Origin of the sequence: Paenibacillus piscarius (genome assembly GCF_022234545.1) — a bacterium.
GTDB classification, from domain to species: Bacteria; Bacillota; Bacilli; order Paenibacillales; family Paenibacillaceae; genus Paenibacillus_AQ; species Paenibacillus_AQ piscarius.
This window is the reverse complement of record NZ_JAIEUI010000033.1, coordinates 1-56,505: the sequence shown is the minus strand read 5'-3', so window position 1 is coordinate 56,505 and position 56,505 is coordinate 1. Positions and strand designations below refer to the sequence as shown.

At 54.0% G+C, this 56,505-nt stretch carries 47 protein-coding genes; 7 read left to right on the top strand and 40 right to left on the bottom strand.

Features of this window, described 5'->3' with window-relative positions:
- Positions 1-124: 124 nt before the first annotated feature.
- The 15 genes from K1558_RS31055 to K1558_RS30985 all read right to left on the bottom strand — a co-directional run bounded on the left by K1558_RS31055 (position 125) and on the right by K1558_RS30985 (position 16,568).
- Positions 125-679: an ATP-binding protein gene (locus K1558_RS31055; RefSeq protein WP_238655833.1), complete on the bottom strand. Its 555-nt coding sequence runs from the start codon at positions 677-679 to the stop codon at positions 125-127.
- Positions 680-697: 18 nt separating this feature from the next.
- On the bottom strand, positions 698-1,534 hold the full coding sequence (locus K1558_RS31050; protein WP_238655832.1) for a GNAT family N-acetyltransferase: 837 nt from the start codon (positions 1,532-1,534) through the stop codon (positions 698-700).
- Between the two features lie 38 nt (positions 1,535-1,572).
- The gene (locus K1558_RS31045; protein WP_238655831.1) at positions 1,573-2,859 is read right to left on the bottom strand and encodes a sensor histidine kinase; all 1,287 of its coding nucleotides are present in this window, start codon (positions 2,857-2,859) and stop codon (positions 1,573-1,575) included.
- Positions 2,846-3,526: a response regulator transcription factor gene (locus tag K1558_RS31040; RefSeq protein WP_238655830.1), complete on the bottom strand. Its 681-nt coding sequence runs from the start codon at positions 3,524-3,526 to the stop codon at positions 2,846-2,848. Before K1558_RS31040 ends, K1558_RS31045 begins: the two co-directional genes overlap by 14 nt.
- A 26-nt stretch (positions 3,527-3,552) precedes the next feature.
- A complete protein-coding gene (locus K1558_RS31035; RefSeq protein WP_238655829.1) occupies positions 3,553-4,329 on the bottom strand; it encodes an ABC transporter ATP-binding protein in 777 nt (258 codons plus the stop codon).
- Between the two features lie 13 nt (positions 4,330-4,342).
- Positions 4,343-6,694 carry an ABC transporter permease gene (locus tag K1558_RS31030; protein ID WP_238655828.1) on the bottom strand — a complete coding sequence of 784 codons (2,352 nt, stop codon included), beginning with the start codon at positions 6,692-6,694 and terminating at the stop codon, positions 4,343-4,345.
- 410 nt (positions 6,695-7,104) lie between these two features.
- Entirely contained in the window at positions 7,105-8,277 is a 1,173-nt protein-coding gene (locus K1558_RS31025; protein WP_238655837.1) for an alanyl-tRNA editing protein, read from the bottom strand.
- Positions 8,278-8,279: 2 nt separating this feature from the next.
- Positions 8,280-8,714: a GNAT family N-acetyltransferase gene (locus tag K1558_RS31020; protein ID WP_238655827.1), complete on the bottom strand. Its 435-nt coding sequence runs from the start codon at positions 8,712-8,714 to the stop codon at positions 8,280-8,282.
- 23 nt (positions 8,715-8,737) lie between these two features.
- The gene (locus K1558_RS31015; RefSeq protein WP_238655826.1) at positions 8,738-9,502 is read right to left on the bottom strand and encodes a TSUP family transporter; all 765 of its coding nucleotides are present in this window, start codon (positions 9,500-9,502) and stop codon (positions 8,738-8,740) included.
- A gap of 126 nt (positions 9,503-9,628) precedes the next feature.
- The gene (locus tag K1558_RS31010; protein WP_238655825.1) at positions 9,629-10,348 is read right to left on the bottom strand and encodes a YebC/PmpR family DNA-binding transcriptional regulator; all 720 of its coding nucleotides are present in this window, start codon (positions 10,346-10,348) and stop codon (positions 9,629-9,631) included.
- 95 nt (positions 10,349-10,443) lie between these two features.
- Entirely contained in the window at positions 10,444-11,997 is a 1,554-nt protein-coding gene (gene lysS, locus K1558_RS31005; RefSeq protein WP_238655824.1) for a lysine--tRNA ligase, read from the bottom strand.
- 566 nt (positions 11,998-12,563) lie between these two features.
- The gene (locus K1558_RS31000; RefSeq protein WP_238655823.1) at positions 12,564-13,034 is read right to left on the bottom strand and encodes a GNAT family N-acetyltransferase; all 471 of its coding nucleotides are present in this window, start codon (positions 13,032-13,034) and stop codon (positions 12,564-12,566) included.
- A gap of 320 nt (positions 13,035-13,354) precedes the next feature.
- The gene (locus K1558_RS30995) at positions 13,355-14,470 is read right to left on the bottom strand and encodes a 5-methyltetrahydropteroyltriglutamate--homocysteine S-methyltransferase (RefSeq protein ID WP_238655822.1); all 1,116 of its coding nucleotides are present in this window, start codon (positions 14,468-14,470) and stop codon (positions 13,355-13,357) included.
- A gap of 16 nt (positions 14,471-14,486) precedes the next feature.
- Entirely contained in the window at positions 14,487-15,419 is a 933-nt protein-coding gene (locus K1558_RS30990; RefSeq protein ID WP_238655821.1) for a LysR family transcriptional regulator, read from the bottom strand.
- 129 nt (positions 15,420-15,548) lie between these two features.
- Positions 15,549-16,568, bottom strand: a complete 1,020-nt coding sequence (locus K1558_RS30985; protein WP_274529196.1) for a phosphodiester glycosidase family protein — start codon at positions 16,566-16,568, stop codon at positions 15,549-15,551.
- Positions 16,569-16,846: 278 nt separating this feature from the next.
- Between K1558_RS30985 and K1558_RS30980 the strand changes: the two genes are divergently transcribed.
- A complete protein-coding gene (locus tag K1558_RS30980; protein ID WP_238655820.1) occupies positions 16,847-17,788 on the top strand; it encodes an amidohydrolase family protein in 942 nt (313 codons plus the stop codon).
- Between the two features lie 47 nt (positions 17,789-17,835).
- Positions 17,836-18,240: a hypothetical protein gene (locus K1558_RS30975; protein ID WP_238655819.1), complete on the top strand. Its 405-nt coding sequence runs from the start codon at positions 17,836-17,838 to the stop codon at positions 18,238-18,240.
- 75 nt (positions 18,241-18,315) lie between these two features.
- Here the strand turns inward: K1558_RS30975 and K1558_RS30970 are convergent, their stop codons facing one another.
- The 10 genes from K1558_RS30970 to K1558_RS30925 all read right to left on the bottom strand — a co-directional run bounded on the left by K1558_RS30970 (position 18,316) and on the right by K1558_RS30925 (position 35,292).
- A complete protein-coding gene (locus tag K1558_RS30970) occupies positions 18,316-18,828 on the bottom strand; it encodes a GNAT family N-acetyltransferase (protein ID WP_238655818.1) in 513 nt (170 codons plus the stop codon).
- Entirely contained in the window at positions 18,825-21,902 is a 3,078-nt protein-coding gene (locus K1558_RS30965; protein WP_238655835.1) for an ATP-binding response regulator, read from the bottom strand. The genes K1558_RS30970 and K1558_RS30965 overlap by 4 nt, the downstream gene beginning before the upstream one ends.
- Positions 21,903-22,173: 271 nt before the next feature.
- On the bottom strand, positions 22,174-23,664 hold the full coding sequence (locus tag K1558_RS30960) for a TPM domain-containing protein (RefSeq protein WP_238655817.1): 1,491 nt from the start codon (positions 23,662-23,664) through the stop codon (positions 22,174-22,176).
- 125 nt (positions 23,665-23,789) lie between these two features.
- Positions 23,790-24,620: an aldo/keto reductase gene (locus K1558_RS30955; RefSeq protein WP_238655816.1), complete on the bottom strand. Its 831-nt coding sequence runs from the start codon at positions 24,618-24,620 to the stop codon at positions 23,790-23,792.
- 40 nt (positions 24,621-24,660) lie between these two features.
- Positions 24,661-29,148: a hypothetical protein gene (locus K1558_RS30950; RefSeq protein WP_238655815.1), complete on the bottom strand. Its 4,488-nt coding sequence runs from the start codon at positions 29,146-29,148 to the stop codon at positions 24,661-24,663.
- Positions 29,135-29,893 carry a DUF6063 family protein gene (locus K1558_RS30945; RefSeq protein ID WP_238655814.1) on the bottom strand — a complete coding sequence of 253 codons (759 nt, stop codon included), beginning with the start codon at positions 29,891-29,893 and terminating at the stop codon, positions 29,135-29,137. The genes K1558_RS30950 and K1558_RS30945 overlap by 14 nt, the downstream gene beginning before the upstream one ends.
- Positions 29,894-29,906: 13 nt before the next feature.
- Positions 29,907-31,451: a hypothetical protein gene (locus K1558_RS30940; RefSeq protein ID WP_238655813.1), complete on the bottom strand. Its 1,545-nt coding sequence runs from the start codon at positions 31,449-31,451 to the stop codon at positions 29,907-29,909.
- Between the two features lie 121 nt (positions 31,452-31,572).
- Entirely contained in the window at positions 31,573-32,169 is a 597-nt protein-coding gene (locus tag K1558_RS30935) for a GNAT family N-acetyltransferase (protein WP_238655812.1), read from the bottom strand.
- Between the two features lie 67 nt (positions 32,170-32,236).
- Entirely contained in the window at positions 32,237-34,150 is a 1,914-nt protein-coding gene (thrS, locus tag K1558_RS30930; RefSeq protein ID WP_238655811.1) for a threonine--tRNA ligase, read from the bottom strand.
- 467 nt (positions 34,151-34,617) lie between these two features.
- The gene (locus tag K1558_RS30925; protein ID WP_238655810.1) at positions 34,618-35,292 is read right to left on the bottom strand and encodes an HAD family hydrolase; all 675 of its coding nucleotides are present in this window, start codon (positions 35,290-35,292) and stop codon (positions 34,618-34,620) included.
- 122 nt (positions 35,293-35,414) lie between these two features.
- On the opposite strand from K1558_RS30925, the gene K1558_RS30920 reads away from it, so the two are divergent.
- A complete protein-coding gene (locus K1558_RS30920; RefSeq protein WP_238655809.1) occupies positions 35,415-35,837 on the top strand; it encodes an NUDIX hydrolase in 423 nt (140 codons plus the stop codon).
- A 393-nt stretch (positions 35,838-36,230) separates the two neighbouring features.
- Positions 36,231-37,286, top strand: coding sequence for a hypothetical protein (locus K1558_RS30915; RefSeq protein ID WP_238655808.1), 1,056 nt, complete (start codon positions 36,231-36,233; stop codon positions 37,284-37,286).
- Here K1558_RS30915 and K1558_RS30910 read toward each other — a convergent pair.
- From K1558_RS30910 to K1558_RS30885, 6 genes are all read right to left on the bottom strand, one after another.
- Complete coding sequence (locus K1558_RS30910; RefSeq protein WP_238655807.1) at positions 37,267-38,637, bottom strand: glycoside hydrolase family 64 protein; 1,371 nt, start codon at positions 38,635-38,637, stop codon at positions 37,267-37,269. The genes K1558_RS30915 and K1558_RS30910 overlap by 20 nt on opposite strands.
- A 357-nt stretch (positions 38,638-38,994) precedes the next feature.
- Positions 38,995-39,513 carry a peptide-methionine (S)-S-oxide reductase MsrA gene (msrA, locus tag K1558_RS30905; RefSeq protein ID WP_238655806.1) on the bottom strand — a complete coding sequence of 173 codons (519 nt, stop codon included), beginning with the start codon at positions 39,511-39,513 and terminating at the stop codon, positions 38,995-38,997.
- An 82-nt stretch (positions 39,514-39,595) separates the two neighbouring features.
- Positions 39,596-40,654, bottom strand: coding sequence for a Gfo/Idh/MocA family protein (locus K1558_RS30900; protein ID WP_338019748.1), 1,059 nt, complete (start codon positions 40,652-40,654; stop codon positions 39,596-39,598).
- A gap of 22 nt (positions 40,655-40,676) precedes the next feature.
- A complete protein-coding gene (locus K1558_RS30895; RefSeq protein ID WP_238655805.1) occupies positions 40,677-41,765 on the bottom strand; it encodes a Gfo/Idh/MocA family protein in 1,089 nt (362 codons plus the stop codon).
- Positions 41,762-42,535, bottom strand: a complete 774-nt coding sequence (locus tag K1558_RS30890) for a sugar phosphate isomerase/epimerase family protein (RefSeq protein WP_238655804.1) — start codon at positions 42,533-42,535, stop codon at positions 41,762-41,764. Before K1558_RS30890 ends, K1558_RS30895 begins: the two co-directional genes overlap by 4 nt.
- 38 nt (positions 42,536-42,573) lie before the next feature.
- The gene (locus K1558_RS30885; protein WP_238655803.1) at positions 42,574-43,737 is read right to left on the bottom strand and encodes a Gfo/Idh/MocA family protein; all 1,164 of its coding nucleotides are present in this window, start codon (positions 43,735-43,737) and stop codon (positions 42,574-42,576) included.
- Positions 43,738-43,896: 159 nt separating this feature from the next.
- Here K1558_RS30885 and K1558_RS30880 point away from each other — a divergent pair, with 159 nt between their 5' ends.
- Complete coding sequence (locus tag K1558_RS30880) at positions 43,897-44,730, top strand: helix-turn-helix domain-containing protein (RefSeq protein ID WP_238655802.1); 834 nt, start codon at positions 43,897-43,899, stop codon at positions 44,728-44,730.
- A gap of 516 nt (positions 44,731-45,246) precedes the next feature.
- On the opposite strand, the gene uxaC is transcribed toward K1558_RS30880, so the two are convergent.
- The gene (uxaC, locus tag K1558_RS30875; protein WP_238655801.1) at positions 45,247-46,656 is read right to left on the bottom strand and encodes a glucuronate isomerase; all 1,410 of its coding nucleotides are present in this window, start codon (positions 46,654-46,656) and stop codon (positions 45,247-45,249) included.
- Positions 46,657-46,808: 152 nt separating this feature from the next.
- On the opposite strand from uxaC, the gene K1558_RS30870 reads away from it, so the two are divergent.
- The gene (locus K1558_RS30870; RefSeq protein WP_238655800.1) at positions 46,809-47,507 is read left to right on the top strand and encodes a GntR family transcriptional regulator; all 699 of its coding nucleotides are present in this window, start codon (positions 46,809-46,811) and stop codon (positions 47,505-47,507) included.
- A gap of 16 nt (positions 47,508-47,523) precedes the next feature.
- On the top strand, positions 47,524-48,378 hold the full coding sequence (locus K1558_RS30865; protein ID WP_238655799.1) for an SDR family oxidoreductase: 855 nt from the start codon (positions 47,524-47,526) through the stop codon (positions 48,376-48,378).
- Positions 48,379-48,452: 74 nt separating this feature from the next.
- Here the strand turns inward: K1558_RS30865 and K1558_RS30860 are convergent, their stop codons facing one another.
- From K1558_RS30860 to K1558_RS33125, 8 genes are all read right to left on the bottom strand, one after another.
- Positions 48,453-49,130 carry an ABC transporter ATP-binding protein gene (locus tag K1558_RS30860; protein WP_238655798.1) on the bottom strand — a complete coding sequence of 226 codons (678 nt, stop codon included), beginning with the start codon at positions 49,128-49,130 and terminating at the stop codon, positions 48,453-48,455.
- Positions 49,127-50,245: an ABC transporter permease gene (locus K1558_RS30855; RefSeq protein ID WP_238655797.1), complete on the bottom strand. Its 1,119-nt coding sequence runs from the start codon at positions 50,243-50,245 to the stop codon at positions 49,127-49,129. Before K1558_RS30855 ends, K1558_RS30860 begins: the two co-directional genes overlap by 4 nt.
- Before the next feature lie 279 nt (positions 50,246-50,524).
- Complete coding sequence (locus tag K1558_RS30850) at positions 50,525-51,469, bottom strand: sensor histidine kinase (protein WP_420800486.1); 945 nt, start codon at positions 51,467-51,469, stop codon at positions 50,525-50,527.
- Positions 51,470-51,909: 440 nt separating this feature from the next.
- Positions 51,910-52,587, bottom strand: coding sequence for a response regulator transcription factor (locus K1558_RS30845; protein WP_238655795.1), 678 nt, complete (start codon positions 52,585-52,587; stop codon positions 51,910-51,912).
- 74 nt (positions 52,588-52,661) lie between these two features.
- Positions 52,662-53,477, bottom strand: coding sequence for an NAD(P)H-binding protein (locus K1558_RS30840; RefSeq protein WP_238655794.1), 816 nt, complete (start codon positions 53,475-53,477; stop codon positions 52,662-52,664).
- 58 nt (positions 53,478-53,535) lie between these two features.
- A complete protein-coding gene (locus tag K1558_RS30835) occupies positions 53,536-53,994 on the bottom strand; it encodes a MarR family winged helix-turn-helix transcriptional regulator (RefSeq protein WP_238655793.1) in 459 nt (152 codons plus the stop codon).
- Between the two features lie 180 nt (positions 53,995-54,174).
- The gene (locus tag K1558_RS30830) at positions 54,175-55,362 is read right to left on the bottom strand and encodes a metallophosphoesterase (RefSeq protein ID WP_274529194.1); all 1,188 of its coding nucleotides are present in this window, start codon (positions 55,360-55,362) and stop codon (positions 54,175-54,177) included.
- 304 nt (positions 55,363-55,666) lie between these two features.
- Positions 55,667-56,338, bottom strand: coding sequence for an HIT domain-containing protein (locus tag K1558_RS33125; RefSeq protein WP_338019747.1), 672 nt, complete (start codon positions 56,336-56,338; stop codon positions 55,667-55,669).
- Positions 56,339-56,505 lie beyond the last annotated feature (167 nt).

Genomic DNA, 56,505 nt, shown 5'->3' with positions numbered 1-56,505 from the left:
CAATCTGGTCGGTTTTTCGACTACATTTGGACCACGCACCTCCGCAGCGCCCAATCTGGTCGGTTTTCGACTACATTCCGCCTGTGTGCCGCTATCCAGTCCATCCGGTGCAAACGTCTCTCTGCTAATGAGCGATCTGAACGATCTTCTTTATAACTTCTGGTACTTCTTCGCTGTCCCGAATGACAAACAGATGCTCCACCTCACTCCCGGTTGGCGGCTCAGCCAGTCCCTTCTGTGAATCCGCAATCTGCCGGTTCAGCACTACATCGAAGCTGGCTGATTTTCTAAGAATCGCTGTACTGCGCTGGCTACCCGCTATTCGTGAATACAGCATCTCGTCGGGAAGATCGAAATATACAAGTATACTAACGAATCCCTTCTGGTGAAACCAATCGAGCAGACGCAGACGGCCTTCCCGATTACGGTTAGCGTTACACATAATAAGATGCCGCTCCGACTGATGGACGGCATGATCCACAATCGTCCGGGTCAGCGCATCCTTGAGCGTATTCGTTCCATGCTTCGGCAGCATATTTGTATAGTGAGTGTTGATAAACTCAGCAAGATCATCGCGGTCAATCACAACCGATTCCGGTAAGCTCTGCTCTAATGCTCTGGCAAATGTGGTCTTCCCGCTATGCGTTTTACCTATGGTAAGGATCACTAACCTCTTCATCACTATCGCTCCTTTGGCTTAACAGGTACTATTCTCTTCCATCACAAAAGCAAACACCGGATAGCTCTCCACCGGCTCGAAGCCAAGCCGCAGCGCGAGCTTATGTGAAGCGATGTTCTGGTGAGTAGTTTCCCATAAGGGAATCATGCCTCGGGCCAGATAATGATTAATTAGCGAAGCAGCAGCGAGTGTAGCATAGCCCTTACCGCGCTCCGATTCGGCATGAGTGTCCACATCAATGAAGTACCTGTTCTCTACTATGAAGCCGTTATTTTTACAGATGGAGATGACCTGATCCCGGACCTTCAACACAGCACCTGTGGCTGTCCGCCCAATGAACCTGTCATTTCTTGCAGACGCACCATGAACCTCCGAACCCAGAAGCGGAAATTCCTCATATACAACAGTTACCTCAGCAGGCAAGGAGTCCGCAGCAACTCTATCATTACGCTGATAGAAGCGTTCCCTGTTGAATTCATAGACCGACTCCAGATGTCTATCCACTGTAAGTTCCGCAAGTCCCCGCGTGAATAGTGCCGTCGATCCCTCATGATCATCCGTATAGATCTCGAACCCCTTCTCTTGCCTATGCCGGCAATCAGGGACGACCACTGTCTGCAAAAAGCTCTCCAGCTTCACCCGGTTCATCTCTGAACTGATATCTCCCGCAGCATACATCCATCTCCCCGTAGCCCATACTATTGCCAGTGTCGGTGCTTCGGTATGATCGGCAAATACCCGCCCGGGGTAGTTCCCGAGCAGGACGGATAAGGCGGGAATATGCTGCTTCTTAACATTGTAAAAATCATAAACCGCAGGATATTCCTCCGGTCTCAGTTCAATCAGGCCATTCATTGCAATCTCCTCCTCGCATATTCTCTCCTAATCTCTGCCTAATACCGCAGCACCAATACAAACCGCATCCCCCGTTCCAGCGGCTCGGCGAAAATATCGCCACCCATCTTCTGCAGCAGTTGCTTACAGATGAAGAGGCCGAGGCCGTTGCCCGGCTTCCCGTCTGCGTTCGACCCGCGCCAGAAGCTGGTGAAGATGTAGGGCAGCTCACCCGGCAACAGCGGCTCTCCTGAATTCTCTATTATAATGAGCTGGCGGTAATCCTCCTCCCGGAAGGTCACCGCGATGGATTTGCCGTCCCCGTACTTGATGGCATTCCCGACAAGATTGTTCAGCACCTCCAGCAGCCGCTCCTGATCCCCCAGCAGCAGCTTGTCCCGGTAAGCTCCGACCTTCAGCTCCAGCTTCAGCAGCTCCAGGCGTTCCTTATGATTACCCAGCAGCCGGCTCATCACTTCGCTGATATAGAATTCCCCCCGAACAACCTCCATCTCCTGCAAGGAGGAGACAGATGCGGTAATTATACCGCCGATCAGTTGCTCCATCTGCTCCGCTTGCTGCCCGATCTGCCGCGCGGCCGCCTGGCGCTTCGCTTCGCTGTCATACAGGCTGCCGCCGAGGGCGCTGGCATAGAGCCGGATCGTGGCGATGGGGGTTTTCAGCTCATGCGAGAGGGAGGCGACGAGTGTCTGGCGGTCTTTTTCCAGGCGGAGATTGGTCTGCTTCTGGCTCTCCAGTGTCTGGCGCAGCAGGTCCAGCCCCCAGATGAAGCGCCCGAAGAACCGGCTCCGGTGCTCCCTCAACCCTGGGATCACTTGGCCTCTGGACAGCTCGTAGGGCAACTCCTGCAAGGATTGGAAGGGCTGTAGAATCTGCCTGCGGATGTATAGCAATAGTGCCAGCACTGCGCCGAATACGGTGAACAGCAGCAGATTCATCACCCCATAGATCCGTTCGTCCGGTCCCGGCATCCGGTAAGTGAAGCGCAGGTATCCCGTCAATTGCTGCTGCGCATAGACCGGCTTGACCATAAATTCATTACGATCCGCGACCCCCACGCCGTCAAAAAACCGCTGAACCTCCTCCGGCTCCGCCTCTCTGCCGATCCAGCTTAACCCGTTCACATATGTATAATCGTTCTGATCCAGGACTATATCCTCTGGCCGCTCTCCCCGCTCCGCCTGATCCAGAATCCGGTTGATTTCCACCCGGTACGCCTTGCTTGGAGCCGCTGCCTCCCGGTAAGATACATAAACATTTAGAGCAGCAATCACCGTAAGCCCGGTGAGCAGTGTCCAGAGAATCAGCCGGTTATATACCTTCATATTTATACCCCACGCCCCAGACGGTCACGATGCGCTGCGGCTCTTTGGGGTTATGCTCGATTTTATCCCGCAGCTTGTTCATATGTACAGTCAGTGTGGAGGGCTCACTGAAGCTGTCAGCGCCCCACACCTGCTGGAACAGCCACTCCTTGCGCAGCGCCTTGCCCCTGTTGCCAAGCAGCACCACCAGCAGCTCGTATTCCTTCGCCGTCATAACAAGCGGCTGGCCGTGCCGGTATACGGTCATTGAGGTCCGGTTCACCGTCAGGTCGCCATCGGTCAGCAGCAGCTTGTCTTCGTTCATATCATAGCTGCGGCGCAGATGTGCCTTGACCTTGGCGGTCAGCAGAGGAACGGAGAAGGGCTTCTCCAGATAGTCGTCCGCACCCAGCTCAAGGCCGATGATCTTACTCTCGTCCCCGTGGCGCGCACTCATAATCAGGATCGGCAGATTGAACTTCTCCCTGGCCAGCCTGCAGATCGCGAAGCCATCCAGCTCCGGCAGCATAATATCGAGCAGCAGCAGCTTGACGACGTTCGCCTCCAGATAGGCCAGCCCGTCTTCTCCTGAACCGGCAATGAACACCGAATACCCCTCCGCCTGCAAAAAATCCTTCATCACCTCCGCCAGCTCCGCATTGTCCTCAATAATCAGAATGTCGGCCACACGCTCTCCTCCTGCTGTATCCTGCGTTACCAGCCCATCTCCATCAGCCAGCCCGTCAGGCTATGCTCCCGTTCTCTTAATCCTTGTTCCGGCGAATATTTGCCCAGAATATGCTCGCCCTGGATATTGCCGTCCACCATATACAATACTTTATCGCTCTGGGCGGCTACCTTCACATCGTGAGTGACGATCATGATCGTCATTCCTTCACGGTTAATCCGGCCCAGCTCGGACATTACCTCCTGGGCGGCTTTGGAGTTGAGCGCACCCGTCGGCTCGTCAGCGAACAGTACTGCAGGCTCGTTGATCAGCGCCCGGCAGATACAGGCCCGCTGGAGCTGTCCGCCGGATACCTCGGTAATGTCATGGGCCGCAGTCTCAATAATGTTCAGCTTGCGCATCAGCTCATCGGCATATTGATTAACCCCGCTGCGGGTGCGTCCGCCTCCTCCCCCGGCCAGCGCCTGGTAACCGGATAGAATAATATTATCATAGACTGAGAGATTGCTCAGCATATGCATCTGCTGAAAGATGAAGCCCATCTTATGCAGCCGCAGCTCCGCCATACCGGTCTCGCTGAGCTGGGTAAGCCGTTGTCCGTCGAACACCACCTCCCCGGCCGTAAGCCGGTCCATCCCGCTGACGGTATAGAGCAGCGTGGACTTGCCGGAACCGGACGGCCCCATCACGGATACGAACTCCCCGGCATGAAGCGTGAAATTAATATTGCGCAGCACATGATTCTGCTTTTTATTGACGATATAGGTCTTGCATAGATTGGTTACTTCCAATACGGCTGCCATTCTGTATTCCTCCCTATTCCTTATTCATATTCCAGATTTGTACGCGTTTGATCTGGCCGCAGCTGGTGTAGACAGCCAGCATGACAACCGCCAGAATCAGCAGCGGATAGAGCAGGTAGACCTGAAGCGGAAGAATATTCAGCTCAAGCCTTGTTAGACCGAAGATCCGGAAGATGAGGCCGAGCAGGCTCCCGCCAAGGGTATTCGCAGCAGTCACGCCCAGGATCAGGGAGGCTGCCATGATGATCAGAATACGCAGCGCCTGCCACCGCCGGATGGCGGAATTGGTGAAGCCGATGCTTTTCATCACTGCTATGCCGTGAACTTCCTTCGCAATCATCAGCCGGACGAACAGACTGGTAATGAAGAACGTAATGATGCAGATAATCATTGTAAGCAGAGCGTTGATGCTATGGAGCTGGTCCATGAAGCCGCCGGTGATCTCCCCAAGCATCTCCATTGACGTCTTGATACCCTGTTCGCTGAACTGCTGCTGAATCGCCTTCATGACCTCAGCCTTCTTCTCCAATGGAGCGTTCAGATTACCGGAGAACATATAAGCCGATACCATCTTCGGCTCATAATCCCGGGCAATCCAGACACCGTATCCCTCATTAGATATGGTCTGGAACAGACCGCTCACGATGAAGCTGCTCTGCACCCCGTCAATTTCGAATTGGATCGGGTCGCCCACCTGCTTGCCATACCGCTCAGACATCACTGTGGTAATGGCGATTTCATTCTTCAGGAGCGGGGCTGTGCCCTCCAGAATATCTACGGACTCATTCCGGTCATTCTTCTGGCCGTTGATCCGCCGGTTATCCTGCCCGTTATCCGAGATATATTTGGTCATCACCGCATAATTCGCGGCCAGTGTAACATCAGAGCCTTGTTCCTTCAAGCGCTGTACGATGTCCGCCTTGTCCTGCTGAATCTGCTCGACTGTCTTCTCTGCCACCACAGTTTTGGTATAAAAATCCGCGCCGACCGTACCGAAATATTGCAGAAATTTAGGAGTGACGATGGTATTCGTAAGATTGACAGGAATCAGGATGATCGCTGAGCTTAGGATCAGCGTCAGGATCAGGGAAGTGTAGCTCTTGATCCGGTTCAGCACATCACTGAGCGCCAGGAAGAGCGCAGGCGGCAGGAAGCGGCTGGTATGCAGATGAATGCGGCGGGATGCCTTGAAGCGTTCGCCGGTCTGGCCTTGCCGGATGGCATCGATGGCCGAAGCCTTGTTGATCTTGCGCATACACAATACACAGAACAACAGAATGAACGCGATCATTGCCGCAATGCTAAGCACCGATACCATTAGACTGACACTGCCCCCGGGCAGAATCATATACTGCGAAGTTTTGCGGGACATCATCCCGGTCAGCGGTATGCTGATGCCAAGCCCAAGGACGCCACCTATACAAGCAAGCCCTAAATACTTGGTCAGATAGAGCCGCTTGATCGCGTAGCTGCGGAAGCCGATGGCCTTCATCACGCCGATCTCCTTATATTCCTCCTGCAGGGTGGAGACAATCGTGAACCGCAGAGTCAGCAGCGCAATGAAGATCAGGAACAGACTGATGGCGAACATCATCGCAGAGAGGATTCGGTCCGTCATATAAGTCATTTTGACCAGCGCCATGTCAACCTCGAAATTAACCGGCAAATCACTATTCGCAAAAGAAGCCGATATATCCGCAGATGGCACACCCGGAGCAGCAACGAAACTCCAGAGCGTCATCCACCGGTCTTGGGGCAGCATGTGCTCGATTTCGCGGAAATCTCCGGCAGACAACAGGATGCGCTTCAGACCCAGCAGGTCTGCCCCCATGAAGGCATCTTTGAAGTAGCCGCTAACCGTGAACGTCCGCGTGGTCTCGCCGATTCGGAGCTTCATTTGCTCTCCCGGCTGGACACCACTGCTCAGCATCAGACTGGCCGGCAGCCCAATCTCACCTTGCTGTAACGTATAAGGCCTATCCTCTTCATCGAAGGTCAGGTTCACCTCTTCCGGTACAGCCGACAGAGCAAAGCTTATGTTGCCGCTGAAGCTTTTCCGCCCCTCAGGCATCATAATCTGATCCAGTGAGATGCTTACTTGATGCTGGGTATGGACGCTGGCCACCTTCTCCTCATGCTTCACCCAGCCCTGCACCGCCGAATGATACTCGGGCTGGTTCGCCAGCGTGATATTCAGATCCGCCACCTTGCTGCTCTTAATGAAGCTGTCCAATGCACTGGAGGTGGAGTACATCAGGCTGGCGCTGCTTGCAGCAAGCGTGGAAGCCAGGATAATCAGGATGAGCAGAACGGAATTCATTACCTTTTTACGCCGCAAATCCTTTTTGAGAATAGTCAGGAACACTGTATTTTCTCCTTTCGTCAAGCTCTGTCCTGATTATAGGAGATCAATTGTTAAATAATCCTTAAGTCCCACCAGTAATCTTACCGCAAAAGAAATCCCCTAACGGGGGAACACCGTTCGCACTTTCCGGCGCACCCAATGTAATCGGTTTTCCGATTACATTCTGACCACGGCCTCAGCAGCACCCAATGTGATCGGTTTTCCGATTACATTTCGCCCACGCTCCTCAGCAGCACCCATTGTGATCGGTTTTTCGATTACGTTTCGAACACGCGCCTCAGCAGCACCCAAATGTGATCGGTTTTCCGATTACATTTCGAACACGCCAACCGTGCACTCACCTGTCATCATTTCCGCACAAAAAAAGAGCTACGGCCGCAGAATCCCCATAGCTCATAGCCCCTCTTCGATTACAACTGCTGCGCGGCAAACTCGTAAAAAGCCAAGGCTGCCTCCCATGACGGGAATCCGGCCTGGGCCAGCTTGTCGCTGCCTCCGCCCTTGCCCTGATATTCGCCCAAGTGCGCCTTGAAGAAGGCCCCGCAGGAGAATGCCGCCGCTCCGCTGTGCGCAAGCACAGCCTTGTTCTCCACCGCGCTCAGCAGCAACACTGGAAGATCGGTCAATGCAGTCAGCTTCGCAGCCAGACTCTGCAGATCCTTGATTGCCCGTGTATCCGAGATATGCCGGATCACCCGGCTGTCCGCTTCTGCAGCAGCTAACAATTCCCCGGCCAGGTAGCTGTCATTCTGCTCCTTCACCGCCGCCAGCTCCGCCACCAGCAGCTTCTGCTCCTGCTCCCATTTGCCGATCCGGTCCATAATCTCATCCTTGCCGGTGTTGAACTTGGCTGACAATTCGCCGAGCACCCGGGCCTGATCGTTGAATTCCGCCAGCGCCCGGCTGCCGCACAGGAACGTAATCCGCACATGGCCCTTCTGCTTGTCGCAGCGCAGCAGCTTGATCATGCCGATGGCCCCTGTCGCTGAGACATGGGTTCCCCCGCAGGCATTGTGCTCCACGCCCTCAATCTCGACAATACGGATATCCTCGGTCACCTTAGGCAGCTTGACCAGCGGCAGCTTCGCCATCTCCTCAGCAGATACGAAATAGCTGGCAATACTGCGGTTCAGGTAAATCTGGCGGTTCACCTCCTGCTCGGCTTCAGCCATCTGTGCCGCTGACAGTTCAGGCAGATCAAGGTCAATCGTTGCATAGTCGCTACCGAGATGGAAGCTGAGCGTCATAGCCTGGTGCAGCTTCAGGAACACGGCTGACAGCAGGTGCTGGCCGCTGTGCTGCTGCATATGGTCGAACCGGCGGTCCCAATCCAGCCGGCAGTGCACCTCTGTCTGCTCTGGAAGCTGTGCTACCTTATGGAATACCTCCTTGTCCTCCAATACTACATCCAGCACCGATAGCTCACCTATGTACCCTGTATCACAGGGCTGACCACCGCCATGGGGATAGAAGGCCGTCTCGGCAAGCGTCACATAGACCCCGTCTTCCCTCTCTACGGCGGACGTTATCGTTGTACTCCAATCTTGAATATACGCAGAATCATAATATAACTTCCGTGTCATCATTAAGCTCCTCCGTTATCGTCTTCGGCAGGCCCGAGGAACTTTTCCATCACCACATAGTCCTTGCCGCCCTTGCTGAATACCTGATTAGTGGGCTGCATGCCGAATTTCTTATAGAAGCCCGCTTTGTACGTTCTCGCATTGCAAAAAATCCGCCGGACCCCGGCCTGCTCCGCCTCCTCCAGCACCGCCTTCAGCAGCCGGGTGCCATAGCCCTGACCCTGCTCAAGCTCCAGAGTAGCGAATTTGCGGAATTGGGCTTCCGTGCCGTTGATGAACAGGGATAACACGGAGACCAGTTGCTCTCCCTGATACAGCCCGTAATGCACCCCTTGGTCGTCATCGGCTAGCTTGATATAATCCGGCTCGCGCTCCGGCCACATAACTTCATGTCTCAGCTTCCATACTTCTTCCTTATCGATCTTCCTGATGTCCATCTCTTCCACTCCAATTATTCTCTTTAGTGAATCGTATCCCATATCTGTTTGCCGATCAATAGGACGGTGACCGCAATGAACAGCGGACGGATATACGCCGCTCCCTTGCGGATTGCAAGCCTTGAGCCGACGATAGCCCCAATCACCATCGGAATCCCCAGCATTAGCCCATACGTGTAGCTGACCGAGCCTAATGCGATGAAGGTCAGCAGGCTGGTGACATTGCTGGCGAAATTCAGGATTTTGGCATTTCCGGCCGCAGTCACGAACTCAAACCCCATCATCAGAAAAGCAAAAATCAGAAAAGACCCCGTACCCGGGCCGAAGAACCCGTCATAGAAGCCGATCAGCAGAGCCGCCGCCAGGCCGGCCATCCGCAGAGTGCTGCTCTTGGCGGAGAAGGTGGAGACGTCTCCCCAGGATTTTTTGAACAGCGTATAGATGGTAATGACGATCAGCATCACGATCACCATCGGCTTCAGGAACTCTGAAGGCACCTGCCGGACAGTCAGCGTCCCCGCCGCCGCACCGATCACAGATAAAGGGATCAGCATGCGGACCAGCTTCATATCGATTTTACCGGAACGCACGAAGGAGGCCGTACTCGTCAAGGAACACAGGGTTCCGGCGAGCTTATTGCTGCCCAGCAGCAAATGCAGCGGAATGCCCGCCGCGAGCAGCGCTGGAATCGCAATCAGCCCTCCGCCGCCCACCACCGAATCAATGAATCCGGCCAGAAACCCGCAGATCACTAATATCAGAATCACACTTATAGTCCATTCTTCCATAAGGTATTGAACCCCCTGCTATGTATGTATTAATAAATTCCGCTCCCCCTTCATCTGCGCAGAACAGACAACAAGCGGACAAGCCTGGATACCGGCCCGCCCGCTTATTCTAAGAATACTGCTGTTCTATTCTTCCGAATCCACGTTGTGGTAGACCTGCTGCACATCGTCCAGCTCTTCGAGCGCATCGATCAGCTTCTCGAACTGTGCCTGGGCGTCCTCAGGAATCTCCACATAGTTCTGCGGAAGCAGCGTCAGCTCGGCTACAGTGAAATCCGTAACGCCTGCGCCGCGGAAGGCTTCCTGTACCGCATGGAACTGGTCCGGCTCGGCGTACACGATGACAGCCTCGTCCTCTTCCAGCACATCGCGGACATCCAGATCGGCTTCGATGAGCAGCTCCATCACCTCATCTGCCGTCTTGCCTTCGACCCCAATTACTGCAGTCGGATCGAACATATACGTTACCGAACCGCTCACGCCCATGTTGCCACCGTTCTTGCTGAACGTCGAGCGGACCAGCGGAGCGGTACGGTTCACGTTATTGGTCAGCGCATCGACCACTACCATGGAGCCGTTCGGTCCGAAGCCTTCATAACGCAGCTCCACGTAGTTCTCATCGCCGCTGCCTTTGGCTTTTTCCAGGGCACGGTCAATGATCGCCTTCGGCACGTTATATGTCTTAGCGCGCTCCAGAACGACCTTCAGCGCCCGGTTGGATTCCGGATCAGGCTCGCCCTTCTTCGCCGCCACATAGATCTCTACCCCGAACTTGGCGTAGACCTTACTTGTATTCGCATCCTTGGATGCTTTCTTTTCCTTAATATTATTCCATTTACGACCCATATCGTTAACCGCTCGCTTTCCAACATTTGATGTAAAACAGTCCTGTACATTATACCTCTGTTCAATCGATCCCGTAAAGGGCCGTCCACGCTCCTTCACAAATCCAGCAAATTCAGCATCCGCTCCCTTCCCGCCGCCTGAATCAGCCACGGCAGCCGCGGGCCTTCGTCTGTACGCAGCACCAGCTGGTAGACGATGGTGAACAGCCTTTTTTGCTGGCTGCGCATAGTCTTCTTGTCTTCGTGATGACAGATAGCGTAGATTGCAGACATGAACTCTGCTTCGTCCAGCCCGCCGCTGCGCAAAAGCGCACACAGACTGCGCAGCCATCTCAACTCCACTCCGCTAAGGGAATGATAATACGCATAGTTGGGCGAAGTCTGAATCGTGACCAGCTTGTGCGGCATCCAGTTTTTGATCCAGTACTCCGCCCGGTCCGCCGTTCTCTGCAGCTCCAGTTCGTCAATCTCTTCACCGTTCCTGGCCAGGATACTCCGCAAGAGCGCACGATCGAAGCCCACCAGCGGAAGCAGACTGGACACCTGACCGAAGCTCACAGACTTTCCGGCTGGATTGCCCAGTTGAGACAGCAGAAGCGCATCAGCCAAATCGCCGGTTAAAGTTCCTGCTGCCGCTCCCGCCGCGTACCGCTCATACTCAGCATAATTACGCAGTACATCCTCATCCAGTCCGATATGAAAAGCGGCATCCGGCTGGTATTTGGCGAACAGGAACAGAATATTCTCCGGCGCGTAGATGCGGAGCAGATCATCTGGCGTGTAATTGTTCCCGGAGGAGCTGGACATTTTGGCATAGCTGCCTTTGATGCTGATGAATTCATAAGGTTCATACACCGGCGGGCGATACCCTAAGATCTGTTCAGCCATCACAGACGCCACATTGTAGCTCCCCGTCTCCGCCGAATGATCCCGGCCACCCGGCTCAAACACCACCTGCTCCTGCTGCCAGCGCATCGGCCAGTCGATTTTCCAGTGTAGCTTGAGGTTGTCCGCCTGAGGAATATGAACGGTATCGCTATGACCGCAGCCGCAGCGGTAAGCCACCGTCTCCGCCTGATCGTCGAAACCCAGAATGGTTGTCGAGTCTTTGCCGCACTGCCTGCAATAGAGATGGATGGGATAAAAGGCCGCCCGTTCCTCCGCTGAACTCCCGCCCGTTTTGAATGACGTCAGGATATCGTAAATCTCCTCCCGGCGGTGCAGTGCGTACAGAATTTGCGGAGAGTAACGGCCTGACTGGTATTCCCGGCTCTGATAGATGAATTCCGGCTCAATCCCGAACACCTGAAGCGCCTGCTCGAACTCCTTCTCGAAGTGTTCCGCATACGAAGCATGGCAGCCATACGGACAAGGCACCTGCGAATACGGCCGCCCGATATACTGAGCGAAGGCGGGGTCAACGTGAGCCGGAACCTTGCGGAAGCGGTCGAAATCATCCCATGAGAAAATAAACCGCACCTCCTTCCCCTTCCGCCGTAGCGCCTTGACCACAAACGAAGTCGTTACAATCTCGCGGAAATTCCCGATATGAACGGAGCCTGACGGACTGATCCCTGACGCGCAGACATAGGTCTTCCGCTGCGGATGCTCCGCGATTAACCGTTCTGCTATTCTTTCTGCCCAATGCATGATAGTCACCTCTACTGTTTGATATAAACTGAACCAAGGAGCAAAATTATCTAAAAGGATGAATAGATTAACTTGGCGCGAACACAATGTATGCTGTTTTTCACATACATTCAGGCCGTGTGCCTGCTTGCGAATACAATGTATACTGTTTTTCACATACATTCAGCCTTCGGTCACATTCAGCAGGAAGAAACTACAGTTTCCTGATAAAGCAAAAAAGCTCCCGCCCTCAAGATTGTTATCTTGAGGACGAGAGCTTGGATAAGCTTCGTGGTACCACCTCTGTTCACGGACAAGTTGCCTCATCCGCCTCTTCGGGTACGGCCATGACGCTTATACCCTATCTCTGTAACGGGAGATCCCGGCATACCATCCTCGGACAACAGTGCCCGATTCCCTATGCAGCTCGGAGACTTTTTTCGGATCAGACGCTTCGCTGCCCCCTTTCACCACGGAGGGGCTCTCTGTGAACGCTGCTTGCCTGCCTACTCTTCTCTTCATCGCTTGTCGCTATAAGTTGTTACCGGCAATTCTACTCCAGGAGGAAGGTTCTGTCAATGCAAAGCTTAAGATCGCCTATCTTTTTTGATATCATTGAGCTCCAGACAACGTATAATCTCACCGTCGTATATTTCATCGCTAATCTTCTTGAATCCCAGGGTTTCATACAGCGATCCTGCAATCTGATTGTCAGGTCTATGGCCGATCATTAACCGGGTACATCCTTTGTGCCGCATATGCTCGATTAGCTGTACCATTGCTTGATTGGCATAACCCTTTCTTTGGTGGTGCTTATCAATCATCATTGCAGGTATCCAGTAGTTACCATCCTCATCTGGAGTTGTACAAAAGACCAGGAATCCAACCAGTACAGCTCCTGCATAGATTGCCCGCAGCTCAAATTCTTTCACGAAGTTCGCTTCCGCAATCCAGTTCACCACCGGCGCAGGAAAAACACTCTGCTGTTCATGTGTCACCTGCAACAAGGTGCAATCATACCAGTTCTCGATGGATACTGGCTTAAGCTCGATAACCATACCATTCCTCCAGTGAAATCATAATTGAATCCGTTTTTAAAAGCATACTGTAAATGATTTCTCTGTGATGGGTAGAGAACGGTTAAAAGAGAAGACTACAACTCCTAGCCCCCTTAGAACACAGACTATGCCCCAAAAGCCGGCGGCAAACAATTGGATTTATGCAGCTTAATTTAAGTGCTGTTAATCCAACTGCTGTCCCGGTAAAATCCATTTCTGCCCCAGCAACTGTAGTAAATCCACGTATTCACCAGTCCCACCGGTCACACCAGCGCAAAAAAGAGGATCGCCCTCCCGGCAATCCTCTCCTCTCACTCTATTTACACCCACACCTCATTCGCCGTCTCAATCACCAGACGCAGCTTGTCCCACTGCTCTTCTTCGGTCAGAATATTGCCTTCCTCCGTGGAGGCGAAGCCGCATTGCGGACTCAGGCACAGCTGGTTGATGTCTACATACTGTGCAGCCTCCTCTATCCGTGCGATGAGCTGCTCCTTGCTCTCCAGGCCGCCATGCTTGGTCGTCACCAGCCCCAGCACCACGAACTGGTCCCGGATGAAGCGCAGCGGCTCGAAGTCGCCGGAGCGTTCATTGTCGTATTCGAGGAAGAACGCATCCACCTTCGCATTGGAGAAAAGCTCCTCGGCAACCGGCCCGTACCCGCCCGCAGCGAACCAGGTCGAGCGCAGGTTGCCCCGGCACACATGCAAGGCGATCGTCATATCTGCCGGGCGGTCGGCAATACTCTCATTGATTAGCCGCACATAATCTTTAGCCAGCTGGTCCGGATCAATCCCCCTGCTGCGCAGATGCGCCCGATGCCGTCCGCTACAGAGTGTGCCCCAGGTGGTATCATCCAACTGCAGGTAGCGGCAGCCCGCATCATAGAATGCCTGAATCGCCGTCTTGTAGACCTGGATGATGTCTCCATACAGCGTCTCGGTATCTGAATAGACTTCATTCCCGTTATACTCCTGCACGAAATGGAACAGCGCCGGGGACGGTATCGTCATTTTGGCCAATGTATCTCCGGCCATCTGCTGCAATGTGCGGAATTCCGCGACCATGGGATGGTTGCCGAAGGCGATTTTACCGGTAATTCTGAAGCTCTCGGCCCGGTTCGTCTGCTCCTTGGAAGGCCCCGGGGGGCCAAGAGTAATCTTCCCTGTCCCTTCAATCCCGAGGAAGAAATCCAGATGCCACCAGGAACGGCGGAATTCGCCGTCCGTCACAGCCTTCAGCCCCAGCGCCTTCTGCTGCTCCAGCAGCTTGCCAATCTCTATATCCTCAACCTCCGCCAACTGCCCGGCCGTAAGCTCACCTTGAGCATACAAGCTGCGAGCATTCTTGATCGCGTCTGTACGCAGGAAGCTGCCGACAATGTCGTAGCGGAAGGGCGGTGCATTTCTGGTCGTTCCGGTCACTGGACTGCTCATACGTCCCTCCTGCTCTTTATAGTAAGAAAGATTCAAGCTCGAAATAATTGCCCGACACCAGATCATTCAGAATATCAATGTAGGCAGACATGATCTCGCTCGGCTTGCGGTCCTTATGGGCGATCCACCCGACAGAGAACACCTCCGTGCTGTCAAAAGGAACCGTAACCAGCCCCGCATCATTCAGCTCAGAGGCCATAATCCCCGTCCCCACCGTGTACGAATCACTGCCCAGCAGAAGATGCGTCAGAGTAGCGCGGTCGGTCACCTTAATATTCTTCTCAATCTGCGTGAAGCTAAGCATCTCCTCGGAGAAATGCAGCGAGTTATTATCCCCCTGCTCAAATGTAATGTACGGATACCCCTGAATATCCTCCTGGGTGATCTGCTCCTTGCCTGCCAGCGCATGTCCAGCCCGCACATAAATATGAGGGTTCGTGTTGAAAAGCGGGGTGAACTTCAGGTTACCGTCACTAAACAGCTTGTTCATGATCTTATAATTGCTCTCATTAATATAGAGAATGCCGATGTCGCTGCGCAGGGTGCGCACATCCTCGATAATCTCATAGGTCTGCGTCTCTCTCAGACTGAAATTGTACTCCGCCACCTTGCTCTCCTTCATTAGCCTCAGGAAGGCATCTGTGACGAACGCATAGTGCTGAGTGGAGACGGAAAAGTAGATTGGGCTGCGCTTTTTACCGGTATAACGGTTCTCCATGAATTCCGTCTGTTCGATAATCTGGCGGGCATAGCCCAGGAACTCCACGCCTTCCGCAGAGATACTGATCCCCCTGTTATTGCGTTCAAAAATCGTAATCCCCAGCTCATTCTCCAGCTCCTTGATCGCATTCGAGAGGCTGGGCTGCGACACAAACAGCCGTTTGGCCGCTTCATTCATGGAACCGCTGTTCGCAATCTCGATTGCGTAGCGGAGCTGCTGCAAAGTCAAACCTTTCCCCCCTCTGATCAAGGAATCTGCCAACAGTTCAATAGAATAACAATGTACTTGTTATCCTAGCACACCTGCTACGTCTAATCTACTTTAGATTAACAAGTGTGAACGGTCTGCCTATATCTGCTATTTTGTACGCTTTTTGCCTGCGTCGATCTTGGCCGGGTCCAGCCCTTCCCAGATGTTCTTGATCTTCGCACTCTCCGGGTCCTCGAACACCAGGAATGCCGTAGGCAGATAACGCTCCCCATATTGCGACGACGGCTTATTTACAATCGTATTGTCCTTCACCAGCACGGTCGATGAACCCCCATCCAGATTGGCTGCGATGACCGCGCCGTACTTCAGCATAATCTGCTGCACATCGTACAGGTTCGCCCCGATGCTGTAGCCCGGCTGCCGCCCGTCGATTACTACGAATAATAGCGCACCATCTGCGCGTTGTCCCATCGCTGTTCTCGGCGCAATGCCCCAGCCTTCGGCGGCATTCTTGATCTGGCCTTTGCCGTTCACGATGATCCGCGGCTGAAACGTCACCGCCTCCTGTACGCCCATTTTGCTGAGCTGCTCCAGGGTGTAATTCCCGGCAATCATCTTGCCTTCCTTGTCGATGCCGACAATCTGCGTGGACTTCTTACCGCCCAGGCCGTTATAGAACAGCTTGCCTTGCGAAATAACCACGCCGATCGGCTTGAAGCCGTTGCCCTTCCAGTTCGGATCGGCGAAGCCGCCGCCGTTCACCCCGGCGATTGCTCCCGTCCGCGCGACCATACTGGACACTTTCTCGCCGGACCCGATTTTATTCGGCACACCCAGCCGCACCTTCTTGGGATCATTCACAATCATCACATAACCGCTGTACCCGCTGCCCGTCACCTCTTCAACCTGGACGAGCGGTTTATTTACAACTACAGTCTCCGGCTCCGGCTCGATCTCATGGGTATCTACCTCGTCGCCCATCTCCTCGAACCGCTTCGTATAATCGCTGACCCGGTGCTTCAGCTCATCTTCCCCGATGATATATTTGGCCCAATGCCGGTGCTGGGTCGTAATCAGCGTATCCGCGATCAGAAAGCGGGTGTTCTTGGCGGACGGCGCGAAATAGAGCCAGCCTCCGGCAGCGATCAGCAGTATGATGCAGAACATGAATACTCTGAACAGTGTGCGGAAGAACCCTCTTTTCTTGCGCTTCGGCTTCGGCGCCGGCTTCTTCTTCCTGCGGACAGTAGAACGTTGTGGTAAAGAGCTCACTTCTGAAATCCTCCCTAAACAAACTCATAATAGTTAGTTCTTGTCACTCACAACATCCATAATAGACGAATCTGCCCGTTTAAAAGTTTCAGTTTGTTTAATTCTGTGTCCATAAATTGTAAACTAGTTAATATAAGCAGGCAGACCATATCAAATGATAGGAGGACAGCGGCATGAAACAGCAATTCATCACAGCCTTGGAAGAGCACAATCTGGAAAGAGTCCGGCAAGTGCCCAAAGGCGATCTGCACAATCATATCACCAGGGGTGGGAACAAAAGATATATTACGGCCTGGTGTGGCACCGAGATACCGGAATGCCCAACTTTCGCGGATCTTGGGGAGATGAACCGGTGGAATGCCCGGCACATCAAGCCGTTACTGCCCGGCCGGACCGGATATGAGAAGCGGATTGAGGCCGCTTTTGTCCAGGCGAAGTCAGACGGGGTTCAATTGCTGCACATGAGTGTGACGATGGGAGAAGAAGAGTGGTTCGGCGGCTCTATAGCAGCACTGATTCAGACCATTCAGGCTGTCCACCGGCGGATTGCGCCGGAGATTCATTTTGTCCCGGAGCTTGCCTTCCTCACCCATACGCCAATCCAAGTAACCTGTGATAAGCTGGAACTATATCTGGAGCATAACTATTTCAAATCCTTAGATATCTTCGGCGATGAGTCTGCTGTTCCAGCGTTCAAGAAGGTGTTCCGTATGGCGAAGGCAAAAGGGCTGATTCTCAAGGCGCACGTTGGGGAGTTCGGCACATCCGGTCTGGTGAAGCAGGCGGTGGAGGAGTTGGAGCTTGATCAGGTGCAGCACGGAATCGCAGCCGCGAATTCTCCAGCTGTCATGAACTGGCTGGCGGATCATCGCATCCAATTGAACGTCTGCCCCACAAGCAATGTCCTCCTCTCCCGGGTGGCCAATTATTCGTCACATCCGATCCGCAAGCTCTACGATTATGGTGTGAAGGTCACGGTGAACAGCGATGATATGATTATTTTTGACCAGAGTGTGTCGGAGGAGTTCGTTAATCTGTACCGGGGCGGGTTGTTCAATGCGGTGGAGTTGAATACAATACGGGAGAATGCGCTGACAGACACCAACAGGAAATAGAGTTAGGTGCCCAACATACTAAGTTAGGAAAAGGAGCTGATTTATTCATGAAACGCGCTTTTGCGTGGCTGCTTCCGTTAATTATTATCCTTCTAGCCGCTGGCTGCTCTTCCGCCTCCAACGATGATAAACCTCCCGCGAATAAACATATTATTGCTTATGAGGACGTGATCCGGTCCCTGAAAAAGCTTAAATTGCAGCCCAAAGAACGCTCCGAAGACTTTAATCTTATCCTTAAAGAGGTTAAGCCGAAGACCCTTGAGCTGAACAACGGAAATATCATGGTGATTTCTGTGTACGATTCATCGGATTCTGCTGTTAAGGCACATAGAGAATACAATGAAAAATCGGCCTTGTTTGATTACGTGCTAGCCCCTAGAACCAATCCCGTCAAAAATCTGTTCGTGATTTACTTTGACAACCAATATTACGATTTCATGCAAAGTCTGTAACTGCGGCTCCCCATACCAAAACAGCGGCCGCCCGGACACCTAGCACCCGGACTGCCGCTGTAGCAAGAATAACATCTAGCGCTGCCTTGTTTTCACCAAATATAGAGTAAGCTCATCATCCACCCGCACCTGGCTTCCGGGGACAACGGGCTGGTTATCATACATGAGTCCCCGTCCATCCGGGACATAGCCGCGTTTGACGTACAGCCTTTGGGCCGTACCGTAGCTGTCATATAGTCCGAATCCGATGCCGGCCGAATCATACTTGGCGAACACTTCAGCCTCAAGCGCCTCCATTAACACACTGCCAATGCCGCATTTGCGCACAGGGGGAACTACATCGAGATTCTGAATCTCGGGAATATGGTTCTCCGCAAAATAAGGATAGTTGGACGTATACACGACATGCCCCCAGCCGGCAAACTCGCTCCCCTGCCAAGCGATGAGGGTAAGGCGCTGCTCCTCCTCATTCTCCTTCCAGCACTGTTCAATATACTCTATGGGTTTGCTGACATCATGCGGGGCGAGGCCCTCATGTATTCTTGCATCCTCGGAGCGCATCCGGCGGACCGTGATAGATAGCTTCATAATTTGTTACTCCCTTCTTCCCTTTTAAGCGGAACTTGAAATGTTACTGCTGTTCCTTCACCCGGCATGCTTGCGATATCAAGGCCTGTCCCAAAATGCCGTTTAAGGCGCTGGTCTGTATTGATTAATCCGACACCGGAACTACTGTCATGATTTCTCTTCAGTATTCGTTGCAATTGACCCTCACTCATTCCATCTCCATCATCTTCAACAGTAATTTCCGCATGCGTCTCCATAACTGCGATTCGTATCTGAATGCTGCCCCCGCGCTTACGCTTCATGATTCCATGTTTAATTGCATTCTCAACAAGAGGCTGAATGGAGAGAAACGGAACTCGAAGGCTTCCATAATCATCAATTCTCCAAATGACCTGCAGCCTATCTTCATACCGGACCTGTTCAATATACAAATAAGAACGCACTAAGCTTAACTCTTCTTCAACCGGGACAAGGCTGTCCATGTTGTGAAATTTAAATTTATTACGCAGATAATTAGTGAATTCATCAAGCAGGTCACGCATCTTCTCTAAATTAATATCACTTAATGCTGATATCGCATTCAAGGCATTGAACAAAAAATGAGGCTGAATTTGCGCTTGCAGCCATCCTGCCTCTAACCGCAGCTGCTCCCGGATCGATTGCTTAATTGTAATTAACGCCTTTATCCGCAATTTAAGCTCTACTGCCTCGACCGGCTTCGTCACATAATCATTGGCTCCGGCCCGGAAACCGCCTTGAATATCCTGCGGCTGGCTTCTTGCCGTAAGAAGCAGAACCGGCAGCTCTGTGAAGGTGTACCGCTCACGAATCCTTCGTGTCAGTTCATACCCGGACATCACCGGCATCATAATATCGGAGATAACCAGATCCCATTCTTTCGTGTCCAGTACAGCCAATGCTTGTTTGGCACTCGTGGTCATCGTTACATCATAGCCGTCTGGAGGCAGAATGGCTTCCAGTACTTGAAGGTTCACAGGATCATCATCAATAATTAATAATGCCGGACGATTGGAAGCCACGTGCTCCCTGTCTGGAGGAAGTTGTTCCTGAACGGTCACAGAATGCAATGGCAAGACTTCAGAGGCGTACGTCTTAAGACTTTCAACCTTCGGGTCAGCCAGCTTCAAAGAAAATATGAATTGTGAGCCTGCTCCTTGAACGGAGCTTACCTCTAATGTCCCCCCGTGTAGCTCAACCAGCTGTTTGCTTATATTCAACCCTAATCCAAAGCCGCCTTCAATCATAGTCTCATCAGTGTTGCCCTGCTCGTATGGAAGGAATGCACGTTTAAGCATAGCCTCATTCATTCCGATTCCGGTATCTGCAATAACGATATATGCCCGGCCTGCCTTTTGATGAGCAGAAATAGAAATGAATCCCTCATTTGTGTATTTCACAGCATTATGAATGATATTGAAGACGATTTGAATTATCCGGTTCTCGTCCGCATGTACAGGCGGGAAATCTTCCGGAATTAAATTTACAATACTTATAGATTTCACCTCCGCATTTAATCGCAGCATATCAATGACTCCCGTCACGATCGGCTGAATCGGTATGACCTGTAGGTGAATACGGGGATTTCCTTCCCGCAGGCTCATTACATCCATCAAATCATTTAAAATCAAGTTCAATTGGCGTCCTACAGAACAAATAGTTTCAAGTTCTTTAAGGCTTCTGTCCTGCATGACAGACTTTTCCCGCTTTTGGACCGATTGCGCCAGATTGAGAATGCTGTGAAGCGGATTTCTAAATTCATGTGATGTATTTGCCAGGAATTGATCTTTATGATCATTCATTCTTTGCAGGGCTGTTGCAAGCTCATTCGTGTTCTTGTACATATTAAAATAATTTCTGAACCATACGGAGGCCAAACACCCCATTGAAATAATCAGATCAAACGGATAATAGACAATGCTATATCCTCTCTCCCGCCAGAAAAGCACCCAAATGATATGATGAATTAATGCCAGGACAGAGAATAACAACAGCCAATTCTCTCTCAAATTCTTGACCACTGTTCTGCTGATTGCAATCATTGCAATGATTACTGCCGTTCCTGCCAGCAGGTTAATCACTGGAAAGATTGTGGTTAATTGATCCGTATTCAGTAATCCCGCAGCACCTGCGGTTCCCAGGATCAAGAGCCTGAATACAGGATATATCCTGTTCCAGAACGCGAGCTCACGATGATTGGTACATTCCAGAAAGGCATAGCACCCAATCAAAAAAGCTGCATTCGATATCCAAAAGTCCCAATAGCTACCTATATAAATAATTTGGTGGAAAAGCTTCTCATCACTGCTTAATGTGCTGCTCAGTGTAAAAGAGAATGTCAATAATGAGAAATACAGCAGTTTTTTCTGTTTGCTGCCCAGCAGGTATAATATAAACGCATAGGCAGAATGGATCAGAAAGATAACGGTTGTGAGAACTTGCATAGAGACCGAAAGCTTCATCTCTTGGGCAATGGCTTGTTCGGACCCGAACTTGATGGAACGGGCGATGCCGCCGCTACGGCTATCCACATAATTGGATACCTGGATAACAAGGTCGATAACACCCTCTTCATCCGCTGTAAAAGATGCAGTATAAGGAAGATTCCTCGCAGTAGAACCTTCTTTAGAATCTGCCACCTTCCCGGAATTGGCTACTAATCGGCCGTTTATGTATACTTCTGAAGCAGTGCGTACGCTTAGCAGACGGAGACTATAGGTCAGATGCTTGTCCGGATTGACATAGATCCGCAAGCGGTAAGAGCCGAATCCGTATGGTGCTGATATCACGGCACGCACTGGTTCATTCCATCCCCCCGGAACTTGAATCAAGGTTGGCTTACTCCCGTCCAAACGCTGCTTTTTACCATCCTGAAGCCACTTAGAGGGATAAAATTCCCATTCTCCGTCAAGCAAAATAATCTGCCCGTCCTCCGCATTCCAATTGCGCAAATGGAGTTCCCCGTTTTTTGAAGGAACATGTTGTATATCACTAAATATCCCCATCCATAATATACGCAAGCCTGATAGAGCACCTAATAATAATCCCAGCAAAATAAGAAATTTCTTCCACTGCATATGCTGTTTCAATAAATGATTATCCAAGAGTACCTCTCTCCTACCCAGGTTCTTTCTTCTTCAGTTATCGGTTTCTGGCACTTCATTGCTTAGAACGCAGAGCACTGCAAAGAATGCGCATAATTCTACAATTCAAATAAACCCGCAGAAGACTGTTTATACATCATTGCGCCCAAAGTGTAAGCTCTCTTACTCCCATGTGGGGCACGATGTAAAATACAGGCTGCTGCGGGTTGTTACTCCTGAACTTGCAGTTACTTATAGGGTTAATCTACCGGTGTCTGCCCACACCTCCGCCGCTGCTTGCGCTGCCGCCACCGCCGGAGTTGCCTCCGCCCCCGGACGAGGACGACGAGCTGGAGGAGTACCGTCCGGCTCCGCCGCCGGACGAATATCCGCCGCCACCGCTATTCCGGTCATCGTCATCGTCGTCGCGTGAAGAATAGCGCCCCGCTCCGCCGCCGCTGGTGGAACCGCCGCCGCCGGAGTTGGTGCCCCAGAAGCTGGATGACGAGCTGCTGCTCCCAGACGAATGATTGTGATAATGCGGCCGCTGGTACGTCCTTCTCTGCCGGTAGCCATACCCCGGCTGGCCTGTCCAGACGCCGTAACGCCGGATATTGCGCGGGTTGTACGGATTCAGCCGTATCCCGTAACGGGCCACATAACGGTTGCGCTTAGCTGCGCCGGCGCTGATCAGAACGATAAGGCCCAGGAAGATCCCCACGACCAGCATGCCCGTGGGTCTGGAGACCGGCTCCATCTTCACGACAGTCTTAGCAGGTGATGCCACAGCAGTAGAAGCGGAACCGGCAGGATTACTGCTGCCGCCAGCCGATCCCTGGAAGGCATCCGCTCTGGCCAGGAAAAACCCATAAAAGGCATTCGCCGTTCCAGTAGCGCCCCCGGCGTAGTCTTTGGCCGCGAATTTCGGCTCCAGCACCTCATCCAGAATCTCGCTGATTCGCTCATTGGTAAGTACCTGGTCCACCGACTTGCCCTGAAGCACATGATAGTTGTCTCCGCCGATGTCCAGCACCAGCATCACATCCCGTGGTCCGGCGGCTATCCCGGCGAACTTCGTATAGGTATAATCCTGCAGGCTTTGTTTGCCGGTATTCTTAACCGTCACTACATAGATTCCGCTGCCGGTGGTTGCCGCGTAGCGGTTACTTGACTGGTTCAGATAGTCCCGGGTAACCGGCTTGAACACTCCGGCATTATCGGAGACATAATTCTTCGTCCCTACCGTTTCCGAATAGCTGCCGCCGAGCTTCTGGATGAAGGCACCATAGGTCTTGTTCGCACCGGCGCTATACTTCTTCGCCGCGAAATCCGGCTCCAGCGAGGCCGAGAGAATCCCGGAGATGACACTATTGCTCAGCTCCTTCTCCACCCCTTTGCCTGGTACTGCCCAGTAATCATCATCCTTGATGGAGAGCAGCAGCAGGACTCCGTTATTCTTATCCGCCGAGCCGACGCCCCAGGAATTGAACAGCGAGGTTGCATACTTTTCCATGGACACGCCGTTCGTCGACTCTACAGTGACCAACACCACCTGAGCTCCAGTCTTCTGATAGAGCTTCACACCGTAATTGACCATGTAGTTCTTGGTTTTGGCATCAATAACATTCGCGAAGTCATTCACATAGAACGCTTCCGAATGGGCAGGCACAGCAGCAGCAGCCTTACCCGGAAGAAGCGGCAGCAGCAGAACCAGCAGCATGGCGGCCAGCACAGTTTGTATTCTTTTACGATTCATTCATACCCCTCCGGCTCTCTTAACTCTTCTTTTACTATATCGGTTACGCACAGGATGGCCTTAACGTTCCATCTCTCTTATGTGTATGTCCGAATCTAGCAATTATTCAAAAGAGTTGCCAGAGCTTACTCGTTATTGAACCGGTCCGGATGAGACCCAAACCGCTCATCGCGGTTCAGCGCATTAATCTGGCTGATCTCGTCCGCCGACAGCTCGAAGTCAAAAATATCCGCATTGGCAATAATCCGCTCTTCCTTGATCGACTTCGGAATCGTCACAATGCCGTTCTGGATATCCCAGCGCAGGATGATCTGGGCCAGCGTCTTGTTGTGGCGGGCGGCAATAGCTGCGATCACCTCATTGTCCAGCAGACGGCCTTGGGCCAGCGGTGCCCAGGCTTCAATCTGTATACCCTGCGCCTTGCAGTATTCACGAAGCTCCAGCTGGCTGAGCAGCGGATGCAGCTCCACCTGGTTCACCATCGGCTTCACGTTGGCCACTGTCAGCAGATCCTCCAGATGATCAATCTGGAAGTTGGACACCCCGATCGCCCGGACTCTGCCGTCTGCATACAGCTTTTCCAGGGCGCGCCACGTATCCTTGTATTTGGCCCGGATCGGCCAGTGCACCAGATACAGGTCCGCATAATCCAGTCCCAGTCTGCTCAAGCTCTGGTCGAACGCTGCCAGCGTAGAATCGTACCCCTGCTCGTTATTCCACACCTTGGTGGTGATGAACAACTCCTCGCGTGCTACCCCGGATTCACGGATCGCCTGCCCGACGCCTTCTTCATTGCCGTAGACCGAGGCGGTGTCGATACTTCTGTAGCCTGCCTTGATAGCGGCCTTCACCGAATCAATGACCTCCTGACCCTCCTGAACCTTGAATACGCCTAGCCCAAACCATGGCATCTCTACACCGTTTGCTAATTTGGTTGTTGACTTCAGATTCATCATTGTCACATTCCCACCTGTCTGTAGATTTGGTATTGCTGCCCTAGAATAACGTAGCAGGGGCCAGCTTGCGGCCGCCCTTGATCAGGGTTGAACCAAGCGCATCGCCCTTCTCCCCGCCAAAATACAGCTGCCAGTACACACCGAAACGGACGCTCACATCATTCTTCACCAGCTCCGGCGGCGTCACGATCAGCCACTGGAACTTCAGCGCCCTCGAAATCTCGAAGACCGGATCAAGCACGTTGTTGGAGACCATCTCGCCGAACGGATTGTCATACAGGAACACCGTCCAGCCTTTGTTCTCCCGGTTCACCCGCTTGTGGGTCATAATCATCATCGCGACGAGCAGCTGAACAGATTGGCGCTGTCCGCCGCTGCCGACCGCCTCATCCACTGCCCCGCGGTTGATAACCTCCCAGTCGGAATAATGATAATCCTCAGGTGCGGCATACAGGAAGTAATTCTCCGTCACCGGCTTATAGACCTGCAATACCGGGAAACGGTTCTGCAGCGCGGCGTAGACCATTCGTCCGTCATTGATCAGCTCCCGGACGGCGGAAGCAGGAACCTGCTCCATCTTCGGATACTTCTCCAGCAGGCTGCTGATGCAGCGGTTGAAGTAATCGCTGACCAGCGGCTCGATATCTTCGGTTGTTCTTGGCACATTAATATTCTTGTAGTTCAGCCGGACCAGCGGGAAGGCGTGTCCATTCTCATTATGAATGATCATCCGGCGTTCCATCCGCTTGAGAATATCGACAATCTGCACTACCCGCTTCGCGGCCCGGCCCACCCAGAGCTTGCGGGACAGCTCCATATCCTCCTTGTCGCTGCGGATGCTCTCCATCTGGTCGCGGGAGCTCTGAAGCATCGCGTCCAGCACCTGGAGTGCGATGGTGAAATCTTCCCAGTGCACGTTGTTCAGGCGCTCCAGAATCTTGGTCGCAAGCTCCGCATTCCAGCCGGACTTGGCAATTCTGCCGCTGAGTGCGGTCCGCTCTTCCTTCACCTGGCGCAGAATGTCCTCGCGCCGGCTGCGGGCGGCCTTGCTGCGCAGCAGCCAGTCCTCGACCAGCGGCTCGCAGCTCTCCCTTACACGGAGCTGCAATTCCTCCGGCACCTCGCGGAGCTGAACGCGGTGCTCAACATGGGTGTCCATAATCCGGCGCTGGTTACCCAGCACCTGCAGCCACCCGTCCATCACATGCAGTGACTGCTTGCAGACATTCAGCAGATGCTCGTTCTCGCGCAGCCGCTGACTGATCTCTTCTCCCTTTGGTTCCAGCGGCTCATGCCAGAGCTCGACCGCCCGTTCATGCTTCTCCTTGACCGCCTTCTCAGACTTGCTTAGCTCCTTGCGCAGGTTATCCAGCTCCGTCTGGCAGCGGATGAAGGAATCGCGGAGCTGCTGGAGATCCTCATCCAGCATGGCTGTGTCGCTCTTCTGCCGCACTCTGGCCAACTGGATCGTCTCCGGTGATTCCTGCGGCTCAGGAGCGGAGGCCCATGCTGCATCGACCTCCTGCACAGCCGCTTCCAGCTCGGCCAGCTGTTCTCCCGCCGCTTTGATCTGGGCGGTTCTGGTACGGATCTCCAGCTCGTTCCGGCTAAGAGACTGCTGGAGACTCTCAACGGTGCTGAGCAGCTGCAGCAGCTTGTCCTGTGCCGTTACATCCGTTACTGCTTCCTCTGACAGCACATCCTGCCCATCTGCTGTTCCATCCGGGAAACGGATCTCCGGGAACCAGTTCTGCAGGCGCGGGAACAAGGAATACCGGGCATCCCCGATCCATTTCTCCCGCTGTGCAGCCAGGCTGTCCACCTCCGCCTTCAGCCGGGCAAGCTGCTGATCCTTAGCCTCGATCTCCTTGCCCAGCGCAGCCTTCTGCTCCACCGCCTGCAGCTTCTCCTGGTAATCCTGCTCTTGCTTCCGGGTCCGCTCCGCCCATTCCCGCAGCGCGGCCGCCCGGCTCTCCTGCTCCGCCTTATCCGCTTCGCAGACGGCCAGATCTCTGGAAATTCCCGCCAGGACCTCCTCATAGCGTGCCTGTTCGGCATTCATTTCATTCAGCTGGCCGCGTAGCTCCTGAAGCAGGGTCATGGCCGTCTGCTGTCTGGCCCGCAGACTGACCGTATGCTCGCCCTGAAGCAGGCGATCCACTTCCTGGCGGGCGGATCTCAGCTTGGTCAGATAGGCTTCCTCTGCCTGAAGCTCTTCCTCCTGCTCCCGCAGTCTGGAGGCCATTCCCCGCTTCCATTCCTGGAAGCGTTCCGGTTGCAGCACCATCTGCGGTCCCTGATGGGCCAGCAGCAGGAAGCCCTCCGCTCCAGCCTCTGCCATCTCCTCACGCACGAAGATCGGAACCGGCGCTTTGAGCAGCAGCTCCTGAAGCAGCTCCGGCTGCAGCTTCGCCGCCTCTCGCTTCGTGACAATCAGCCCATAGGGAAGCAGCGGATGACGCTCCAGCTCCTCCTCGCGCACCAGATATGACTGGTCGTTCAGATACATGCTCCCGGTCATCGAGCTGATCTTCATCGCTTCCAGGGCATCCTTCACGATCATGATGTCATGATTCGGCAGCCAATAGGCTTCCTGCTGCAGCTCCACATCCAGCTGCTGCTGGTAATAATCCCGCCGCAGCCGCTTCGTCTGCTGCTCCGCCTCATCAATCCGGCGGATGAACCGCTCCTGGATCAGCGGCTGTGCTTCATGCAGTGCAGCCGTCCCCAGCTGCTGGTGTTCTTCATACAGCTCCAGCAGAACGACCAGCTGCGACCAGAGCTGCGATTCCTTATTCATCTGCGCTTCCATCCGTGCGGCCAGCTCCTCCGCCTGGGCTTCAGCGCCAAGCAGCTTCTCAGCTGCCCGGGTATGCGCCGTATGCAGAAGCAGCTTCTGTTCTTCAGCAGATGCACGCTGTGCTTGAAGCGCAGCGATATTCTCCGCGAGGCTGCGTGCTGTGAGCAGCGTACGCTGAAGCGCTGCCGCCGGCGAATGGGCCGCCTCCTGGCCGTGGCGGGCGGCGAAGGCCCCCAGCTCTTCCGTGTATTGACGGATCGCTGTGGTGAACTCTTGAAGCTTGCCCTCCAGCCTGCCTTGCTCGACCAGGAATTCCTCCCGGGCCTTGCGCAGTACCTTCTCCTCCGCAGCCTGGGCCTGCTGCTGTCCGCTGAAGAACAGGTGCTGATTCTGCCATAACCGGCTGACCTGCTCCCACTGCTTCCGCAGCTCCAGCTTCGCACCCTGAATAACCTCCTGGCGCTCTTTCATCTCCAGCGACCCTTCGATGGCCTCAATCTCCTTCTGCCATTGTTCGATCTGGCGGAGATGAAGCCGGCGTCTGGCCAGATAATGGGCCACTTCAAGCTCGATCTCTCTAGCCTTCGACGCGTCCAGCCGCTGCTTGGCCCGGGACTGATGCTCCGAGACCACCTTGAACTCCTCCTGCTTGCGGTCATGCTCCTCCTTCAGCCGCAGATAGCTCAGATTGTCGCTCTCGAACCGGAGCTGCTTCGCTTCCTGAAGATATCCGGCCAGTTCATCCCCGGTCTTGCGGCGCTGGTCCTCTGCGCTCTTCAGCTCCGCATGGATCACTGTTGAGAGCTGCGCCCCGAGCAATTCCGTCTCGCGGAAGCTACGGTCGGCCTCAGTGCCCTGCTTCACCGCTTCATAGAGCGGGGCAGCCAGCGCAGTGAATTCAGCGAACGCCCGCTCCCGCTGCTCCAGCATCGGCAGCCGCTGCGCCACTGTAGCCGTATCCACGAACATGCGCTGGAGGGAGCCTTCATCCTCGCGCATCGTGCCGTAGAGACTGGAGCCGATCTCAGGAATAATTAACCGCTCGAACAGATGGTGATTGGTGAAGGCATCATTTTTCTGGAAATAGCCTTTGATACCGCCTTCTTCCCCGTTGATTCTGCGCATATTGCGCCATTCATCGATATGAATATCATGATCGGCCAGGAAGCCATAATACTTCTTCAGATCTGAGCTGTGGCTGCCGTAGACGTTGATGTCGCCACGCCGTTCGCGGACGAACTGCTGGATCGCCTCGAAGCTCGCCGGGTTGCCCGTTCCGTGATCATACAGCGGCAGTGTACTCAGGGTAAGGTCAGCCATCTCCCCGTATTTCAGCAGCGCATACAGCAAATAATCCACCTTGATCTCCAGCTGGTCAACCGATTGCTGGGCCGTCATTGCAATTCCGGTAGTGATATATTCCGTGCGCTCAGGATCATCCAGCCGCCATTCAATGGCTACGTGGAAGGTGTACGGCTTCAGCTGCTTCTTGTGATTATGAAAAAAAGCCTCCACCTGGTTCTCGTTATCCTTGCCCCACGCGGTTCTCGGCATCAGCAGCTGGAAGATCGATTGCAGCAGCACGCCCTTCCCCCCGCCGTTCATCAGCGTGATCAGGGTATTGGCCGGACCCTCTTCATTGCACAGATCAAGGATCATATCCTCGTAGCGCTTCAGCATCTTCTCATACTTCAATCCGGTGATGCGGATTCGTTCAATGCGCGGCATGGGCTTCCCCCTCCTGTCCGCTGAGTGTGCGGCCGACCAGCGCCTTCAGCTCTTTGTAGCGGTCCACGTCATGGTAGAGATAACGCATCCGTTCGTATAGCTCTTCCCGTGGGAAAATCCGCTTCTCATTCTCGGAAATAAACACCAGATGCTCCTCCTCCAGCAGTTTCATGCCTTCATGGATCAGCCCGATGCGCGAGCCGGCCCCGCGGGTCAGCGTGTCGCCTTCCTCCTGGCTCCGGGTCTGCATATAGAGGCTGGTCCAGATCCGGTGCATCGCCTGGATATCCAGCCGCCACTGCTTGCTGAAGCTGCCGTCTTCATCCATGCCGATCCAGACCTGGAACAGCGCCGATACCTGATCAGACAACTGTATGTATGACATACTGTCCTGGCCGGGCTTGAAATGCTGCTCATCCTGATCCATCTCGGCCAGGAATACCAGAATAATTACATTAATGATATGCAGATGCGTCTTCCGCTCAATCCGCGAATATTTGTTACGCAGCTGAGTGAAATTGCTGGCGAACCCGGAGCCGATCGGACTCACCAGCAGGTGCAGGCGATGCCCGGAATTCATCACCCGGCAGCCCGCTTCTTTGGCTACATACTGCAAGGCATCGTAAGCCGCCGTGTCCTGCAGACATTCGGCAGCGGCCGGGTCATCCAGCGGAATCACCTTCCGGCGCAGCAGGTCGAAGAACAGCCGCGAAGCCATCTGCACTTGCTCTAGCGAATAACTCATATCAGGGCTCCTCTCAGTTCTCTTCTATAGTAATGGTATAAGGGCTGATCTCAAGTCCCGGGAAGCGTGCATTGCCATGCTGCCCTGGCCTGATTGTTGTGCGCAGCCTCCGGCCGCGCAGCACCTCAAGCTCAGGATGGTCTGCCATTAACCGCTGAAGCAGCTTCTGGCATTCGTCCGTACCGCTCTGTGCTGCCGCCTCCTGTTCTTGCACAGTAATGGCGGTGTGGAAGAATTGCACCCACAAGTCCACAGCATGGGGCGACTCTGCCCACCTCCGCTGTTCATCCTCCGTGAAGGCTTCGGCTGTGAAGGTGAAGCAGCCGTGCGCAGCCACTCCCGCCATAACCGGCAGCCACAGTTCACATACATCGGTCCATGGAATGCCCCGGGGAACATACGTGTAGTCCTCTTCTTCCCCGGCTTCATCCAGAACATCCGGCATATCCTCCGCCAGGAAGCCGACATCCTGCTCCTCCCAGGCCCAGGCCAGCGGATAGATGAAGTCCTGGGACGGCGAGAACAGTCCGCTGATCAATGTCTCCAGGCTATCTCCGTCCTCCAGCCCCTCTTGCTTCACCCACTCCTCCCAGACGTGGGTGCGGAAGTTGAAGCCCGCTGCCCCCCAGAACAATTCCGGGAAGTTCAGCCGCAGATTCGTCTCGGCCTCGAAGATGCTCAGCACCACCTCCGCCAGTTCATCATGAACTCTGCGGGACAGCTCTACCCGCTCGGAGAGCTGGCGCAGCTCGTTGAAGTCGATCACATCCTTCTCATCATTGGCCAGCCGGGCCAGCGAACGGTGAATATTATCGAAGTGCTTGCGCTCCTCATCGAACTGATGATGAATTTCCTCCAGCCGCCCATGCCGCTGCGTGCCGTATTCACTGAAGATATGCTTCGGATTACGGCGCAGCGCGTTGCGGTATTCCTGCTGCTGCTGAATCATTTTGCGCACACGGGAGATCAGCTCGTTCACATCCTGCATCGCCCGGGTGACCCGTCCATGCTTGATATGCATCTGAATCTCCAGCAGCTTGATGCTGATCTGGAACTCATCGATGATCTCATGGCTCATGAAGATCAGCTCCATCGCATATTCAGAGAGCCTGTAGATCGTGGTCCCGTTCTCTTCCCAGCTGATGCGTGTGGCATCCTCGTCCACGGTAAAATATTTGTATTTCTGCACCCCGATCTCACGGGTAAGATCATCATAATAATTCGCCTCAAAATCCCCGCCGCTGCCGCTCCACAGCAGCCCGTCCACCAGCCGTTCCACCGACTCCGGGCTGCCCAGCCCCGCGATTCCGAAGCGTTCAAGCGAATTCCAGGCCAGATCAACCAGATCCTCCCTGGACCTCTGTTCACTTGATTCAAGCTCCAGATAGTAGACCTGCAGCAGCACGCTGAGCGCAATCATCTCTTTATAGGGCTGAAGCTCACCGAGATTCATCCCCGCGCCGAGACTCCATAGGGGATTCAACCGCTTATTCCGTTCACCAAAATCATTCCAGTTCATCCGTTCGCCAACCTCGCCATCACTTCGTAATTTCCCCATAACAATACAGAAACCCACCTCCACCCCGAAGGGTGAAGTATGGGCAGCTCATCCCCACAGGAGGGGAATATATGTTTCTATCCTCATGTCTTTTTATTATATCAATCTTTCACAGCTAGGGCTATTTGTATTTCTCATTCAGCAAAAATTGCAGCCTGGTCTTCACCGCAGGCCATTCCTCATCAATGATACTGTACACGACATTGTCCAGCACTGTACCGCCGGGTGTTATCCGGTGCTTGCGGAGCACCCCTTCCCGGACTGCGCCAATCCGTTCAACCGCCCGCTGTGAGCGCAGATTGTTACTGACAATGGTGAATTCCACCCGGATCAGACCCAGCACCTCAAAGCCATATTCCAGCAAAAGCAGCTTCGCTTCCGTATTCACCGCCGTTCTCCAGAATTCCGGAGCGATCCAGGTACAGCCGATCTCGGCACCCCGGTGTGTCAGGTCCAGATGCATCATCCGCGTGGTTCCTACGATCCGGCCGGACGCCTGCTCTATCATCACATAGGGGATATCCTTGCCTGCTGCCTGATTTGCCAGGGCCGTATCCACCAGCTGTCCGGCCTGTTCTGCGGAGCCGATTTTTCTCCAGGTATACTCCCAGATCTGCGGATCATTCAGCACCTGAGTTAGCTCCGGCTTATGCTGTGCTGTCAGTGGCTCAAGCCGGATCACGTTGCCCGTAAGCTGTCCTGTGTCTATAGCTGTCAACTGAGTTCCCCCTAGTATATCTGCTCGTTTTCAATCTATTATATCTCCCTATTATATATGAAGCGATTTATTTCCACCCGTCGATCTGCTCCTGCATCCGCCGGATAAGCTCTTCCACACTCACCGATTGCAGTGCATCCTCTGCACGGCTTCGAACTGAGACTGTTCCGCCGTTCTGCTCCTGATCTCCGAGGACCAGCATATAAGGGATTTTCTCCAGCTGTGCTTCACGGATTCTGTAGCCCAGCTTCTCATTCCGCGAATCCACCTCTACCCGCAGTCCGGCTAAGGCAAGCTGGCGTCTGATCTCTTCGGCATAACCATCATGAACAGTTGAGACAGGCAGCACTTTAACCTGCACAGGCGCGAGCCAGAGCGGGAATGCTCCGCTATAATGCTCTGTAAGGATGCCCATGAACCGGTCAATGGAGCCGAATACAGCACGGTGAATCACGACCGGACGGTGCTTGTTGTTATCTTCCCCGATATAAGTCAGGTCGAACTTCTCCGGCATCTGGAAATCCAGTTGGATTGTACCGCATTGCCAGCTCCGCTTCAGAGCGTCAAGGATATGGAAGTCAATCTTGGGTCCATAAAAAGCGCCATCGCCCTCATTCACACGAAACTCAATGCCATTGTTCTTCAGCACCCGCTCCAGCGATTGCTCCGCCTGATCCCACAGCTCCTCGGAGCCCATATAATCGTCCGGGCGAGTGGACAGCTCTACCTTGTAGTCGAAGCCGAAGATGGAATAGAACTGGTCAATCAGCTCCAGCACCCGCGAGATCTCCGACTCAATCTGCTCCGGCAGCACGAACAGGTGGGCATCATCCTGGCAGAATGTGCGGACCCGCATCATCCCGTTCAGCGCACCGGAGAACTCATGGCGGTGAACCTGGCCGTATTCGGCAATCCGGATCGGCAGATCCCGGTAGGAGCGGAGGCTGTTTTTGTAGATCAGCATGTGCCCCGGACAGTTCATCGGCTTGAGCGCAAAATCTGTGTCGTCCACCTTAGTGAAATACATCTCATCCTTGTAATGATCCCAATGCCCGGATTGCTCCCACAGCCGCCGGTTCATCATCAGCGGGGAGCGGACCTCCTCATAGCCATCGGCACGCTGCAATTTGCGGGAGAAGTCCTCCAGCGCTGTGCGGATCATCATGCCTTTGGGCAGGTAGAACGGCATGCCCGGCGCTTCCTCGGAGAACATGAACAGTCCAAGCTCCTTGCCCAGCTTGCGGTGATCCCGCTTTTTTGCTTCCTCCAGCATGAGCAGATGCTCCTCCAGCGCCGCCTTGCTCAGGAACGCTGTGCCGTAGATACGCTGAAGCACTTGATTATCCGAATTGCCGCGCCAGTAGGCTCCGGCTACGCTCAGCAGCTTGAAGGCTTTGATCCGTCCAGTCGAAGCCAGATGCGGCCCCCGGCACAGGTCAGTGAATTCAGCCTGCTCGTACAGGCTGATCACCTCATTCTCCGGCAGCTCCCGGATGAGCTCCAGCTTAAGCGGCTCTTCCAGCTGCCCGAATAGCTCCAGCGCTTCCTCCCGGCTGACCTCCCGGCGCTGAATCGGCAGATTCTCCTTGATGATCTTCTCCATCTCCTGCTCAATGGCAGCAAGGTCCTCGGAGGACAGCGGCTGTGCTATATCGATATCGTAATAGAAGCCGTCCTCGATGACCGGGCCGATGCCCAGCTTGACGTTCCGGTCTCCGTAGATCCGTTTGACGGCTTGCGCCATCAGATGGGCTGTGCTGTGCCGGTGAATCATCAGACCGTCACTGCTGTCCTCCAGGACGATTTCAACGAGGCTGTCCCGTTCCAGCGGGCAATCGAGATCAACGAGCCTGCCGTCGATTTTGCCGGCTATGGCTTTCTTCTTCAGACTGACACTAATTGATTCCGCAACCTGCGCAATCGTGGTGTTACGCGAATACCTCCTAATTGCTCCATCCGGCAGCTGCACTTGAATCTCCATGATTATGGCCTCCATTTCTTCAATTTAGGTTAGTGTTACATGTATAGGGACGCAAAAAAACGCATCTCATCCCGGAAAGGGACGAGTGCGTTTGAGCTCGTGGTTCCACCCTAATTCGACTATACCTTCACTAAATGTCCCGGCTGTTCGGGACACATGTGACAAGTACAATCCTCATGGCATCCGTTAACGGGGATGGGACGGTGGCATTTACAGCCTCACTAACAGCAGGAGGGTTCAGTGTCACAGCTATAGAGGGGTAACATCCGGCTGGTCTCTGTAAGAAGCTCGCACCTTGCACTTCTCTCTCTGGTCAGTCCTGACGGGATATCCTGTCTCTGGTCATTGCCTTAGTTATGATGTTGGTTACATAATACCTGCGCCTTTCGCCAAATGTCAATACCGCAGCAAAAAATTAGACAGCAGGCTGTTGATAGCCGCTCATAGGGTAAGCGCTTAATCCTTTATCAGTTCAGCTGATTCTGCCGTAAGCGCAGGATGATATCCCCCACTTCTTCCACCGTATGCGCAATAGAGTCTGCTCCGGCAGCCGATAGCTCCTCCTCCGAGCCATAGCCGAACAGGACTCCGATGGAGGCTACGCCGCAGGCTTTTGCCCCGATGATGTCATGCTCCCGGTCTCCGATCATCAGCGCTTGCGAAGCCGGTACATTACACTCGTCCAGCACATGCTGAATCACCTCGCGCTTCTTCGAGCGTGTGCCGTCCAGGTTGCTGCCCGCCGCATACTTGAAGAAGCCGTCCAGCTCATAATGGCGAAGGATCTGCTCGGCGAATACGATTGGCTTGGAGGTCGCCACATACAGTGTAAACCCCTCGCTCCTCAGGTTCTCCAACAGTGCCGGAATTCCCGGAATGACCTGATTCTCGAACATGCCCAGTGTCCGGAACCGCTCCCGGTAGTACTCAACAGCTTGCGCCGCAGCCTCCGGGGTGAAGCCCTGAATCTCAATGAATGAATCGAAAAGCGGCGGGCCTATGTACGGAGTCAGCAGGTCAGGATGCTCCACCTCAATATTGAATTGGTTAAGCGCATACTCTACGCTTTTGGTAATGCCTTCCTTGGGGTCAGTTAATGTGCCGTCCAGATCAAATAGGATATGTTGCAGGTTGTCACTCATCTCTTACGGATGCTCCCTTCCTGTGCAATTGCTATTCATCATACCCTGGTTTCTGTTTATTTTCCATAGGCTTGTCTTTTAACATTCTTGAATAGAATAGATCTGGGAATGAGGTGAATCTAATGGCTACAAGAGTAAATGTACAAGGCTTTGTCTACTGCAATCATCCGACTCTGCAAATTCTGGTCCTGAAGCGCACCCCGCAGCGTGGAGGCTATTGGCAGCCGGTATGCGGAGGCGTGGAGAACGGCGAGGCGCATACCGAAGCTGTCCTGAGGGAGATTGCTGAGGAGACGGGAATTACCTTGATTAAGTTGCTAACAGATCTGAATTATACTTTTAGCTACAGAGAGACCAAGAATGGTGTGCTGATGGATATGCAGGATTATTGTTATGCCGCTGAAATTGAACATCCAGTGGATATAAAATTGTCCGGTGAACACGAAGCTTACCAATGGCTTTCCTATGCTGAAGCACAAGAATGTCTGACATGGGAGCATAACCTGATTGCACTTGAACGGTTAATGCAGCTTCTGCGGGATTAAATTTTTTATTGTTTAGGAAACTATAGTTTCCTGCTGCTATGGAAAAGGTGTGTGTAGATTTGAGGATAACAGTTCTTGGAATGATTTGTAGAGTGACTTTGATGTTAAATGTGGCTGAAGTTAGGCTTAGCCCCTATAGAATAGGATGGTAAAACGGCATACGGTCCAAACGTATGTGAAAAACAACATACATTGTGTTCGCAAGCAGGCACACGGCCTGAATGTATGTGAAAAACAGCATACATTGTACTCGCAAGCAAACATAGGGACCAAACAACATACATTGTGTTTGCTCCAAGGATATCTTATTCACCCGTTAGGGTGATTTTGTTCTTCCCATTCTATTCCTAACAATGCTATAATCCTAACAATTCGAGGACTAGGAGGAATAGGATGATACTGCTGAATCCCGCCAAAATACTCGTAGGTGACTACCGCTACGCCCCACGGAACAATGATGGACCTCAAGTGATTTTATATGACAAAGCTTGCAGAGTATACCGCCTGGACACGGACCTGATGCCTCAAGAAGCGGGGCGGATTTATAACGGACAATCTATTGAATTGGATACGCTCTCATTCCATCCCGGACTGGAGCGGGCTGCCTTCATTATGGAGGATGGTACACTCGGAGCAGGAGACTTTACAGGCAAGCTGCTGTGGAGTAAGCCGGGGGCGTACATTTGTACTCTTTTCTCGCGTGATGGGGGTCTAATCTGGTCAGTAGCCAAGCTGGGCGGGGATCGGATGCAAATTTCGGTGTTTCATAGCGGAGACGGGACGTTGGCTCATACCTTAGACATGGAAGATCCCTTCGGTGACAGTGTTCTTCGGCTGATGGACATTCCCGGGTCGGATGCCGTTACGCTGGAGTTCGCGGCCGGTCAGAACGGTATCTCCGTGTACGAATTATCCATTCAGCAGGACGGGTTGTGCAGCCGTGAGATGTTCCCGCAGGGATGTTATATTTCACCGGCGTGGCAGCCTGACGGCAGACAACTGTTCACTTTAGAGAACGATATGCAGGTGTACGCCAGCTTCACCTATCCAGCCTTGGAACTGCTTCAGGAGCAGGGTCCGCGGGGCGGGGAGTACGAAGATGAATATGAGGAAGAGGATCACTATCCGGGATATGGAATGCTCTATCTGCTGAACGGTCAGGCCATCACGCAAAATACGAACGAGCGCTTCTTCCTGTTTGACCCGGCGAAGATGGAGCGAATTGATGAGTGGGCTTTTGCCGGATATGAACCGGTGCCTGCGAGTGTCGTCTTTCCTTCTCTAGATGATGATCCCTCCCAGTATTCACAGCTTCAATCATGCGCAAGAGCCGGCAGCCTGCTAATGTTCAGAACCGGCTCTCTGCACGATATCCCTCATTTGCTGATGATTGAGGAAGCTGCGTTTGTGGGCGCTATTCTCTCTGTGCTTACCAGGCCACGCGGATAATCAGGCCCTTAGGATCACCAACCTCCAGATAGGCTGCCTGGCCGTTGACATCGTCATACGGGAAGCCGTAGGCCAGTCCGCTGATGCTGTGGTCATGCCAGAATTTCGCGTAGAAGTTCGCTGGTGCCGCTTTGTAGTAATCCGCAACATTGTTCCAGTTACTTAAGGTGTACACATGGCGGTTGATCGCAGCCGAAGTGGCAGCATCGATTAGCGAACCGTCATTGCGCAGAATATCCTGGGTGCTGTAGCTGGAATAGCCTGCGAAGTAATTCGCATTAGCACCGCCGGCCTTGAACGATCCATGGACAGGAGCGATAATCCGGTAAGGCGCCTGATCGGTCGCCAGGGATTTGAACGCTGCAGGAACTTCATTCTGGTATTTGGTGAACAGGCCGGCACGGGTCTCCGATTCCAGCTCGCCTACCGTCTTGTCATACCCGCCGCTCAAGCCCACCAGCCGGTGCTGGATCGGGAATCCGAAGGCGTCAACACGGGTGGTATTGCCATGGTAGCCTGTAGCATCCACTGTGAATTCAACGAAGTCGAAGTAGAGATTACGGTTAGGATCAGTCGGATTATCGATATCCGGTCCGGCAAAACCGTCGTCATAGGTCTTGATGTACAGAGGCGAGCCTACACTGAGGAACATGCGGCCGGAGATAATTTTGGGCAGTGTTACCCAGGAAGCCTGGTTAATGGTGTGATAGATGTTGGCATAATTCACGCCGTTCTTGGTCAAATGGCCGGAAGCATTGTTAAGCGCATTCGAGATTGGAATGAGATTGCCGTTCAGGTCCAGATAACTCCATTTGCCGTTGGCCGGATTGATGCCGAGCACGCCCCAGTAGATCTGGCTGTCCGGATAAGCACCTCCCGTTCCGTTCATCACCTTGACGGAGACAGCGCCTGCGGGCGGCGCAGGGATTGATGAGGCAGCGATAGAATAAATGGAGCCTGTAGAACCGGAAGGCGGAGTTGTTGGCCCGGTTGTCGGTGCAGTTCCTGCCGTGTAATTGAACCAGCCGGTGTCATACGCCGGAGTACCGTTGTTGTAAGTGAAGAAGTAAGAGAGGGCTGTGCCGCTGGCCACCCCTGTAACCACTTGCTCATAACGCGATTTACTGTTGTTATACGTCATCCGGTAGTTAAGCTGGGTTCCCGAATTGACCTTGTAATGGACATCAGTCCAGCTGGTGTTGACTGAGGATTTGAACCAGATGGTCGCTGAGGTACCTGACAGGTCTACCCCTTGGGTATAGTCGGCCGCTGCCGCTCTGGAATCGAACATAGGCAGGCAGGAGAGCAGAAGCACGAACGCGAGCATGGTCATTAGCCATTTTTTGGACATTCTAACATTCCTCCTGAATCATATTGGCATTGCATTACTTCCCTTCAATCACAGAATCTGTAGAGCATTCTGTTGTTCGCCAATCAGTCTAATCATTACCCTATGCCGTTCCCTCCCCCCTTCTTCCTGCCAGGATCAGAACCACAATTTCCAATGCTTGTATCCGTTTACAAATTTGATTATAGTGGCGCATTTGGCAATTTAGTAGGCGCGGATTTTCGGTTTTAGGTTCCCATTTTTTGGTTTTAGGCATAATTCGCTGTAATCTATCTCCCATGCTTCTGCAAAAATAGCAAAAAGCCCGCAATTCCCAGATGCCGGGTAATTACGGGCTTTGTCATTCAGTTCATTCACGGATTACTTGTGCCAGTGCTGCAAAATAAATGTATCCCGGCCGGACTGCTCACGGTCCTCTTTGTAATGCTTGGGATTCTTCTTGTGGTAATCCTGATGATAGTCCTCTGCCGGATAGAACACCGGTGCTGGAAGAATCTCCGTCACCACCGGCTGCTCGAACCGGCCGCTTGCCGCTACCTGCTCACGGGAAGCCAGTGCGGCCAGCCGCTGCTCTTCCGTATAATAGAACACCGCTGTGCGGTATTGCGTGCCGCGGTCCTGAAACTGCCCGCCGTCATCCGTCGGATCAATTTGCGGCCAGAATAGCGCAAGCAGCCGCTCATAAGGGAACAGCTCCGGGTCATACGTGATCTGCACCACTTCATAATGTCCGGTGGTTCCTGTCTTCACCTGCTCATAGGTGGGATTCTCTACGGTGCCTCCGGCGTATCCCGATACGATTCCGTGAATGCCCGGAAGCTCCTCGAATGGTGTAACCATACACCAGAAGCAGCCTCCGGCAAACATTGCCTGTTCCATAACCTTACTCCCTCTCCTGTATCGCTCTATAGAGCTTATATTACACATGTAATACTGAAGATAAGGGGTAATGTCCGGAAAGTCAATGCAAGTGGCTGAACCCGTGGCTTGCCAATGGGGTACTCCCCTGCAGGACGGGCTTCCGGCTGACAGAGGACCGGTAGATCGCCGCAATCAGCTCCAGCGTCTTGATTCCCTCCGTGCCGTCAATCCAGAACCTGCATCCCTCCCGGATATGCGCATAGAAATCCTGAATTAACCGCGAGTGCCCGGTGCCCCAATAGGCTTTGCCGCCTGTGCTGCTGCCTTGCGGCCCGCAGAGCAGTGTCTCCTGCCCGTCCTGCCACAGATACAAGCTGTCCCGGCGCTGCTGCAGTGTCCCCTGCTCGAAGACCAGCTCCAGTTCGACGGGCGAATTGGTCTGATACGCATTGGTCCCGTAGAAAAGTCCGCGTACGCCATTGCTGAAATTAATGCATGCATGGGCGCTGTCCTCTACCTCTATGACCTCATCCAGCACATCAGTTGTCACACTGCCCTTCACTGAAGCGATCCCGCCGCCGAACCAGTGCAGCAGATCGAGAGTGTGGATTGTCTGATTAATCAGCACCCCTCCGCCTTCCGTCGCCCAGCGTCCTCTCCAGCTGCTGCCGGTATAGTAATCCGCATCGCGGGTCCAGGTGACCAAGCCTTTCATGCAGAGCAGCTTGCCCAGACTGCCGGATTCGATTATCGCCTTGATCTGCACCGAAGGTTCGTTGTAACGGTTCTGGAAAACAACGCCGAGCTGGCCTTCCGCCGCCTCCGCTGCTGCCTGCATCTCTAAGGCTGAAGGCACATCAAGCGCCATCGGCTTCTCCGTTAACACATGCTTGCCCGCCTTCAGCAGCTCCACCGCCATCTCCGCATGTAAGTGGTGGGGCGTGCATAAATGCACCACGGCAATATCTTTACGCTCCAGCAGCTGCCTGTAATCGGTTAATCCCTCACAGCCGTAATCCTCGGCAGACTGCGCTGCCTGAACGGGATCAATATCCACTACGGCAACCAGCCGGGCACCCTCCATGGCATCAATGGCTCTGGCATGAAGCGGGGCAATCGCTCCGCAGCCGATAATGGCTGCTCCAATGGTGTTCATCATATCCACCTTCCTGCTACCTTGGCTATTTAAGCGTTTCCGGGGTCAGATTCAGCGCTTGCCGCTGCGCCTCCAGGCACAGCTCTGCCGCTTTGAACGCATGTTCCTGGGTCATGGCCTTCTCTGTCCGCTGGAGGCAATCGAGGATCAGCTCTCCGAAGAACGGGAAGCCAACCTTGCCGGACACATGCTCATAGTGCTCGCTCTCGCCGTTCACCCAATAGACATGATCCGACGCGCTGGAACGGCCGATGTCGCTGTATTTGCGCAGCTCGATGTAGCCCTCTGTGCCGAGAATGATGGTCCGCCCGTCTCCCCAGGTTCCCAGCCCGGAAGGAGTGAACCAGTCCACGCGAAAATACTGGGTCGCCCCGTTATCGCCAACCAGCGTAGCATCCCCGTAATCCTCCAGCTCAGGATAAGCCGGGTTATTGTAGTTAGCCACCTTGCTGTGCAGCACCTTGGCATCCCGGCAGCCGGCATAGAAGAGGAACTGCTCGATCTGATGGCTGCCGATGTCGCAGAGAATGCCGCCGTACTTGTCGCGCTGGAAGAACCAGTCCGGACGGCTTGGCGCATTAAGCCGGTGAGGCCCCAGGCCCATCACCTGAATGACTCGGCCGATCGCCCCCTGCTGCACCAACTGGCCGGCATAGATAGCGCTCTCCACATGCAGTCTTTCACTATAATAGGTCATGTATTTCTGCCCGGTCTGCTGCACCTGCAGGCGGGCGTCAGCCAGCTGCTCCAGTGAGGTGAACGGGGTTTTGTCTGTGAAGTAATCCTTCCCGTGCGCCATAACGCGCAGCCCCAGCGGTCCCCGTTCGGAAGGAACTGCCGCTGCCGCCACCAGCCGGACCTCAGGGTCTTCCAGAATCTCTTCGGCAGAGCGGGCCGCCCTTACTCCTGGATAGGTGTTCAGGAACGACTCTACCTTCTTGGGATCGGGATCATATACCCACTTCAGCGTAGCGCCAGCTTCTACCAGCCCGTTGCACATGCCATAGATATGCCCGTGGTCCAGCGCCAGTGCAGCAATGACGAATTCCCCCGGACCCACCACCAGCTTCGCTTCATGAACCGGAGCATACATCATTCCATCCTTGCGGCTCATTGCTCTCCCTCCAGTCTGCTGTGCAGATAACGGAGGCTGATCGCAAGGCTCTCGAACGGATCACGCTGGCAGACATCCTGCTCCACGATATACCACTCAATCCCCGTCTTGCGGCAGGCTTCGATAATTGCCCCGTAATTCATATTGCCTTCACCGATCTCAGCGAACACGGGCTTCTTGTTCAGAATCGCCATATCCTTGAAGTGCACCGCCTTCATCCGGCCTTCCACCTTATGAATCCATTCCACCGGATCGCCGCCCCCGGCCTGTACCCAATACAGATCCAGCTCGAAGCCGAAGTCCGGATCACTCTCCTGCAGCATCACTTCCATCCCGGTCATACCATCAAACGCTTCGAATTCAAAATCATGATTATGATACACAAATTGCAGGCCATGCTGCTCCTTCAAAGTTCGGGCAATGCCCGAAGCCAGCTTGGTAAAGGTACGGTACCCCTCCTGGCTCGTCTGGTATTCTCCAGGAATGGAGCCTATGCCGACATATTTGCAGTCCCACAGCTTATGCTCCGCCGCCAGCGCATCCAGATCATTCACCAGCCGGTCCCAGGGAATATGGGTCGCACAGATCTTCAGGCCGGACTCATCGGCGTATTGCTTGACCAGCTGCGGATCAATCTTGCCGATTCCCGAGATCTGCACCGCCTGGTAGCCGATATCGCTAACCTTCCGAAGACTCTCTCTCAATTCCTCCGGTGTCTGGGTATATTCACGCAGGGTATACATTTGGGCTGCAATATTTGAACGATTCATATGAATGATCCACTCCTTCAATGTAGTTGGTTAGACGGCTAATGCGTGCCGGTGACATCCAGGGTTTTCGAGCTGACAGGCGCTTTGCGGAAGGTCGAATTCTTGACCTGCTCCATCAGCTTCTGATGGAACAGCTCGCTGTCAATCGGCAGGTCGACCCAGTTGTCGGTCCAGGCAGACAGATACATGGCATTGGACAAGGTCAGGCCGTGAATTCCCTCTTCTCCCGGAGCCAGAAGCGGCTCGCCGTGCAGGATCGCATTGGTGAAGTTACGCAGAATCCCCTGGTGCTGCTCTCCATTCCCGGAGTCCACCGGAATCTCACATTTCCAGCATTCCGGCGCGCCGAACCCTCCGGTGTATTCAGCATTGAATTGCGGCTCCGGGGTACGAAGCCGGTAGAAGGTCAGCTTCCCGTCTTCAATTACAATCTTGCCGTTGTCGCCGGTAATCTCGAACCGGTTCGTCCCCGGCGCTTCGCCGGTAGTCGTGATGAACAGGCCGGTGGCGCCGTTCTCATATTCCACATAGGCGGTGACATCATCCTCAACCTCGATATTGCGGTACTTCCCGAAGTGGCAAAAGGCGCGGACCCGCTTCGGCATCATGCCGGTGGTCCACTGCCAGAGATCGAGCTGGTGCGGATCCTGGTTCAGCAGCACACCGCCGCCTTCCCCGCCCCAGGTCGCCCGCCAGCCGCCGGAATCATAGTAGCTCTGAGAGCGGTACCAATTGGTGATAATCCAATTCGTGCGCCGGATCTCGCCCAGCTCCCCGGACTTGATCAAATCTCTCAGCTTCTGATAGAGCGGGTTGGTCCGCTGGTTATACATAATGCCGAACACGCGGTCAGACTTCGCAGCAGCGTCATTCATCTCCTGCACTGCCTTTGTGTACACGCCTGCAGGCTTCTCAATCAACACATGCAATCCGTAGCCCAGCGCTTCAATCGCCAGCGGCGGGTGGTCATAATGCGGGGTGGCAATCATCACCGCATCAATGGTCCCTGACTTGAACAGCTCCATCGGTGACAGGAAGCGCTGCACATGATCCGGCAAATGCTGCTCTGCCCAATCCAGCCGCTCGGGGCTGATGTCGCATATCGCCGTCAGCTCAGCTCCCTTAATATCATTCAGCAGACTCTGTGCATGGGTCCGCCCCATACCCCCAACACCAATAATTCCGAATCGTACCTTATCCATTGCCCAGTCCCTTCCTGAAACAGTTTATGATATGAGGATAACCCTAATTGCAGGCGGTGAACATGACTGTAATTAAGGTATATTTGTATATAAATAAGATGCATTGGATAAATGAAAGCGATATAATCAATTTATTACCCGTAGTACAGGAGGCAAGCCATGAACAAGAAAGCTAACGGTAATCTGACCGGACGCCTGCTACACAATCTGACCGTTACTGTGACCCATGCCCAGCTAACCAGCCGATACCCGGGATGGAACCGGACGAACGAAACCCCCTCGTTCAACCGGCTTTATTACATTGATACCGGCGAAGGCAAGGTGATTATTAACGGTGTGCCCTATTATCCCCGGCCCGGCCAGCTAATGATTATGCCTGCGGGCTCCACCCAGACCACGGAAACCTCGCGGGAGGATCCGTATACACGCTACTACTGTCATTTCGATGCGAAGATCGGGGAGTGGCCGCTGTTTCATTCTGCGAACAAGCTCTATATTTGTGATGTACCTGATCCGCAGGCGGTGCGGACGATTTTCTCGGAGATGATTGACTTGTTCCAGGATACCGGCTTCCTGGCTACCCTACGGACCCAGTCGGCGCTGCTTACGCTGCTTGCCATCTGTCTTGAATCCGGAGGCTACCGCAACTTCCTGGACGATCTGTCGCATACGACCGACCAGGGCAAGCTGGCCAGTGTGCTGGGCTACATCGATCAGCGCCTGATGCATCCGCTGGATGTGGAGGAGCTGGCGGAGCTTGTCCATTTGCACCCGAACTACTTTATTCCTTACTTCAAGAAGTTCATCGGCGTCCCCCCGATGCAGTACGTCCAGCAGAAACGGATGGAACTCGCCAAAAGACAGCTCTCCTACACCGATTTCAGCATCTCCGATATCGCCGAGCAGGTCGGAATGGAGCTGGCCCACTTTTCCAAGGTCTTCAAGAAGACCACCGGCGTATCGCCGTCCGCTTACCGGAATAGTACGAAATAGGGACCGGACTCGGCACACCATGGAGGTTCACGGGCCGCCCCTGGTCCGATTGTAATCGGTTTTCCGATTACATTTGCTCCACGCGCCGCCAACGGTCCGATTGTAATCGGTTTTCCGATTACATTTGCTACACGGGCCGCCAACGGTCCGATTTTAATCGGTTTTCCGATTACATTGGTTCCACGTGCCGCCAACGGTCCGATTGTGATCGGTTTTCCGATTACATTTGCTCCACGCGCCGCCAACGGTCCGATTGTGATCGGTTTTCCGATTACATTGGTTCCACGTGCCGCCAACGGTCCGATTGTAATCGGTTTTCCGATTACATTGGTTCCACGCGCCGCCCCTGGTCCGATTGTAATCGGTTTTCCGATTACATTTGCTCCACGCGCCGCCAACGGTCCGATTGTAATCGGTTTTCCGATTACATTTGCTCCACGGGCCGCCCCTAGTATCATTGTGTAACGAATTTTGCAAAAAAATAGCAGGCCCCCGTACCGGAGACCTGCTGAATGTTTATTTAATCCCGAAATACGCGTCGGCATTGTTGTAACAGATATTCTCCACCATCTGTCCCACCCATGCATAATCGCGCGGCAGATCACCCTCTTCAATCCAGGTGCCGAACAGATTACAGAGGATGCGCCGGAAGTATTCATGCCGTGTGAAGGAGAGGAAGCTTCTGGAGTCGGTCAGCATCCCGACAAACGGGCTGATCAGACCGATGCTTGCGAGCGCCTTCAATTGCTGGAGCATCCCTTCCTTCTGGTCATGGAACCACCAGCCGGAGCCCATCTGTACCTTGCCCTTGATCCCGGAGCCCTGGAAATTACCGATGGCCGAGGCGATCATCTCATATTGCGAAGGGTTCAGCGTATAGACAACCGTCTTCGGAAGCTGGCCGCTGGCATCCAGCTCGTTGAGCAGCGCGTTCAGGCTGCGGGCCATGTTGAAGTCGAGAATCGAATCGAAGCCGCTGTCTCTGCCGAGGCGGCTGAACATCCGCGAGTTGTTGTTGCGGAGCGCGCCGATATGCAGCTGCATGCTCCAGCCCCGCTCATGATACATGCGGCCCAATTGGAGCAACGTATAACATTGGAACTTCTGCTCTTCCAGGGCGCTGATCTCCTCGCCTTTGATGGCGCGGGCGAAGATGTACGCTGCTTCATGCTCTGTCGAAGGAGCATGTGGAAGCTCCCCGAAGGCCTGGTCGGACAAGCGGCAGCCATGCTGATGGAAGTAATCGACCCGCGCTGTCACAGCCCGGATGAATTCGGAATAGCAGCCGATCTCTACACCGGCCGCTTGACCGAGCTGGGCTACATATCCGGTGAAGCCTGCATCTCGGATGTTCAGCGCCCGGTCGGGTCTGAAGGTCGGGGCAACCACCGTCTCAAGCGAACGGTCATCTCTTATCTTCATATGATCCTCCAGTGAATCGATAGGATCATCCGTTGTGCAGACAACATTCACCTTGAATTTCTTCAGGATGCCATGGGTCGTCAGCTCATCTCCCTGCAATTGCTCATTGCACCGTTCCCAGACACTCTCGGCGGTATCCGCAGACAGCAGCTCGTCGATACCGAAGTAGCGCTTCAGCTCCAGATGGGTCCAGTGATACAACGGATTCCCCGCCATCTCGGGCAGCGAGCGGGCCCAGGCCATGAACTTGTCTTTGTCGGAAGCATCGCCGGTAATGAGCTGTTCATCAATGCCCAGCCAACGGAGCGCCCGCCATTTGTAATGGTCGCCGGACAGGGCCAGATCGGCAATATTGCGGAACCTGCGGTTGCTGCTGATCTCCTGCGGGTTCAGATGACTGTGGAAATCGTAAATCGGCATTGTGCTGGCATAGTCGTGATACAGGGTCTGCGCACTTGGACTCAGTAACAGCCAATTGTCATGAATAAAAGATGAGCTACTCAATGTGTTCTCCAGCCTCTCGTCATTCATATTTGTGTTCCGCTATGCGGTTCATAACGGATGGCAGAGGGCTCTGCCGGTTAGCACTACCATACTACCATACAAGTATGGTAGTATGGTAGTGCTTCCAACAAACTAATGCAGGAGGTTACACGATGGATTACACCATCAGTACACAAGCCGTATCCACAAGGGACATCGTGTATCGTTCCCTGAAGAATCAGATTCTGCTCCTGGAGCTCCCTCCAGGCACCGCTATATCGGAGAAGGAAATTTCGCTCAAATTCAATGTCAGCCGCACCCCCGTCAGGGAGAGCTTCGTCCGTCTGGCCCAGGAGGGTCTGCTGGACGTCTACCCCCAGCGCGGAACCGTCGTCTCGCTGATCGATTCAGAGCTCGTCGAAGAAGCCCGCTTCATGCGCGAGCATCTGGAGCGGGCGGTGATCCGGGAGGCCTGCAGCGCTTTTCAGTCCAGAAGCCTGATCGATCTGAAGGCCAATCTGGACAAGCAGAAGCTGTGCATCGAAGATCAGGACTATAAGGAGATGTTCATGCTGGATGAAGAATTCCATCACGTCATCTTCATGGGTACCGGCAAAAGGAACACCTGGGAAGTCATCCAGCAGATCAAGGTTCACCTGAACCGCAGCCGGATGCTGAAGCTTACCGCAGACCATAACTGGGAGCATCTGTATGAGCAGCACTATAGTTTATACGAAGCCATTGAACAGCATAATATTACGCAAGGCGATCAGATCATGCAGGAGCATATGGCCCTGACCATTGCCGATCAGGAGATGCTGATGGAGAAGTATCCCCAGTACTACAAGCAGAGAACTACACTTACACCATAGAAAGGGTTGAATTGCTATGTCAGAGTTCGCATTGCAGCCTGCACTTACAGGCAAAACCGCCGTCATTACCGGAGGGGCAGGTGCGCTCTGCAGCGCCATGGCACTGGAGCTGGCCCGTCAGGGTGCTAAGGTCGCCATCCTGAACCGGACGGAAGCCAAAGGTACTGCACTCGCCGGGCAGATCACTTCCGGCGGCGGCCAAGCGCTGGCCTTGGCATGTGACGTCATGGATGCCGGCAGCGTACAACAGGCCGCAGAAGCTGTCCGCAAGCACTGGGGCCCCTGCGACCTGCTGATCAACGGAGCCGGAGGCAATCAGCCGTCGGCGATTACCACCAAGGAGACGCTGGAGGGCGGGGATCTGGACAATCCCGAGATCATCTCCTTCTTCGATCTGCCGGCAGACGGCTTCCGCAAGGTGTTCGATCTGAATCTGACCGGAACCTTGATCCCAACCCAAATCTTCGCCAGACAGATGCTTGGACGGCCCGGAGCTTCGGTCATTAACATCTCTTCTATGAGCGCCGTTTCACCGCTAACCAAGGTTCCCGCTTACAGCGCCGCCAAAGCCGGAGTCAACAACTTCACCCAATGGCTTGCCGTCCATCTTGCGGAGGCCGGAATCCGTGTGAACGCCATTGCTCCCGGCTTCTTCGTCACCGCGCAGAATGAGCAGCTGCTGATGGACAGCGAGGGCGAGCTGACTCCGCGCTCCCGCCGTATCCTCTCCCAGACCCCGATGCGCCGCTTCGGCACACCGGAGGACCTGCTCGGCACCCTGCTCTGGCTGGCCGATGAGCACATGTCCGGATTCGTGACCGGCGTCACCATCCCCGTTGATGGCGGATTCATGGCCTACTCCGGCGTGTAGCAAGCAGTTTATAAACATCAAAAACCTGAACCCCGTTTTCTAAGGTTCAGGTTTTTTTCAATCCCGTCCGTCTCCTACGCCTCTACAAGCACACCGTCCGCCAGATGCAGCACCCGGTCACACCACTCCAGCATCCGTTCATCATGGGTCACCATGACGGCAGCCTTACCTTCGCTGCGCACCTCTTCCGCGATCATCTGCACCACTTCCCGGCCGCGGCTGTAGTCCAGGCTCGCAGTCGGCTCGTCGGCGAACAGGATCGCCGGCTTGTTCATCCAGGCCCGGGCGATGGCGACCCGCTGCTTCTCGCCGCCCGACAGCTTTTCCGGATAATGGTTGCGGCGCTCCCAGATCCCCAGCCGCTTCAGCAGATCAGCCGCGCGGTTCTTCGCTTCCTTCGTGCTGAGATTGGCCAGCTTCGCTACATAGAGCAGCTGCTCCTCCACCTTCAGGTAAGGCAGCAGCTGTGCGCTCTGGAACATGAAGCCGATTCGTTGCAGCCTCAGCTCGGTAAGCTCTCCCTTGTCTTTGTTCCCGAGCGGTTCGCCGTCGAGGATAATTTCGCCGCTGGTGGGGGTGAGCAGGGCGCCGGCTGTGGAGAGAAAGGTGCTTTTGCCGGAGCCGGAGGGTCCCAGTACCGCAACGAATTCGCCCTCATTCACTGTGAAATTCAGATTATTCAGCACTGTCATGGCCCCGTCTCCATCACCGTAGGTCTTAGTCACTTGTCTCATCACTAGCTTGGCACTCATGCTCCAGCCCTCCCTATCGCTTCCAAGGCATCCACCTTGGCTACTCTTGCTACCGAGATCAGCGAGCCCAGCAGCGACATCCCGATGAACAGCAGACCGGTCAGCAGCATCGTCTGTCCATCCAGCTCGAACGGCATCGTATCCGGCAGGCCCATATTCATTCCCAGTGTCAGCAGAATACCAAGCACCAGACTCGTTACCGACAGCAGCATGACTTGACCGACCACACTCCAGGCCAGGTAGGACATCTTCGTCCCCATCGCCTTCAGGATGCCGAACTGGCTGGTCTTCTGGATCGTGATCACATAGAAGAATACCGCCAGAACCACAGCAGCAATGACGAACAGGAAAACAATCATCATGAGCAGCGAATTCTGCTCGGCGGCATACCCGGGAACACTTGAAATTGCCTGCTTCTGTGTAATCACTTCTATAGACTTTTGCTGATCCGCAATCTGCGCAGCTTGATCCGCCGTTATATCCAGCGCGATTACATTGTACGGGGCATTGCCTGAGCCGCCGCCAGCCTGAACCGCTCCCTGCTTCATCGCCTGCCAATCCTGCGGATTGATATACACCACCGGGGTATGACTGTACGAATTGTCCTTGACGAACCCGGTTACTGTCCAGCTCATGCCGGAGGCCTGATCCCGGATCGTACTGCCCAGTGTAACGCCGGACTGCTTCAGCTTAGCATCGGCAACTGCACTGCCTTGAACCTCATTGGTCAGCCCTGCCCCCTCCGTTACTGTAGGCGCCAGCATTCCCTTCATATCCACCGCAAAAAAAGTAACATCCGCCTTCACATCCGCACCGGCAGCCGTAATCGTACTGGTCTGTACCCCAAGCGGAGTGGCCTTTGCCTCTCCGGTTACCTCCCGCACTGCGGCAAGCTCCGTATCACCTAACTGTGACCGCCGGAACGTATGATCCGCGTCGCTCTGCACCGCGAAGTAGGAGGCAGGCATATTTTGCAGCGCTGAAATATTGGCATAGGATAGTCCTCTCGCCAGCCCGGTTACGAAGAGGACCAGGAATGATACGAGCAGCATAATCACCATAATGAGGCCGTAACGCGCTTTGGAGTGCCTCATCTCACGTATAGCCAGAAACATAATACCACTCCTTCTAATCTGTATATCCACAGTGTAAGGAGTGAAGATGAACGGAGTATGAATTCGGAATTACACTATATAGATTGAATAATAGACAGCTCAAAGCTGATGTTATGCGCTGCTGCAGTGAATGTTGGACTTCCGGCCGCTGTTGTTCCCAGATTTCTTGAATTCTACCGCATCGCGGTGGAAATCCGGTAACAAAGGCGGACGCTATCGCTCCTACAGTTCCAAATTCCCCTCCGCAGCTTTCATCTGCTTTATAATTGCCTACTCAATCTATATAGCGCCAGGGTGGCAGGGAAGTGAGACGGTAAATGTAGTCCCTTCCCCCACTGTACTCGCCACCTCAATCGTCCCGTGATGCGCCTGAATAATCTTCTGGGCGATGGCCAGCCCCAATCCGCTGCTGTTACGTTCACGGGAACGTGACTGATCCCCCTTGTAGAACCGGTCGAAGATCATTGGCAGCTGGTCCGCTGGAATGCCCTCCCCGGTATCCTTCACTGTAACGATACATCGATCCGCCTCCAGATGTGCGTTAATGCTGATCGTCCCGCCGGCCGGGGTGTATTTGATTGCGTTCGACACCAGATTCATCCATACCTGATAGAGCAGATTCGGATCACCCTGCAGCGTCAGATCATCGGCATGAAGTCTTACGGCAAGCTCCTTCTGTGTCAGATGCCATTCCATAATCTGAATAACCTGGCGCAGCTGGGCCCGCAAGTCGAAGCTCGTCTTCTGCAGGGCGTGTTCATCATAATCAAGCGAGGACAAGGTCAGGAGCTGCTTGCTGAGCATCGACAGCCGCCGGCTCTCTTCCCCGATAATAGTAAGGTACTCCAGCCGCTGGGCCTCTGGCAGAGTATTGTCCTGCAGCGTATGGGCGAATCCCTGGATGGAGGTTAACGGCGATTCAATCTCATGCGAGACATTGGCAACGAAGTCCTGCCGGGCCCGGTTCGTCCGTTCCAGCTCCCGGCTCATGGTCATGAAATGCGAAGCGAGCTGGCCGATCTCGTCCCGCCGGGCGGTATACAGCTTGATGTCGTATCTGCCCATAGAGATTTTTTGGGTGGCTTCGGTTAACCGGGTAATCGGCTTCACCACGTGCAGCACACTAACCAGCACGAACCACAGGCTCAGCAGGATAATGACAGCAATCAGCACGACAAAAAAGATCCGCAGCTCCCCGAACTGCACCTGGGCATCCGGCCGCATGAACAAAGCATACGTCTCGCCGTTGATCTGCACAGGCACACCTATGGAATTGCTGAGCTGGTTGTCGAAGAAGCCGGTCACGAACAGCTGTCCCGGAAAATTGCCCACCCCATGATAGATCTCTCCGGCTAACACGCTGCGCAGATCTTCTTGCCGGAGGTCATTTTTGCGAAACGGCAGGCCATAAAAGCGTTCCTCCCCGTCCGCATTGACCAGATACATCTTATAGCCCAGAGATGCGGTGCTCAGCAGATATTCCTCTACCGCATCCGGGTGATCCTGAATGAATTGCTGCAGTCCGACTGCCATCCGGGTCAGCTTGGCATCGTTCTTCGGCTTGATCTGCGACTGGTAATAGAGGTTCGAAGCCAGGAACCCCAGCACACTGCTGATGATAATTACCGAGCAGAAGACGATACTCATCCTTACATAGAGCGATCTCATGCGTTCACCAAGTCTACTTTATAGCCGATACCCCTTACAGTGCGGATCACAAAATCATCCTGATGCCCGCTGAACCGCTGCCGCAACCGCTTGATATGTACATCCACCGTCCGCTCATCCCCTTCATAATCCGCGCCCCAGACCAGCTCAATCAGCTCCCCGCGCGTGAACAGGCGCCCCGGATACTGGGCCAATTGGGCCAGCAGCTCGAATTCCTTAACCGGCAGCAGCAGCACGTCCGTTCCGTCGCTGATCTCGTAATTCTTACGGTCAATGACAATGGAATTGAGGCGGATTCTATCATCGGAAGCGATCGAGTAACGGCGGAACAACGCCTTGATGCGGAACAGCAGCTCCTCCGGCTCAAACGGCTTGGTGACATAATCATCTGTCCCGCGCAGATAGCCCTGCTCCTTGTCGCTAAGCTGCTGGCGGGCCGTCAGCAGAATGATGGGGATGTCGTAGGTCTCGCGAATATGCGCACACAGCTCCAGACCATCCATATGCGGCATCATCACATCCACCACCGCCAGATCCACCGTCTGCTCCTTCATCAGCGTGGCCGCTTCCCGGCCGTCCCCGGCTTCAGCCACCAGATACCCGTCTCTCATCAGCACATGCCGCAGGAGCGTGCGGATATGAACGTCGTCGTCGGCTACTAATATTTTTTTCAAGCGATATACTCTCCTTCCGGCTTCCAGATCAATGACATCATACTAGCAACAAACCCCGCCGCTGACAACCGCATCTACTCCAGGAATGGAAGAATACTATCCTTCAGTGTTGTTACAGGCCTGCCCATAAGCTGCTCCAGATCCCGCGAGGTAGAAGACGTATCCAATCTGCTTAGAAAAGCATAGATCCAGTGCTGCACGCCCGCATCCTCACGATGAACCACTTTACTCCCGGCAACCTCAGTTAATACTGCTGCCAGATCAGCGAAATCCCACGTCTGCGATGCGGTTAGCTCGTATATCTTATTGCCCGAAGCTTCTGTGCCAAGCACAGCAGCCGCAGCCAGAGCCAGGTCGCTGCGCGTTACCGCATTGAATGCCCAGGGGCCCGGCGCAGTCACCAGCTCACCGCTGGACATAGCCTCCTTCAGCCCCAGCACCCCTACGAAATCCATATACAGCCCATTACGCAAAAAAGTATACTCCAGCCCGGATGCCGCGATAGCCTGTTCCGTTAATGCGTGCACATTATCCGGCGTATCCTTGCCTGCTGTCCACCCGGAGAAGGCCAGGCCCGTATAGAGCAGGTGCTTCACCCCGCCTGCCTTCGCCGCAGCGATCACCTGCTTGTGCTGGGTCAGCCGGACACTGTCATCCTGATGCGGGCTGGAAATCAGCAGCAGCCGGGAAATGCCTTGAACAGCCGCCGACAACGATTCCGGCATGTCATAGTCCACGTAACGGATTTCTATGCCCTGCTCTCTGAGATGTGCGGCTTGTTCCATCTGTCTGACACCGGCCACAATCTGCCCAGCCGGGATGCGGTGGCGAAGCAGTTCAATAATCTGACTCCCCAGTTGTCCGTTAGCTCCTGTAATTAATATTCTCATAGACTTATTCCTCCTAGTAAATGTAGCCGCTCACGAACAGCCGCTGGAGCTTCTAAGCTTATTCCTGCTGACTAAGCTTGCCCAGCAGTCCCAGCAGCAGCCGCTGCTCTGCTTCGTCCAGCCGGTTCATCACGGCCGCCACCGCTTCCCTGTTCCCCGGGAGCTGCTCCATTAGCAGCCGCCTGCCTGCCCCGGTCAATGAAATGACCGTTTTGCGCCCATCCTCCGCATGAGCGGCCCGCGAGATATAGCCCTCCTTCTCCAGCGGAGTCAGCAGCAGGCTGATATTCGCTTTGGTGACGCCAATTCTGCTGGCCAGCAGTGAAGGCAGGATTGTCCCCCCATGCTTCGCAATCTCCACCAGTACGCGGATACGTGCACCGTTCAGCCCTTGCGCCTGCCAGTATTTCTCGGAGACGGCTACAGCGCCTGCGGTCGCTTCCACCAGAGTGAAGAACAGCTTATTAGCTAGCGGCAGTTCCAGTACATACTGCTGCAAATCATCCAAATCATCCATTGGTTCGCACTCAGCTCCATTTAGTTAATAGCTTAACTATATTCACACATAGACTATCCGATTTCGGGCCTGTTGTCAAAGCCTATTATTAAACTCCGCTGCCAGTGGCACCAAAAAGCCCCTGAGCTTCACACGGAAGTCCAGGGACTTGCTCTGCCGATATAAGGATAGGTTAGGGGATTAGATCATTACAGGCTTAGCCGCAGGCGGGGCCGTTTCTCCGCTGTAGCTCTTGCTGCCCTCCAGCACAATCTCCAGCTTAATCAGCTCCGAACGGCTGGCCAGCCGGATGGGCGGTCCCCAGGTGCCGTAACCGGAGGAGACGATGACATGCAGCTTGTTTTTGAGCAGATAGCCCCAGTCCAGTTCAAACAGCCGTCTCGTAATCCAGTGGTTCGGCGCAATCTGCCCGCGGTGCGTATGTCCCGACAGCAGGACATCTACCCCGGCCTCAGACGCTGCCCCGAAGCCGGTCGGCTGATGGTCCATCATCAGAATCGGCTTGCTGCGGTCCACTCCCTCCAGCAGTGCCTCCACGCTGAGCCGTCCGCCCGCCATCGCTTCGGCAGTCTTGTCCTTGCGCCCAACCACGTACACTCCAGAAGTCTCTACGACTTCATCCTGCAGCACCTTAATGCCGATACTCTGCATCACTTCGGTGTACTGTGCAATCGAGCCGCCGTAATACTCATGGTTCCCCAACACTGCATAGACCCCGTGACGAGCCTTAAGCTGCTTCAACTGCTGCTCCATCCCGTTGCGCAGAAAAGGCTCAATGCTGTCATCCAGCACATCCCCGGCCAGCAGAACGATATCGGGCTTCATCGCGTTGATCCGCTCTACCATCCGGCGCAGATGGCGGTTACCTACAATGTTACCCAGATGAAGGTCGGAAGCGACAGCCACCGTCAGTGGAACACTGGTTCCAATCGATTTATCCACCTGCAGCCGGTGGGTACGCACCACCGTACTCCAGGCATTGCGGGAGCCCCAGATCAGGAAAATAGCTAGCAGTGCAAGCAGCGTTGCGCCAGCTTCGGTTACATAAGCAGAGAGATCCGCGCCTGCGAGCGCCAGCACACCATAGAGCAGATCAGCCAGCGGCAGCATGATCACCGCAAACTCCATACAAGCCAAATAATAGGAGCCAATCACCTTAAACAGCCGTCCCACCGGCCGGATTGGCTGCGGCAGCGGAATTCTGCCCAGAATATATGAGAAGGCAATGACGAGGAACACCGTCCAGTAGACGGCAGCATGAATCCCCGGACTCCATTCCTGGAGCAGAACCCAGAGGTGCCATCCAATATAAAAATTAACAAGTCCCAGCACCAGCACCATGACCGCAGCCCCGGCCAGCATACGCATGTTTTTCACCCGATCCACTCCCCTAAAGTAAGTTTCTATACGTTCTACCTCAAATCATATCACAAAGTATTCACCAGGTATAAATTCTGCTGCCTGCCTGTGATAAAGCTGATAGAGCTTGGACTAAGCAGAAACGGCTTTGCCGTCCTTTTTAAGGACGATATCGTTTCAGCGAGAAATATAAGGATAAGTTATCGTGTGCAACATATAAATTCTTATATTTCAAAAGAAAGACAGCCCGGGGGCTGCCTTCCATGAAAAAGTAAACTTATTAAATGATTGTTAGCAAACTCGCCGCCGCTTACTAGCTCAATGCCTTAATTTCTTCAAGGGACAGCCCGGTGGCTTCCGAGATGGTGTGCAGGTCTATGCCACGATCCAACAGACGGTTAGCGATTTCTCTGCTAGTCTCTGCTCTCCCCTTTGCTTCAGCACTTTCAATACGGGAATGCTCATCGCTCAGTGCCTTCATTCGGGCATCATAAGCCATTCGCGCGGCCGCATCCTGACTCAGAAACTCCAGCGTGTCCATCGCTTTTTTCAGCATTGGCTCTTTCATGGTCAGCACCTCCAGCGCTTCCGCCATTCTCCGCCTGGTCTCCTCCAGCCGCTCTCCGGCCCCATCCGGGTGCAGCGGTTCACCCCACAGCAGCCCGTCCTCCTCATACCGGGGCAGCACATGCATGTGATAGTGGGTCAGATCAATGAATTTGCCGCCAACGGCAATAATTCGGATTCCATCCGGCTGGTACAAGCGTTTAAGCAGAGCCGAAAGCTTCTGTGAAGCCTCCATAACAGCATGTGCAGTTGCTATATCCATCTCATCGACATCCCAATAATGCTTTTTCGGAAGAATCAGCGTATGTCCTTCATTGAACGGATCGATATCAAGCACACAGGCGATATATTCATTCTCATAAACTATATTCAGGCCGGGCTCCACCCCGTTTGCTATTCTGCACCCCAGGCAATCCATGATGATCCTCCTCCTTAGCGTAATGTGATCGGTTTTTCGATTACATTTCGTCCACGCGCCCTCAAACCCGCCATTACAGGTCCGAACTCCGCATCAGCCAATCTAGAGTAAAGGGCTGGTATAACCCAGCCCCTCCTCATCAAACCGTACGTGAGGTTTTCCCTCAT

Coding starts and splice junctions, on each gene's coding strand:
- msrA (WP_238655806.1), bottom strand. CDS start 39,513: ATGGAACAGGCAATGTTTGCCGGAGGCTGCTTCTGGTGTATGGTTACA.
- K1558_RS30835 (WP_238655793.1), bottom strand. CDS start 53,994: ATGGATGATTTGGATGATTTGCAGCAGTATGTACTGGAACTGCCGCTA.
- K1558_RS30855 (WP_238655797.1), bottom strand. CDS start 50,245: ATGTTTCTGGCTATACGTGAGATGAGGCACTCCAAAGCGCGTTACGGC.
- K1558_RS30880 (WP_238655802.1), top strand. CDS start 43,897: ATGAACAAGAAAGCTAACGGTAATCTGACCGGACGCCTGCTACACAAT.
- K1558_RS31055 (WP_238655833.1), bottom strand. CDS start 679: ATGAAGAGGTTAGTGATCCTTACCATAGGTAAAACGCATAGCGGGAAG.
- K1558_RS30940 (WP_238655813.1), bottom strand. CDS start 31,451: ATGGGGAAATTACGAAGTGATGGCGAGGTTGGCGAACGGATGAACTGG.
- K1558_RS31045 (WP_238655831.1), bottom strand. CDS start 2,859: ATGAAGGTATATAACCGGCTGATTCTCTGGACACTGCTCACCGGGCTT.
- K1558_RS30980 (WP_238655820.1), top strand. CDS start 16,847: ATGAAACAGCAATTCATCACAGCCTTGGAAGAGCACAATCTGGAAAGA.
- K1558_RS30870 (WP_238655800.1), top strand. CDS start 46,809: ATGGATTACACCATCAGTACACAAGCCGTATCCACAAGGGACATCGTG.
- K1558_RS30900 (WP_338019748.1), bottom strand. CDS start 40,654: ATGATGAACACCATTGGAGCAGCCATTATCGGCTGCGGAGCGATTGCC.
- K1558_RS30950 (WP_238655815.1), bottom strand. CDS start 29,148: ATGCCGCGCATTGAACGAATCCGCATCACCGGATTGAAGTATGAGAAG.
- K1558_RS30945 (WP_238655814.1), bottom strand. CDS start 29,893: ATGAGTTATTCGCTAGAGCAAGTGCAGATGGCTTCGCGGCTGTTCTTC.
- K1558_RS30985 (WP_274529196.1), bottom strand. CDS start 16,568: ATGTTCTGCATCATACTGCTGATCGCTGCCGGAGGCTGGCTCTATTTC.
- K1558_RS31015 (WP_238655826.1), bottom strand. CDS start 9,502: ATGGAAGAATGGACTATAAGTGTGATTCTGATATTAGTGATCTGCGGG.
- K1558_RS30885 (WP_238655803.1), bottom strand. CDS start 43,737: ATGGATAAGGTACGATTCGGAATTATTGGTGTTGGGGGTATGGGGCGG.
- K1558_RS31035 (WP_238655829.1), bottom strand. CDS start 4,329: ATGGCAGCCGTATTGGAAGTAACCAATCTATGCAAGACCTATATCGTC.
- K1558_RS30850 (WP_420800486.1), bottom strand. CDS start 51,469: ATGCGGCCGGATGCCCAGGTGCAGTTCGGGGAGCTGCGGATCTTTTTT.
- K1558_RS30925 (WP_238655810.1), bottom strand. CDS start 35,292: ATGAGTGACAACCTGCAACATATCCTATTTGATCTGGACGGCACATTA.
- K1558_RS30860 (WP_238655798.1), bottom strand. CDS start 49,130: ATGAGTGCCAAGCTAGTGATGAGACAAGTGACTAAGACCTACGGTGAT.
- K1558_RS30970 (WP_238655818.1), bottom strand. CDS start 18,828: ATGAAGCTATCTATCACGGTCCGCCGGATGCGCTCCGAGGATGCAAGA.
- K1558_RS30840 (WP_238655794.1), bottom strand. CDS start 53,477: ATGAGAATATTAATTACAGGAGCTAACGGACAACTGGGGAGTCAGATT.
- K1558_RS30960 (WP_238655817.1), bottom strand. CDS start 23,664: ATGAATCGTAAAAGAATACAAACTGTGCTGGCCGCCATGCTGCTGGTT.
- K1558_RS31050 (WP_238655832.1), bottom strand. CDS start 1,534: ATGAATGGCCTGATTGAACTGAGACCGGAGGAATATCCTGCGGTTTAT.
- lysS (WP_238655824.1), bottom strand. CDS start 11,997: ATGCATTGGGCAGAAAGAATAGCAGAACGGTTAATCGCGGAGCATCCG.
- K1558_RS30915 (WP_238655808.1), top strand. CDS start 36,231: ATGATACTGCTGAATCCCGCCAAAATACTCGTAGGTGACTACCGCTAC.
- K1558_RS30895 (WP_238655805.1), bottom strand. CDS start 41,765: ATGAGCCGCAAGGATGGAATGATGTATGCTCCGGTTCATGAAGCGAAG.
- K1558_RS30965 (WP_238655835.1), bottom strand. CDS start 21,902: ATGCAGTGGAAGAAATTTCTTATTTTGCTGGGATTATTATTAGGTGCT.
- K1558_RS30910 (WP_238655807.1), bottom strand. CDS start 38,637: ATGTCCAAAAAATGGCTAATGACCATGCTCGCGTTCGTGCTTCTGCTC.
- K1558_RS30865 (WP_238655799.1), top strand. CDS start 47,524: ATGTCAGAGTTCGCATTGCAGCCTGCACTTACAGGCAAAACCGCCGTC.
- K1558_RS30890 (WP_238655804.1), bottom strand. CDS start 42,535: ATGAATCGTTCAAATATTGCAGCCCAAATGTATACCCTGCGTGAATAT.
- K1558_RS31020 (WP_238655827.1), bottom strand. CDS start 8,714: ATGGACATCAGGAAGATCGATAAGGAAGAAGTATGGAAGCTGAGACAT.
- K1558_RS30920 (WP_238655809.1), top strand. CDS start 35,415: ATGGCTACAAGAGTAAATGTACAAGGCTTTGTCTACTGCAATCATCCG.
- K1558_RS30995 (WP_238655822.1), bottom strand. CDS start 14,470: ATGAGCAGTCCAGTGACCGGAACGACCAGAAATGCACCGCCCTTCCGC.
- K1558_RS30975 (WP_238655819.1), top strand. CDS start 17,836: ATGAAACGCGCTTTTGCGTGGCTGCTTCCGTTAATTATTATCCTTCTA.
- K1558_RS31010 (WP_238655825.1), bottom strand. CDS start 10,348: ATGGGTCGTAAATGGAATAATATTAAGGAAAAGAAAGCATCCAAGGAT.
- K1558_RS31000 (WP_238655823.1), bottom strand. CDS start 13,034: ATGGTTATCGAGCTTAAGCCAGTATCCATCGAGAACTGGTATGATTGC.
- K1558_RS30830 (WP_274529194.1), bottom strand. CDS start 55,362: ATGCGTATGCTGGCCGGGGCTGCGGTCATGGTGCTGGTGCTGGGACTT.
- thrS (WP_238655811.1), bottom strand. CDS start 34,150: ATGGAGATTCAAGTGCAGCTGCCGGATGGAGCAATTAGGAGGTATTCG.
- K1558_RS30955 (WP_238655816.1), bottom strand. CDS start 24,620: ATGATGAATCTGAAGTCAACAACCAAATTAGCAAACGGTGTAGAGATG.
- K1558_RS31025 (WP_238655837.1), bottom strand. CDS start 8,277: ATGACACGGAAGTTATATTATGATTCTGCGTATATTCAAGATTGGAGT.
- K1558_RS33125 (WP_338019747.1), bottom strand. CDS start 56,338: ATGGATTGCCTGGGGTGCAGAATAGCAAACGGGGTGGAGCCCGGCCTG.